The 57671-nt window shown below is 41.2% G+C and carries 50 protein-coding genes and 1 pseudogene (2 of these 51 only partly in view); 23 read left to right on the top strand and 28 right to left on the bottom strand.

The window, feature by feature from the left end:
- A protein-coding gene (dxs, locus tag EL144_RS07625) for a 1-deoxy-D-xylulose-5-phosphate synthase (RefSeq protein ID WP_050332671.1) crosses the window boundary here: on the top strand, positions 1–788 show its final stretch. The gene continues 1072 nt to the left of window position 1, outside the view; the window shows 788 of its 1860 coding nt (coding positions 1073–1860); the start codon falls outside the window, past its left edge; its stop codon occupies positions 786–788.
- 379 nt (positions 789–1167) lie between these two features.
- Here dxs and EL144_RS07620 read toward each other — a convergent pair whose 3' ends face one another.
- The 4 genes from EL144_RS07620 to infC all read right to left on the bottom strand — a co-directional run bounded on the left by EL144_RS07620 (position 1168) and on the right by infC (position 3245).
- Positions 1168–1728, bottom strand: a complete 561-nt coding sequence (locus EL144_RS07620) for a DUF1287 domain-containing protein (RefSeq protein ID WP_032994814.1) — start codon at positions 1726–1728, stop codon at positions 1168–1170.
- Between the two features lie 234 nt (positions 1729–1962).
- Entirely contained in the window at positions 1963–2316 is a 354-nt protein-coding gene (gene rplT, locus EL144_RS07610) for a 50S ribosomal protein L20 (protein ID WP_005700416.1), read from the bottom strand.
- Between the two features lie 55 nt (positions 2317–2371).
- Positions 2372–2569, bottom strand: coding sequence for a 50S ribosomal protein L35 (gene rpmI / locus EL144_RS07605; RefSeq protein ID WP_005542274.1), 198 nt, complete (start codon positions 2567–2569; stop codon positions 2372–2374).
- Positions 2570–2747: 178 nt separating this feature from the next.
- On the bottom strand, positions 2748–3245 hold the full coding sequence (infC, locus tag EL144_RS07600) for a translation initiation factor IF-3 (RefSeq protein WP_425592398.1): 498 nt from the start codon (positions 3243–3245) through the stop codon (positions 2748–2750).
- A gap of 349 nt (positions 3246–3594) precedes the next feature.
- Between infC and EL144_RS07595 the strand changes: the two genes are divergently transcribed.
- Positions 3595–4374 (top strand): ferredoxin--NADP reductase, encoded by a 780-nt coding sequence (locus EL144_RS07595; protein WP_005703107.1) that lies wholly within the window; start codon positions 3595–3597, stop codon positions 4372–4374.
- 104 nt (positions 4375–4478) lie between these two features.
- Here EL144_RS07595 and thrS read toward each other — a convergent pair whose 3' ends face one another.
- Positions 4479–6410 (bottom strand): threonine--tRNA ligase, encoded by a 1932-nt coding sequence (thrS, locus tag EL144_RS07590; protein ID WP_005703106.1) that lies wholly within the window; start codon positions 6408–6410, stop codon positions 4479–4481.
- 238 nt (positions 6411–6648) lie between these two features.
- On the opposite strand from thrS, the gene EL144_RS07580 reads away from it, so the two are divergent.
- Positions 6649–7524: a fructosamine kinase family protein gene (locus EL144_RS07580; protein ID WP_005703104.1), complete on the top strand. Its 876-nt coding sequence runs from the start codon at positions 6649–6651 to the stop codon at positions 7522–7524.
- A gap of 59 nt (positions 7525–7583) precedes the next feature.
- Here EL144_RS07580 and EL144_RS07575 read toward each other — a convergent pair whose 3' ends face one another.
- Positions 7584–8420, bottom strand: coding sequence for an OmpA family protein (locus tag EL144_RS07575; protein WP_050332667.1), 837 nt, complete (start codon positions 8418–8420; stop codon positions 7584–7586).
- Positions 8421–8648: 228 nt separating this feature from the next.
- A complete protein-coding gene (sohB, locus tag EL144_RS07570; protein WP_005703102.1) occupies positions 8649–9710 on the bottom strand; it encodes a protease SohB in 1062 nt (353 codons plus the stop codon).
- 233 nt (positions 9711–9943) lie between these two features.
- Here sohB and EL144_RS07565 point away from each other — a divergent pair, with 233 nt between their 5' ends.
- Positions 9944–10534, top strand: coding sequence for an FMN-dependent NADH-azoreductase (locus tag EL144_RS07565; protein ID WP_032994811.1), 591 nt, complete (start codon positions 9944–9946; stop codon positions 10532–10534).
- A gap of 147 nt (positions 10535–10681) precedes the next feature.
- Here EL144_RS07565 and EL144_RS07560 read toward each other — a convergent pair whose 3' ends face one another.
- A complete protein-coding gene (locus tag EL144_RS07560; RefSeq protein ID WP_005703100.1) occupies positions 10682–12274 on the bottom strand; it encodes a glycerol-3-phosphate dehydrogenase/oxidase in 1593 nt (530 codons plus the stop codon).
- Positions 12275–12637: 363 nt separating this feature from the next.
- On the opposite strand from EL144_RS07560, the gene EL144_RS07555 reads away from it, so the two are divergent.
- Both EL144_RS07555 and glpK read left to right on the top strand, forming a co-directional pair.
- Positions 12638–13432, top strand: coding sequence for an MIP/aquaporin family protein (locus tag EL144_RS07555; RefSeq protein ID WP_005703099.1), 795 nt, complete (start codon positions 12638–12640; stop codon positions 13430–13432).
- Positions 13433–13458: 26 nt separating this feature from the next.
- Complete coding sequence (gene glpK / locus EL144_RS07550) at positions 13459–14958, top strand: glycerol kinase GlpK (RefSeq protein ID WP_005703098.1); 1500 nt, start codon at positions 13459–13461, stop codon at positions 14956–14958.
- Positions 14959–15089: 131 nt separating this feature from the next.
- Here the strand turns inward: glpK and rsmI are convergent, their stop codons facing one another.
- Positions 15090–15938 carry a 16S rRNA (cytidine(1402)-2'-O)-methyltransferase gene (gene rsmI, locus EL144_RS07545; protein WP_005703097.1) on the bottom strand — a complete coding sequence of 283 codons (849 nt, stop codon included), beginning with the start codon at positions 15936–15938 and terminating at the stop codon, positions 15090–15092.
- 76 nt (positions 15939–16014) lie between these two features.
- On the opposite strand from rsmI, the gene EL144_RS07540 reads away from it, so the two are divergent.
- The 4 genes from EL144_RS07540 to dolP all read left to right on the top strand — a co-directional run bounded on the left by EL144_RS07540 (position 16015) and on the right by dolP (position 19342).
- A complete protein-coding gene (locus EL144_RS07540; RefSeq protein ID WP_050332666.1) occupies positions 16015–17730 on the top strand; it encodes a penicillin-binding protein activator in 1716 nt (571 codons plus the stop codon).
- 9 nt (positions 17731–17739) lie between these two features.
- Positions 17740–18099, top strand: coding sequence for a YraN family protein (locus EL144_RS07535; RefSeq protein WP_005703094.1), 360 nt, complete (start codon positions 17740–17742; stop codon positions 18097–18099).
- Between the two features lie 5 nt (positions 18100–18104).
- Positions 18105–18689, top strand: coding sequence for a D-sedoheptulose-7-phosphate isomerase (locus tag EL144_RS07530; RefSeq protein ID WP_005703093.1), 585 nt, complete (start codon positions 18105–18107; stop codon positions 18687–18689).
- Positions 18690–18754: 65 nt separating this feature from the next.
- A complete protein-coding gene (gene dolP, locus EL144_RS07525; protein ID WP_005703092.1) occupies positions 18755–19342 on the top strand; it encodes a division/outer membrane stress-associated lipid-binding lipoprotein in 588 nt (195 codons plus the stop codon).
- A gap of 170 nt (positions 19343–19512) precedes the next feature.
- On the opposite strand, the gene can is transcribed toward dolP, so the two are convergent.
- Positions 19513–20205, bottom strand: coding sequence for a carbonate dehydratase (can, locus tag EL144_RS07520; protein WP_005700396.1), 693 nt, complete (start codon positions 20203–20205; stop codon positions 19513–19515).
- Positions 20206–20422: 217 nt separating this feature from the next.
- Between can and msrB the strand changes: the two genes are divergently transcribed.
- The 3 genes from msrB to EL144_RS07505 are packed head-to-tail and all read left to right on the top strand — an operon-like array spanning position 20423 to position 22636.
- Complete coding sequence (msrB, locus tag EL144_RS07515; protein ID WP_005703091.1) at positions 20423–21493, top strand: peptide-methionine (R)-S-oxide reductase MsrB; 1071 nt, start codon at positions 20423–20425, stop codon at positions 21491–21493.
- Positions 21494–21496: 3 nt separating this feature from the next.
- Positions 21497–22138, top strand: coding sequence for a cytochrome c biogenesis protein CcdA (locus EL144_RS07510; protein WP_005703090.1), 642 nt, complete (start codon positions 21497–21499; stop codon positions 22136–22138).
- A gap of 15 nt (positions 22139–22153) precedes the next feature.
- Positions 22154–22636, top strand: coding sequence for a redoxin family protein (locus EL144_RS07505; RefSeq protein WP_005703088.1), 483 nt, complete (start codon positions 22154–22156; stop codon positions 22634–22636).
- A gap of 69 nt (positions 22637–22705) precedes the next feature.
- Here the strand turns inward: EL144_RS07505 and EL144_RS07500 are convergent, their stop codons facing one another.
- Together EL144_RS07500 and EL144_RS07495 are read right to left on the bottom strand one after the other, a co-directional pair.
- Complete coding sequence (locus EL144_RS07500; RefSeq protein WP_005703087.1) at positions 22706–23335, bottom strand: DUF1919 domain-containing protein; 630 nt, start codon at positions 23333–23335, stop codon at positions 22706–22708.
- Between the two features lie 56 nt (positions 23336–23391).
- Complete coding sequence (locus EL144_RS07495; protein ID WP_050332663.1) at positions 23392–24363, bottom strand: oxidoreductase; 972 nt, start codon at positions 24361–24363, stop codon at positions 23392–23394.
- 60 nt (positions 24364–24423) lie between these two features.
- On the opposite strand from EL144_RS07495, the gene ybaK reads away from it, so the two are divergent.
- Complete coding sequence (ybaK, locus tag EL144_RS07490) at positions 24424–24903, top strand: Cys-tRNA(Pro) deacylase (protein WP_005703083.1); 480 nt, start codon at positions 24424–24426, stop codon at positions 24901–24903.
- A gap of 74 nt (positions 24904–24977) precedes the next feature.
- Here the strand turns inward: ybaK and EL144_RS07485 are convergent, their stop codons facing one another.
- The 3 genes from EL144_RS07485 to EL144_RS07475 all read right to left on the bottom strand — a co-directional run bounded on the left by EL144_RS07485 (position 24978) and on the right by EL144_RS07475 (position 29235).
- A complete protein-coding gene (locus EL144_RS07485) occupies positions 24978–26018 on the bottom strand; it encodes an ATP-binding cassette domain-containing protein (RefSeq protein ID WP_005703082.1) in 1041 nt (346 codons plus the stop codon).
- Positions 26019–28043: an ABC transporter permease gene (locus EL144_RS07480; RefSeq protein WP_032994806.1), complete on the bottom strand. Its 2025-nt coding sequence runs from the start codon at positions 28041–28043 to the stop codon at positions 26019–26021.
- 163 nt (positions 28044–28206) lie between these two features.
- The gene (locus tag EL144_RS07475; RefSeq protein WP_005703080.1) at positions 28207–29235 is read right to left on the bottom strand and encodes an ABC transporter substrate-binding protein; all 1029 of its coding nucleotides are present in this window, start codon (positions 29233–29235) and stop codon (positions 28207–28209) included.
- A gap of 371 nt (positions 29236–29606) precedes the next feature.
- Between EL144_RS07475 and EL144_RS07470 the strand changes: the two are divergent.
- The 9 genes and pseudogenes from EL144_RS07470 to yfaE all read left to right on the top strand — a co-directional run bounded on the left by EL144_RS07470 (position 29607) and on the right by yfaE (position 44901).
- Positions 29607–31579: pseudogene (locus tag EL144_RS07470) on the top strand (site-specific recombinase).
- A gap of 187 nt (positions 31580–31766) precedes the next feature.
- Positions 31767–33314 (top strand): type I restriction-modification system subunit M, encoded by a 1548-nt coding sequence (locus tag EL144_RS07465; RefSeq protein ID WP_005703077.1) that lies wholly within the window; start codon positions 31767–31769, stop codon positions 33312–33314.
- Between the two features lie 7 nt (positions 33315–33321).
- Positions 33322–34476 carry a restriction endonuclease subunit S gene (locus EL144_RS07460; RefSeq protein ID WP_065336492.1) on the top strand — a complete coding sequence of 385 codons (1155 nt, stop codon included), beginning with the start codon at positions 33322–33324 and terminating at the stop codon, positions 34474–34476.
- 18 nt (positions 34477–34494) lie between these two features.
- Positions 34495–35853, top strand: coding sequence for an AAA family ATPase (locus EL144_RS07455; protein WP_005703073.1), 1359 nt, complete (start codon positions 34495–34497; stop codon positions 35851–35853).
- 17 nt (positions 35854–35870) lie between these two features.
- The gene (locus EL144_RS07450) at positions 35871–38966 is read left to right on the top strand and encodes a type I restriction endonuclease subunit R (protein ID WP_005703072.1); all 3096 of its coding nucleotides are present in this window, start codon (positions 35871–35873) and stop codon (positions 38964–38966) included.
- Between the two features lie 296 nt (positions 38967–39262).
- On the top strand, positions 39263–41533 hold the full coding sequence (nrdA, locus tag EL144_RS07445; protein ID WP_032994803.1) for a class 1a ribonucleoside-diphosphate reductase subunit alpha: 2271 nt from the start codon (positions 39263–39265) through the stop codon (positions 41531–41533).
- A 276-nt stretch (positions 41534–41809) separates the two neighbouring features.
- Complete coding sequence (gene nrdB / locus EL144_RS07440; protein WP_005700384.1) at positions 41810–42940, top strand: class Ia ribonucleoside-diphosphate reductase subunit beta; 1131 nt, start codon at positions 41810–41812, stop codon at positions 42938–42940.
- A gap of 258 nt (positions 42941–43198) precedes the next feature.
- Positions 43199–44584: an SLC13 family permease gene (locus tag EL144_RS07430; protein ID WP_005703066.1), complete on the top strand. Its 1386-nt coding sequence runs from the start codon at positions 43199–43201 to the stop codon at positions 44582–44584.
- Between the two features lie 68 nt (positions 44585–44652).
- A complete protein-coding gene (yfaE, locus tag EL144_RS07425) occupies positions 44653–44901 on the top strand; it encodes a class I ribonucleotide reductase maintenance protein YfaE (RefSeq protein ID WP_005703065.1) in 249 nt (82 codons plus the stop codon).
- 73 nt (positions 44902–44974) lie between these two features.
- On the opposite strand, the gene dapB is transcribed toward yfaE, so the two are convergent.
- From dapB to EL144_RS07360, 13 genes are all read right to left on the bottom strand, one after another.
- Positions 44975–45787 carry a 4-hydroxy-tetrahydrodipicolinate reductase gene (dapB, locus tag EL144_RS07420; RefSeq protein WP_032994800.1) on the bottom strand — a complete coding sequence of 271 codons (813 nt, stop codon included), beginning with the start codon at positions 45785–45787 and terminating at the stop codon, positions 44975–44977.
- Positions 45788–45805: 18 nt separating this feature from the next.
- Positions 45806–46429, bottom strand: a complete 624-nt coding sequence (locus EL144_RS07415) for a LysE family transporter (RefSeq protein WP_005700379.1) — start codon at positions 46427–46429, stop codon at positions 45806–45808.
- 8 nt (positions 46430–46437) lie between these two features.
- Positions 46438–46929 carry a phosphatidylglycerophosphatase A family protein gene (locus EL144_RS07410; RefSeq protein ID WP_005703062.1) on the bottom strand — a complete coding sequence of 164 codons (492 nt, stop codon included), beginning with the start codon at positions 46927–46929 and terminating at the stop codon, positions 46438–46440.
- A gap of 8 nt (positions 46930–46937) precedes the next feature.
- Positions 46938–47933 carry a thiamine-phosphate kinase gene (thiL, locus tag EL144_RS07405; RefSeq protein ID WP_005700377.1) on the bottom strand — a complete coding sequence of 332 codons (996 nt, stop codon included), beginning with the start codon at positions 47931–47933 and terminating at the stop codon, positions 46938–46940.
- A gap of 18 nt (positions 47934–47951) precedes the next feature.
- Positions 47952–48377 (bottom strand): transcription antitermination factor NusB, encoded by a 426-nt coding sequence (gene nusB / locus EL144_RS07400; RefSeq protein WP_005700376.1) that lies wholly within the window; start codon positions 48375–48377, stop codon positions 47952–47954.
- A gap of 6 nt (positions 48378–48383) precedes the next feature.
- Complete coding sequence (ribH, locus tag EL144_RS07395; RefSeq protein ID WP_005703060.1) at positions 48384–48857, bottom strand: 6,7-dimethyl-8-ribityllumazine synthase; 474 nt, start codon at positions 48855–48857, stop codon at positions 48384–48386.
- Positions 48858–49076: 219 nt separating this feature from the next.
- Complete coding sequence (pgi, locus tag EL144_RS07390) at positions 49077–50726, bottom strand: glucose-6-phosphate isomerase (protein WP_050332657.1); 1650 nt, start codon at positions 50724–50726, stop codon at positions 49077–49079.
- 29 nt (positions 50727–50755) lie between these two features.
- Positions 50756–51838 carry an alanine racemase gene (alr, locus tag EL144_RS07385; protein WP_032994796.1) on the bottom strand — a complete coding sequence of 361 codons (1083 nt, stop codon included), beginning with the start codon at positions 51836–51838 and terminating at the stop codon, positions 50756–50758.
- A gap of 26 nt (positions 51839–51864) precedes the next feature.
- Complete coding sequence (locus EL144_RS07380; protein WP_005703055.1) at positions 51865–53265, bottom strand: replicative DNA helicase; 1401 nt, start codon at positions 53263–53265, stop codon at positions 51865–51867.
- Positions 53266–53432: 167 nt separating this feature from the next.
- Entirely contained in the window at positions 53433–54515 is a 1083-nt protein-coding gene (gene aroG, locus EL144_RS07375) for a 3-deoxy-7-phosphoheptulonate synthase AroG (RefSeq protein WP_005703054.1), read from the bottom strand.
- Positions 54516–54617: 102 nt separating this feature from the next.
- Entirely contained in the window at positions 54618–55868 is a 1251-nt protein-coding gene (gene lolE / locus EL144_RS07370) for a lipoprotein-releasing ABC transporter permease subunit LolE (RefSeq protein ID WP_005703053.1), read from the bottom strand.
- Positions 55868–56554, bottom strand: coding sequence for a lipoprotein-releasing ABC transporter ATP-binding protein LolD (lolD, locus tag EL144_RS07365; RefSeq protein ID WP_032994877.1), 687 nt, complete (start codon positions 56552–56554; stop codon positions 55868–55870). Before lolD ends, lolE begins: the two co-directional genes overlap by 1 nt.
- 13 nt (positions 56555–56567) lie before the next feature.
- Positions 56568–57671 carry the 3' portion of a lipoprotein-releasing ABC transporter permease subunit gene (locus EL144_RS07360; RefSeq protein ID WP_032994793.1) on the bottom strand. The gene runs 81 nt beyond the window's last position, so only the last 1104 of its 1185 coding nucleotides appear in the window; its start codon lies off the right edge, out of view; the stop codon is at positions 56568–56570.

Here is a 57671-nt window from a genome sequence, read left to right as displayed (position 1 = left end):
AATATTTTGATGTTGCGATTGCCGAACAACACGCCGTCACTTTCGCTGCAGGCTTAGCCATCGGTGGATATAAACCAGTAGTTGCGATCTACTCTACTTTCCTACAACGGGCTTATGATCAATTAATTCACGATGTAGCTATTCAAAACCTGCCCGTATTATTTGCCATTGACCGTGCCGGAATCGTTGGTGCAGACGGTCAAACCCATCAAGGGGCCTTTGATTTAAGTTTCATGCGATGTATTCCAAATTTAGTCATCATGGCACCTAGTGATGAAAACGAATGTCGTCAAATGCTTTATACCGGCTATCACTGTGGCAAACCGGCAGCTGTGCGTTATCCGCGAGGCAATGCGGTCGGCGTGACGTTAGAACCATTACACGCATTAGAATTGGGTAAATCTAAACTTATCCGAGAAGGCAAAAAAATTGCGATCTTAAACTTTGGCACCTTGCTACCAAATGCATTGAAAATTGCAGAAAAACTCAATGCCACTGTTGTGGATATGCGTTTTATTAAACCTATTGATGTTACAAGAATTAGTGAAATAGCCAAAACACACGAGCTTATCGTCACCCTAGAAGAAAATGCCATTCAAGGCGGTGCCGGAAGTGCAGTGGCGGAAGTACTTCATGTGCAACAACATAATGTTAAATTATTGCAATTAGGTATTCCTGATTTCTTCGTGCCACCAGGATCGCAAGCAGAAATGTTGGCGGAACTTAAACTCGATAAAATTGGCATTAAACAACAAATCCAAGATTTCCTCAATGAATATCAAAACTAACAAATAAAAAAACCGCTCAAAACAAAAGAGCGTTTTTTTTGAGCAAAGTAGTTGATAAAAAACGGCTTTAACCCCCATACATAAAATTTACAAAGCGTATTATTTTACTCTAATTAAAAAGTTTTATTATTATATATCAATACATTAATATTTACCCTAAAAACCAATCGTAAACTTTTTGTAAATTGCAAGTTTTTTTTACTTTTTCTGAACTATTCTTTTCATTTTCAGTCTTAATAATTGCTAGTGCACTGCAAATGCAGTTGTCTTTTAAAGTTTTCTTATATTTAAGACCTCCCCGCTATTCAGAATTGGATAGCGGTTTTTCTTTTTTGGTATCTTATCTTGTTACACTTCACTATTTTTTTAACAAATTTTATTAATAGCGATAATGCCCAATAATTTGATATTTAAATAAAATATCCTCTTCTTGCGTGCCACTTCCAATGTTGTGAATAACCAACGCTACACCATCACTGCTCTTCTTATCGGAAACGATACCAATATGCGGCAAGTTACGCGGTAAACACCAAGTGACGATATCCCCGGCTTTGAAATCTGCCACATCAGTTAACGAAAGCGATTTACCATGACGTTTAAAGAAATTTTCCAAATTCGGCACTCGACGGTGATCAATATTTGTATCGGTACCTTTATTTCCCCAACGTTTAGGATAAGTATTCCACGCCTTTTTCATATCGTTGTGCACTAACTGCTGTAAATCAATTTGTTGATGACGGTAAGCGCGCACAACAACGTCCGTACATACGCCGGTATGCAACGGCACATCTCCCATAGGAAAAGCTAGTTTACGATAGGCCGGATCATAGCTTGTTGTTACATTAATTTGCTGCTTAGCATCGTCCACCAGTTGCTGCGGGTTAATTGCAAAAAGAGGGAGCGAAATAAAAGTAAGAAGAAAAGAAAATAATGTTTTCATGTTAATTTCCATAGAGTTAAGGCGTGGCTATTTTTATCATACCAACATGGAAATAGCGAGCAAAAATCGTTTTTCAAGGAAAAGTGCGGTGGAAAAAAATAATGTTTTTTAGTGTTAATTATGACAATGACTATGGGGGAGTTGATGAATTTTATGAATAAATTTTAATGCCATTTTTAATCCATTAAAAAAGGACGCTCAAGAGCGTCCTAATTTTTATCTAAACTTTAATAATTAAAGTGCAGATTTCGCTTTTTCAACTAATGCAGCAAATGCCACTTTGTCGAATACTGCGATATCGGCAAGGATCTTACGGTCGATTTCAACAGAGGCCTTTCTCAAGCCATTGATGAATTTGCTGTAAGATAAACCGTTTTGACGGGCCGCAGCGTTGATACGTGCAATCCATAATTGGCGGAATTGACGTTTACGTTGACGACGGTCACGATATGCATATTGACCGGCTTTGATCACCGCTTGGAAAGCAACGCGATACACGCGTGAACGTGCACCATAATAACCTTTAGCAGCCTTAAGAACTTTCTTATGGCGTGCTCTTGCAATAACACCACGTTTTACACGAGCCATTATTTAATCTCCTATGTAATATCTTTAACTAAAATGAACTGACGTACGTTTGTGCTTATGCGTATGGCAAGCACGCTACTACTAATACTAAGTCGGACTTAGCAACCATGGATTTATGGCGTAGGTGACGTTTACGTTTTGTTGTTTTCTTAGTCAAAATATGACGTAAGTGAGATTGTTTACGCTTGAAACCACCGGAAGCAGTTTTTTTGAAACGCTTAGCAGCACCGCGTACTGTTTTAATTTTAGGCATTGTTTGATAACTCCGCATTGTTTGAGATTTTAAACTGCCACAATCTTTAATGTAATTACTATGTTGTTCTCACACCAAATCTTTGTGGCTAACATCATATAATAATCAGGCGAATAAAAGTGCGGTTAAAAAAACATTTAAATTTTTCACCACACTTTTGTTACTTGAAATGCACTGATTATTTCTTTTTAGGGGCAAGAACCATCACCATTTGGCGACCTTCAAGTTTTCCCGGTGCCGACTCGACCACTGAAATTTCAGCCAAATCGTTTTTAATCCGTTCTAACATTTCGGTACCAATTTGTTGATGTGCCATTTCACGACCACGGAAACGCAGTGTAATTTTGGCTTTATCCCCATCTTCCAAAAAGCGAATCAGGCTGCGTAGTTTTACCTGATAGTCGCCTTCGTCTGTGCCGGGACGGAATTTAATTTCCTTCACCTGCACAACTTTCTGCTTTTTCTTCTGCTCTTTGGCAGTTTTGCTCTTTTCATAAAGGAACTTACCGTAGTTCATAATACGACAAACAGGCGGTTCCGCATTCGGACTGATTTCAACTAAATCTAAAGCGGCAGCTTCTGCCATCTCTAATGCTTGTTGAATTGGAACAATACCAACTTGCTCACCTTCTTGGTCAATCAAGCGGACTTCTTTCACTCTAATTTCATCATTAATGCGATTAGGGCGATTTACTGCTGGTGCGCGTTTTACGGTTTTAATAATGACATTCCTCTATTAATTAAGTCACAAAACTATTGTTCTTGTTGCCAAGAACAGAAGTTAGATTCATATTTAATTGCTCTGATAATGAGCAAAAACGGGGCGTATTTTACAGAATTTTACCTTGTTAAGCAATAGTCGAATGCTGACGAAAATTGATTTTAAAACCTTTTACGACAATCAATTACCTACTCCGAAAAAGCATAACAAGATTTGTCCAAGTCGTATAAAATATCACCTACCTAACGATTGGCGCTTTTGCCGTTTTACTTTTATTTTTTAATTCAGGAATCAGGAGCTATTTATGAACGAGCACAAAAAAGAATATTCTTTTACCGAACAGAAAGTGCGTTGGGTTAAAAAACACACACCCAAGCTACTTTCTTTCAGTATCACTCGCCCAAAGGACTTTGATTTTATTGCCGGTCAGTTTGCCAAATTAGGGTTTATGCAAGGAGATGAATACATTTCCCGTGCCTATTCCATGATTTCTGCCGAAAATACGGATCATCTGGATTTTTACGCCATCCTCATTGAAGACGGCATCATGTCAGGGCATTTTAACAAAATGCAAGCAGGCGACAGCTTATTATTAGAGAAAAAACCTATCGGGTTCTTTACCGTTAGCCGCATTCCTCAGGCTAAAGAACTTGTTTTACTCGCCACCGGTTCAGGCATTGCGCCGTTTTTGTCGATGTTAGAAAACGAAACATTATGGCAAAAAGCCGATAAAGTCGTCTTAGTGCATTCCGTTTCTTATGTAGATGATTTGGTATTTGAACAGTATTTAGCCGACTTAAAAGACCACGCTATTGTGGGGAAATATGCCAACAAATTCATCTATCAACCGGTCATTACCCGAGAGAAAATTGCCGGCGCATTAAACCAAAGAATTCCGCAATTATTAGGAAACGGCGAACTAGAAAACGCGTTAAATATCACCTTTACTAAAGCCGATACCCGTTTCTTAATTTGTGGCAACCCGAATATGGTAAAAGAAAGTTACGAGAAATTAAAAGCCAAAGGCTTCGCACTTCATCGGGTACATAAAGACGGTGAAATTATGATGGAAAACGCCTTTTAAGCGTTAAAAGTGCGGTCATTTTTTATTGCAAATTCTGTCTCTTATCTTCTTTATAAAAGAGGACTGGTTATATTCTGTCCTCTTTTATTAAATTCCTTGAGTTACTACTCTTCACCCAACAATTTCAAGTCACGATTTCTCACTTGTTTTTTCAGAATGTCTAAAAATTCTTCCACAGTGAATGTGCCTAGATCTTGACCTTTACGGGTACGCACTGCCACTTTGCCGGTTTCAATTTCTTTATCACCGCAAACCAGCATATAAGGCACGCGGCGTAAAGTGTGTTCGCGGATTTTGAAACCAACTTTTTCGTTACGTAAATCGATTTTCACGCGTAAACCTGCATCAGATAACTGTTTCGCCACCTTTTGCACATACTCGGATTGAGAATCAGTGATGTTCATCACAACCGCTTGCGTTGGCGCTAACCATGCAGGGAAGAAACCTGCATATTCTTCGGTGATGATACCGATGAAACGTTCGATAGAGCCTAAAATCGCACGGTGAATCATAACAGGCGTACGGCGATCATTATCTTCCGCCACATAAGACGCATTTAAACGACCCGGTAGCGCAAAGTCTAATTGGATTGTACCGCACTGCCATTCACGATCTAAGCAATCGCGTAAAGCAAACTCAATTTTCGGACCGTAGAACGCGCCTTCGCCCTCTTGAATTTCATATTCAAGACCATTGTGTTTCAACGCGTTAGCCAAACCTTCTTCCGCGCGATCCCACATATCATCGGCTCCGATACGTTTTTCCGGACGGGTTGAAAGTTTAACGAAGATATTGGTAAAGCCAAAGGTGCTGTAAATATCGTAAACCATGCGGATACAGCTCGTCACTTCGCTTTCAATTTGGTCTTCAGTACAGAAAATATGTGCGTCATCTTGGGTGAAACCGCGTACACGCATTAGACCGTGTAAAGAACCGGAAGGCTCATTACGGTGGCAAGAACCGAATTCCGCCATACGAATTGGTAAATCACGATAAGATTTCAAACCTTGGTTAAAAATTTGAACGTGTCCCGGGCAGTTCATCGGTTTGATGGCATATTCACGGTTTTCCGATTGTGTGGTAAACATCAAATCGCCGTAATTTTGCCAGTGACCGGTTTTTTCCCACAACACGCGGTCCATCATGAACGGACCTTTCACTTCTTGATAATCGTATTGTTTTAATTTGGTACGTACGAACGTTTCCAATTCGCGGAAAATAGTCCAACCATCGTTGTGCCAGAACACCATACCCGGCGCTTCTTCTTGCATGTGGTATAAATCCAACGCTTTACCGATTTTACGGTGGTCACGTTTCGCCGCTTCTTCCAAACGTTGCAAATAGGCATCGAGTTGTTTTTTATCTGCCCACGCTGTGCCGTAAATACGTTGCAACATTTTATTTTTGCTGTCACCGCGCCAGTAGGCACCGGCAATTTTTTGTAATTTGAAATGATGGCAGAAACGCATATTCGGTACATGCGGGCCACGACACATATCAACATATTCTTGGTGATGATAAAGCGCAGGCGTAGCGGTACGTTCAATGTTTTCATCTAGAATCGCCATTTTGTAAGGCTCGCCACGTTTTTCAAAAGTATCTCTTGCTTCTTGCCAACTTACCGGCGTTTTAATCACGTCGTAATTGGTTTTCGCCAATTCCAACATGCGTTTTTCAAGGGCATCAATATCTTCTTGGGTTAAAGAGCGGTCTAAATCCACGTCATAATAGAAACCGTTGTCAATCGTCGGGCCGATGGCCATTTTGACATTTGGGAACAATTGTTTAATCGCATGACCGAGCAAGTGCGCCGTGGAGTGGCGGATAATTTCCAAGCCGTCTTCATCTTTGGCGGTAATAATTTCAAGTGAGCTATCTTCGGTAATCAGATCGCAGGCATCTTTACGCTCGCCGTTAACACGACTGGCAATGGTCGCTTTGGCAAGACCTGCGCCAATATTTTGCGCAACTTCTAATACGGTAACAGGTTTATCGAATTGACGTTGTGAACCGTCAGGTAAAGTAATAATAGGCATACATTTTCCTTATACAGTGGTCGCCCATACGCAAGGCAACTTGTTTCATTTCATTAAAAAACGTTTTAAAAAAGCACCGCACTTTTATCATCCTTACAAGCGGACAAATCAAGTGCGGTGCGAAATTCTAGCATATTTTAAAATGACAACCAAATGTCCAAATTTTGACTTGAGTCACAGTAATTTTTTCCTAATCTTTTACACTATCCCTATGATTAACTAGCAAAAGGAACAAGGTATGTGGAAGTCTATTTCTCAAGTCTTAGCTGATCAATTTGGTGCTTATTATTCTATTAAAAGCAAAACCAAAATTCACACCGGTGAAATGCATGAATCTTGGATTATTGATGATGGCATTCAACCTGTTTTTGTGAAAATGAATGAAAAATCCTACCGCTCTATGTTCCGTGCCGAAGCGGATCAGTTAATCATGTTGGCTAAAACCAATACTATTCACGTACCTGAGGTGTATGGTGTAGGATGTTCACAAAATCACAGTTTTTTGTTACTTGAAGGCCTCAATATGCAACCCAATAATGCACAAAATATGGCAGAATTTGGTGAGCAACTCGCCCGTTTGCACCAATATCAAGGTTCCGATAATTACGGTTTATCGTTTGACACTTGGCTTGGTCCACAATATCAGCCGAACGATTGGTGCAATCATTGGGGGAAATTCTTCAGTGAGCAACGTATTGGTTGGCAATTACAACTTTGTTCAGAAAAACAACTTCAATTTGGTAACACGGAAAAAATCATCAAAGCCGTAGCAACATTATTGGCAAAACATCAGCCAAAACCGTCGCTTTTACATGGCAATTTATGGATTGAAAATTGCGCCAATATTGACGGTCATACGGTCACTTATGATCCAGCTTGCTATTGGGGAGATCGGGAATGCGATTTAGCCTTTACCGAATTGTTCGAGCCATTCCCGAAAGAATTCTATGAAAACTATGACCGCACTTTTCCATTAGAAGAAGGTTATCAGGATCGAAAAATCGTTTATCAGCTTTATCATTTGCTTAACTTCAGTAGTCGTTTCCACAGGAATTATGTGGCACTAGCGAATAAGTTGGTAAATAACGTATTACAACGTTATGAAAATCTTTAAAAGCAGATACAAAAAAGAAAGGGCTTAAACGCCCTTTCTTTATGCCTATCAGTCTATTTTTAGATAACGACTTTTGTATTTTGATACAGTGGTGTAGGTCCCATTTGTCCGCCGGTTGGTTTTTCTTCTTTTGGCGCAGTACCTGAAGATGAAATTTCAACACGACGATTTGGGCGTAAGCAACTGATTAATTTATTACCCTTCTCGTTGCTACAAGCTTTAACTTGATGAGCTTCACCATAACCTACAGCAGAAATTTGCGCATCAACACCTTGCTCTGTTAAGCGTGCTTTAACACGATTTGCACGACGTTGAGAAAGATCCATATTATAGGATTCAGAACCTAAACGATCGGTATAACCTGCAACTTTCACTTCTTTCGCTTTAGATTCTTTTAATTGCGCAGCAACTTTATCAACAACTTCTTTACCTTTTTCAGTCAATGTATCTTTATCAAAATCGAATAAGAAATCTGCAGTTAAAGAGTAAGAAGAGTTACCGTTACAACCGTTTGGATACCAATAGAAGTTTTGTGCGTTCATATTGGAATCGAATAGAATTTTATATTGGCATACTTTGTGTTCGCCGTTTTCACGATAATTGAACACATAATCCCATTCACGCACGCCAAATAAACCTTCACCAAAGTGTGGACGACCAATCAAATTATAAAGTTGGTCTTTATTCATGCCTTTTTCAATCATACGAACGTTATCCCAGTTCGGCCAAGAACCGAATTGGCTACCATCGTGATTAAATTTAGATTTTTCAATGTTTGGCCATACTAATTCAGTACCATCAACTGGGGCACCTTCTTTAGATACATTGCTTAAGTTACCGCAAGCAGCAAGAGTGGTTGCAGCGATTGCAGATAATAAAAAATGTGATAATTTCATGTGTTTACCTTTATTAGGTTAGTTAAATAAGAATCCAAGTGAACTATAGATATAATAAAAAAGCGCTATCATTAGCTGCATCTTTCTTATCTACATAGAGAAGGCCTAAATAAAGCAATAAAGCAACTTCAATTTCCGCTGGATATGGTAATTGCAAAATGGATTAAAGTAAATCTGAGATTTATATTTTTTAGTCAATTTATGTAAAGATATTATTAAAACAACATATTACATTAAACCATTTTCATTTCTTTTTAACAGACGTAACAGTAAGTTATCGGCGCTTTCTTCTGCTTGTTTACCAAGTTTTTGTAATAACGATTTCTTAACCGAATATTTAATTCCAATAACACGTTTTTCTTTCATCGCCTGTAATAGCACATCATCGCTTGTCATGATTTCATCCACCAGGTTTAACTGTAATGCCTGTTGACCAAACCAATGTTCTCCAGTGGCAACACTATCCACATCCAAATGCGGTCGATTTTGCGAGACAAATTGCTTGAAAAGTTGATGCGTTTCTTCTAATTCTTGTTGGAACTTTTGTTTCCCTTTTTCAGTATTTTCTCCCAAGATGGTCATAGTACGTTTATATTCTCCGGCCGTCATCACATCCACATCCACATCATGTTTTTTTAACAAACGATGAACATTTGGAATTTGCGCAACCACACCAATAGACCCAATTACCGCAAAAGGTGCCGAAATAATTTTATCGGCGACACAAGCCATCATATAACCACCGCTAGCTGCCACTTTATCCACCGCTACCGTTAATTTAATACCATGTTGTTTCAAGCGTGCCAATTGTGATGCAGCCAAGCCATAACCATGTACCATACCACCGGGACTTTCCAAACATAGCAATACTTCATCATCGTTTTTTGCTGTTTGGATAATAGCGCTTATCTCCTCCCTCAATGCGGCTGTTTCTGTTGCGGCAATATCACCTTTAAAATTTAAAACATAAAGCGTTGGTTTTTGTTCATCTTCTATAACCGATTCACCTTTTTTACGTTGTGCTTTTAAAGCTTTTGCTTTGGCTTTTTCGGCTTTTTTCTCTGCTTTTTCCGCCTCTTTTAATTCCTCCTCGGTTAAATGAAAATCCCGTAATTTTTTACTATTTTCTTCAAATTCTTTTGATAAATCGGTAATAACCAATTCACCGTGAAGATGATTTTTCTTCTGCTTCATTGCCAAAATCATGGCAACTACAGCGGCAATAATCAGTAACAATGTAATCACTTCCAAAATGAATACCCCATAGCCGATAAAAATATCTGACCACATAATTTTTCCTTAATTTTAGTATAATAAACGAAAGCCAAATTATAGAAGAACAAGCCGTTGAAAGCTATCTTCACAATAAAATGTATTGGATTATTAACTCATTGTTAATATTGCTTTTCAGAAAAGCAACTTTATCTTTCATAAGGTTTCGATAAAATTATCAATACTAACAAGGTTAAAAAACATCACGATTTTTGACCGCACTTTATTCACTACAACATAAAGGAAAAAGCATGAGCAACGTTTTAGTTTTAAAATCCAGCATCTTAGGTGCAAATTCTCAAACTAACCAATTATCTGATTATTTCATTAGCAAATTAGCCAAAGCCAATGTAATACAACGCGATTTGGCTGCCAATCCCTTACCTTACCTTGACAGTACAGCAACCACTGCATTGCGCAGTCAGCCTATTACTGCTGACGAAAATGCATTATTGGCGTTATCCGATGAATTGGTTAGCGAAATTAAAAACGCAGACATAATCGTTATTAACGCACCTATGTATAACTTCAGTGTTCCAACACAACTAAAAAGTTATTTTGATTTTATCGCCCGCTCTCGCGTCACATTTCAATATACTGAAAAGGGTCCGGAAGGATTATTAACCGGTAAAAAATCTGTTGTATTAGCAGCATTTGGCGGTTTCCATCAAAATCAACCGACAGATCTTGTGACGGCGTATTTAAAAACGATTTTAGGCTTTGTCGGTATTACTGACGTGCAGTTCGTTTATGTTGAAGGAATCGGTTTTGGGCATGAAGCTGTTGCCAAAGCACAAAACCAGGCAAAAGCAGAAATAGATAAAATTGTAACCGCACTTTAAGAGCTATGATAAATAAACAAAAAGCACTTTTCGGTGCTTTTTGTTTATATTAACTTGCAAAAAACAACAAAATAACTCATTACAGTTAAATATTAGGTATAAAAAAGGCAACCTAATGTTGCCTTTAATTTCAGGAGATGGAGATAATTAGGCGACTTGTGGCGCGTAATCAACAAGTAAATAGTGTTTAGCAATATCTAAGAATTTTGCCGTTTGATCACGCTCCCATTGCTCATCTTTATTCAATTCTTTTGCCATGATATTTGCAACTTTTGCGGCACTATCAATGGCTGCACGAGCATCTAAGAACAGCAAACGAACACGACGGGCTAATACATCCTCCACTGACTCAGCCATTTCTTCACGCACAGCCCAAACCACCTCAGCAACCGTATTTGGATGACGAGGGTGAATCTTCGCAGCAAATTCCGGATTTTCGGTTTCCAATGCTTTAATTGCCGGAATGTCGGAACCATAAATATAAAGATGATTTCTTAGATCCACTTGCTCTGCCGGAATTTTGCCGTGAATGGCTAAATTCGTTGTGACGCAGGCTTTTTTCGCTAATTGCGGATGCACTTTCAAGGCTTCCTCAACAGTATCTTCGGACATTTGACGATAAGTTGTCCATTTACCACCAGTGATTGTTACCAAGCCACTATCACTTACGACAACTTTATGGCTACGAGAAACTTCCTTAGTGCTTTGACCGGATTTTTCCGGTGCAGCCAATGGACGAAGACCTGCGAAAATACTCAACACATCGTCGCGTGTCGGTTTCTTCGTTAAATATTGGCCAGCAGTATCCAAAATGAACTGAATTTCTTGTTCCAAGGCAACCGGCTCATAAGAAGGTTCCTTCATCAATGTATCGGTTGTTCCTACGACAATTCTTTCATGCCATGGCACGGCAAACAACACACGGCCATCAGAAGTTTTTGGAATCATTAATGCATCATCACTTGGCAAGAAAGATTTGTCTAAAACAAGGTGAACCCCTTGGCTTGGCACCACGAATTTTTTGTCAGTACCGTGATCCATAGATAAAATATCATTCATAAACACACCGGTAGCATTAATTACTGCTGTGCCTTTTACACAGAACTCTTCACCATTTAATTGATCAATAAACTTGACGCCGTTAATTTTGCCTTGTGCATCTTTCAATAATTCAACTACCTTAGCATAATTTAATACGGTACCGCCTTGCTCAACCACAGTTTGTGCAATATTAATCGCTAAGCGGGAATCATCAAACTGACCGTCTTTATATACGACCCCGTTTTTCAAACCTGTGCCATTTAACGTAGGCAAACGTTCCATTGTGGTGTCTTTATTAATCGCAATCGTTTTACCCAAACTTAAATCGGCGGATAAATAATCATATAAACCTAAACCAATGCGGTATTTCACACTGTCAATAAAATTATAATTAGGGATAATAAAGTTTTGATTTTTAAATAAATGTGAAGCATTTTTTGACAAACGACCACGTTCACGTAAGGCTTCTTTTACTAAAGCAACATCACCAGCAGCCAAATAACGAACCCCCCCGTGTACTAATTTTGTACTACGACTTGATGTACCTTTAGCAAAGTCATACCCTTCCAACAAAAGTGTTTTATAGCCACGAGAAGCTGAGTCTAGCGCAATACCTAAACCACTAGCTCCACCACCGATAACAATAAAATCCCATTTTTCGGTACTTTTAACTTTTTCAAGTTCTGTATTTCTTTGCATTTTCCACCTCGAAGATTGAAGTCAAATTTGGTTATTTTTAAAACTAAATATTCGTTTATGCTCATAATAGCACACCAAACGAAAATAAAGGAAACAAAAACTCTCATGATTTTTTGATATTGTGATCATGATCACGCTTAACTTTAGGTTATAAGCAAACGTTTGCTAAAACGATAAAATATTCTGTGATCGTACTCACAATTTGTGAAATTTCTGTTTGCGATAGGAAATTTTATTCATTAATTTGACATTCCATTTTGTTATATGCTAGGTTTCATTTTCAAAACAACTCGTTGTCGAAAATACAATTGCGCGGTAATGAAAACAAAATGTTCACCATGTCCCATCATACAAGGAGAAAATATGGCTCTAAATCAATCATTAAAAGGCGCTTGCATTGCCGAATTTTTAGGTACCGGATTGCTTATCTTTTTCGGTTGTGGTTGTGTTGCCGCCGCCAAACTGGCCGGAGCAACATTCGGTCTATGGGAGATCTCCATTATGTGGGGGTTGGGTGTTGCGATGGCAGTGTATTGCACAGCCGGTGTATCAGGTGCACATTTAAACCCTGCCGTTACTCTTGCGTTATGGAAATTTGCCTGCTTTGACGGCAAAAAAGTACTCCCTTATATCATCTCGCAAATTGCCGGTGCGTTTGTTGCCGCCGCGTTAATCTATTTGCTTTACCAAGATCTTTTTGCAGCAACGGAAGCCGCACAAAATATCGTTCGCGGAGAAACCGTTGGTGTTGCCAATGTTTTTTCAACCTACCCTCATCCAAATATTAGTATTTATAAAGCCTTTTTAGTGGAAATGGTAATTACCGCTATTTTGATGGGATTGATCCTAGCCCTGACCGATGATGGTAACGGTGTACCTAAAGGACCAATGGCACCATTATTAATCGGCTTGCTCATTGCCGTGATCGGTGGTGCAACCGGTCCATTAACCGGATTTGCCATGAACCCGGCACGTGATTTCGGCCCTAAATTATTAGCTTATTTCGCAGGTTGGGGAGAGATTGCACTTACCGGCGGACGAGATATTCCTTATTTCCTTGTGCCTTTAATTGCACCAATGATTGGTGGTTTACTCGGTGCTTGGGGCTACCAACGCCTTATCGGCAAACATTTGCCATGTACTTGTTCCAATTCATAATTTTTTCATATCGTAAGGAGATTCACATGACCCAAGAATACATTATCGCTCTCGACCAAGGTACCACAAGCTCCCGTGCGGTTTTATTAGATAAAAATGCCAACATCATTGAAGTGGCGCAACGCGAATTCACCCAAATTTATCCGCAAGCCGGTTGGGTTGAACATAACCCAATGGAGATTTGGGCCAGCCAAAGCTCTACGTTAAATGAAGTCGTTGCTAAAGCAGGCATTACCTCCGATAAAATTGCTGCTATCGGGATTACTAACCAACGTGAAACAACCATCGTATGGGAAAAAGAAACGGGTAAACCGATTTATAACGCTATCGTTTGGCAATGTCGTCGTACTGCCGATATTTGTACCCAATTAAAAGCCGATGGGCACGAAAGCTATATTCGTAAAACCACCGGACTCGTGGTTGACCCTTACTTTTCGGGGACAAAAATTAAATGGATTTTAGATCATGTAGAAGGCGCCAGAGAACGTGCTGAAAAAGGCGAATTATTATTCGGCACCGTGGATACATGGTTAGTTTGGAAACTCACCCAAGGTCGTGCCCATGTCACCGACTACACCAATGCATCCCGTACTATGCTATTTAATATCCATACCAAGCAATGGGATGACAAAATGCTTGAGTTGTTGGATATTCCAAAAGCTATGTTACCGAAAGTATGTAACTCCTCCGAAGTTTACGGACAAACCAACATTGGGGGTAAAGGCGGTGTACGGATTCCGGTAGCAGGTATTGCCGGTGACCAACAAGCTGCACTTTATGGTCATTTATGCGTAGATGCCGGCATGGCAAAAAATACCTATGGTACCGGTTGCTTTATGTTGATGAACACGGGTGACAGAGCTGTCGAATCTAAAAACGGATTGCTCACCACCATCGCATGCAATGCCAAAGGTGAGCCTTGCTATGCCTTAGAGGGTTCCATTTTTATGGGCGGCGCCTCTATTCAATGGTTGCGTGACGAATTGCGTTTAATTCACGACAGCGCCGATTCCGAATATTTCGCCACTAAAGTGAAAGATACCAATGGCGTGTATGTCGTTCCTGCCTTTACCGGTTTAGGCGCACCATATTGGGATCCGTATGCACGCGGTGCGATTGTCGGCTTATCCCGTGGTGCCAACCGCAACCACATCGTCCGTGCCACGCTAGAAGCTATCGCCTACCAAACCCGTGAGGTGTTAGATGCGATGCAATCGGACAGTGGCGAAAAATTAGCGGCTTTACGTGTGGACGGTGGTGCCGTTGCGAATAACTTCTTAATGCAATTCCAAGCAGATATTTTAGATGTGAAAGTAGAACGTCCAAAAGTACGCGAAGTTACCGCGCTCGGCGCCGCCTATTTGGCAGGACTTGCTGTAGGATTCTGGAAGGATTTGGAAGAATTGCGTGGCAAGGCTATTGTTGAACGGACATTTGAACCGAAAGAAACACCAGAAAAACGCACTGCACTTTATCAAGGTTGGAAAAAAGCGGTTCAGCGTGCATTGGCGTGGGAAGAGGAATAAAAAATTTAACCTTCCTACACCTTTTATATATGGGCGAGAGATTTTCCTCTCGCCTTATTTATATGGAAGAAAGCGAAAATGGCATTTAGCGATTTCCGAGATAAAAAACACGTTGAAAACCGACCGCACTTTTAACTCAAAAACTCCAATCCGAACTGATACAACTGATTTTTCTTATAGCCGTAAAGCTCCGCTACAATGGCCGCTGCTTTTTTCAACGGCAATTCTTGACTAATCAATTCAAGGGCTTTTACCGCTTGCGGGGAGATTTCTTCGCTGCTGTCTTCTTTTGTATCGCCTTCAACAATAACGACCATTTCTCCTTTGGTACGATTCGGATCTTGTGCCAACCAAGCGATTAAATCGGCTAATTTGTCGCCATGGATCGTTTCCCATGTTTTGGTAATTTCACGCGCCAACACCACATAACGCTCAGCGCCAAACACAGTTTGCATATCCGCAAGGCTATCTAAAATACGATGGGTAGATTCATAGAAAATCAAAGTACGGTCTTCTTTTGCCACGTTTTTTAATCTATCTAAGCGGGCTTTACTTTTTGCCGGCAAGAACCCTTCAAAACAAAAACGATCGGAAGCTATGCCGGAAGCGCATAATGCCGTAATCGCCGCACAGGCCCCCGGCAACGGCACAACCTGAATTCCTGCCTGACGACATTGACGCACCACATGAAATCCGGGATCACTGATTAATGGGGTACCAGCATCGGAAATCAACGCGATATTGACGCCTTGTAAGAGTTTTTCTACCAACGCGCCGGCTTTTTGCTGTTCATTATGATCATGCAAGGCAAAAAACGGTTTTTTAATGCCGTAATGACTTAATAATAAACCGCTGTGACGGGTGTCTTCTGCGGCAATGAGATCAACTTGTTGGAAGGTATCTAATGCACGTTGAGTAATGTCCTGCAAGTTGCCGATAGGCGTTGCGACGATATATAAAATTCCGTTTGAATTGCTCATTTACGATTTCTTTTATTTGATTTTAGTTGGGGAGATAAGTAAGATCTCTTCGATTGTTTCAACCAATGGAGTAATTATGTCTATTCTATTACAACGCATTAATTTAAAAAAACAATTAATGCCTTTTTTATTTACGCTGTTTTTAGCCGGCTGTACCACTAACTTTTTTGGTAGCAGTTTCACCGGCGAACTAAAAAAAGACGCGTATGCCAGTTCCGAATTTTATATGAATAAGATCGGACAAACACAAGATCTTGAAGACCAACAAACCTATAAACTTTTAGCTGCTCGCGCATTAGTGGCAGAAAATAAAGTGGCGCAAGCCCAGTCCTTATTAAATGAATTAACTGAATTAAATCCGGAGCAATTGTTAGATAAATCCCTTATTGATGCAAACATTGCGGCCGTAAAAGGACAAAACCAAGAAGCGGAAAATTTATTGCGTACCGTGGACTTAACTCAATTAAGCGCCTCTCAACTAGGTCGTTATTACGCCGTTCAAGCCCGTGTAGCAGAAAATAAAAATGCCATTATTGACGCAGTAAAAGCGCGCATTCAAATGGATCAAGTATTAACCGATACCCAACGAAAACAGGAAAATAACGACCGCACTTGGGCGTTATTACGTCGTGCGAATCGTGGTTTATTAAATGCACCTGATGAAGGCAACTTGGCACTAGCCGGCTGGTTGGCTTTATCCCGTGCTTATAACGACAACTTAAATCAACCGGCACAATTAAGCCAAGCATTGCAAAACTGGAAATCGTCTTATCCGAACCATTCTGCCGCCTACTTATTCCCAACCGAATTACAAGGTTTGTTTAATTTCCAACAAACATCCCTTTCTCAAGTAGCATTACTTTTACCATTAAGTGGTAATGGTCAGATTTTAGGTAACACTATCAAATCCGGTTTCGATGCAGCCAAAGGTGATGACACTACTATTCAAGTTCAGGTTTACGACACTGTCACCACCCCGGTAAATGAGATTATCGAACAAGCCAAACAAGCCGGTGTTCGTGCGCTTATCGGCCCATTATTGAAACAAAACGTTGACAGTGTATTAAGCAATCCTTCTGCAATTCAAGGCATTGATGTGCTTGCGTTAAACTCCACACCAAATGCCCGTGCTATCGGTCAAGTTTGCTACTACGGTTTATCTCCTGAAGATGAAGCGGAATCCGCTGCAAACAAAATATGGAAAGACGGTATTCGTGATCCAATGGTTGCTGTTCCGCAAGGTGACTTAGGTCAACGCACTGCCACCGCATTTAACATTCGTTGGCAACAACTTTCAGGTACCGACGCTAACATCAAATATTATAACCAAGCCGGTGATGTGGGCGTGGCATTGCAAGGTCAAAAAGTGCAAGGCCTTTACATTGTAGCGAAAAGTGAAGAATTGGCTGATGTTAAATCCGTCATTGATAATAGCGGCAATAACGTTAAATTATATGCCAGCTCACGAAGCAATTCGTCCAACAACGGACCGGAATACCGCTTGTTAATGAACGGATTGCAATTTAGTGATATTCCATTCTTTAAAGACACAGATTCTGCACAATATCAAAAAATCTCAACCGATACTAACGGCGACTACTCTCTCATGCGTTTATACGCTATGGGTGCCGATTCTTGGTTGTTAATCAATCACTTCAATGAACTGCGCCAAGTGCCGGGTTATCAAATTGACGGCTTAACCGGTAAATTAAGCGCAGGTCCAAACTGTAACATCGAACGTGATATGACTTGGTTCCAATACCAAAACGGTGGCATTCAGGTATTAAACTAAGTTGAACTTATGTTCTCTCTAAAACGTCAACAAGGGGCGAGATTTGAACACAAAGCTCGCCTCTTTTTAGAATCTCAAGGCTTAATTTTTCTTGCAGCCAATCAAACTTTCAAATGTGGTGAACTGGATCTGATTATGTTGGATCAAAGCACCATTGTGTTTGTGGAAGTCCGCCAGCGTAAAAATGATCATTTCGGTTCAGCCATAGAAAGTGTGGATTGGAGAAAACAACAACGTTGGTTAGATGCAGCCGCTCTCTGGTTGGCACAGCGGGAACAAAGCCTAGAGGATACAGATTGCCGTTTCGATTTAATCGCTTTCGGCAAAACCGAACAAGATATTCAATGGCTTCCTAATTTTCTTGATTAATCACTATGTTAAATAAACTCAATGACTTATATGAGGAAAACATCAAAACTCATATTTACGCCAAAAGCCTGTTAAGCGCACAAATTGTCGAGGCCGTACAACGCATGATTACCTGTCTATTACAAGGTAATAAAGTGATCGTCTGCGGAGATGGTCGCTCTTATATTAATGCCCAATGCTTAGTGGCGAATTTATTAAATCGCTACGAATTAAAACGTCCTAGCTTTCCTTCTGTATTGTTGAGTCTGGATAGTGCGGTCAGTTCTACTTTCATTTCTGACAACAGCTTGGAAAAGTTATATCAACACCAATTTAATGCCCTTGCACAAAAAGGCGATATGTTGGTCGCACTTGCGCCGTTAGGTAATGAAAACAATGTATTAAATATCATCACCCATGCGGTGAACAAAGAGATCAATGTCATTGTCTTAACGGGTAACAGTAACGATCATATTCAAGGTATTTTGGCGGAAAAGGATTTACACATTGCCGTACCGAGTGCTAAGGAAAGTCGCCTACTGGAAAATCACTTGTTTATTATTAACAGTATTTGCGAACTTATTGATTTTCAATTATTTTCGCATTCATAACTTGACAAAAACCGACAATCCAAGCCACACTAGCGCCCGATTGTCAAACATAAAAGGAGATGACTATGTTAACAAGTCCATTAAAGAAACTTGTGTTAGTTTTAGGTAGTGCCATGTTGTTACAAGGTTGCGTTGCAGCCGCGATTGGTGGTGCCGCCGTTGCAGGAGCCACCAAAGTAGCCACCGACCCACGTTCAATGGGAACCCAGCTTGATGATGAAACCTTGGAATCCAGAGTAAATTCCGCTATCAAAAAAGACCAACAAATCAAATCCGAAGCCCGTATTAGCGTTACCGCTTACAGCGGTCGCATTTTATTAACCGGCCAAGTACCAAACGAGAATTTACGCGAAGTCGCCAGCAGTTTGGCTAAAGGCGTGCAAAATGTGAACGATGTTTACAATGAAGTACGCGTTGGACCAAAAGTCGATTTTGCCCAAATCAGCAAAGACAGTTGGATCACTAGCCAAATTAAATCCAAAATGCTAGTGGACTCAAAAGTAAAAACTAGCGATGTAAAAGTCGTCACTGAAAATAACGAAGTGTTCTTAATGGGAAATGTCACCCAAGATCAGGGTAATGCGGCTGCAGAAATTGCACGTAATGTCGCCGGTGTAACGAAAGTAATCAAAGTTTTCAATTATTTGAACTAATCAAAACATAAGGGCGAATTAATATATTCGCCCTTATTCTTATAAAAACATTCTAAAAACTGACCGCACTTTGTTCTGTTTCTTACTTTTGGTAAGAGATCAAAGTGCGGTCAGTTTTCTCAGTATTTTTCATAGGACATCAGAGTGCCCTTAAGCAACAAAGAAAAATTCTATTCCTCTTCCTGCTCATGTGCTTTTTTCAACATTTCCTCTTCATTTAGTTTTAACAGACGGGAAATGGCATTACGATAAGAAATTTCTAGGGTTTCGCGACTGGTGGCGACCACCCCTTGATCGACTAGGAAACCGTCATTTACGTCATAAACCCAGCCGTGCAGAGACAATTTTTTTCCATTTTTCCACGCATTTTTTACAATGGAAGTACGTCCCAAATTATATACCTGCTCCGCTACATTCAATTTCGTCAACATATCGGCACGGCGTTCCGGTGAAAGGTTGCCAAGCAAATGACCATGCTTAAACCAAATATCCCGAATATGTAACAACCAGTTATTAATCAAGCCCAAATCTTTATCATTCATCGCTGCGTGAATACCGCCGCAATTTGTGTGGCCACAAATAATAATATGTTCAATATTCAACACATCCACCGCATATTGCACTACCGAAAGGCAATTAAAATCCGTATGAATTACTTGATTGGCCACGTTACGATGAACAAATAACTCGCCCGGCTCTAAGTTAGTCAGCTTTTCTGCCGGCACACGGCTATCTGAGCAACCAATCCATAAATAATGTGGCTGTTGATGCTCTGCCAGTTCTTGAAAGTAAGTGGATTTTTCCTCTTTCATTTGCGTTGCCCACTTGTAATTGTTGGCAAACAGCTGCTCTATTTTTTTCATCGCTACGCTACTCCTACCTTAATTCAAAAGGAGGACAGTATAGCTTAGAACACAGGGTTGATAAAAATTCTTTTTTCTACAACCCATTATTTCTAATGATGATTTAGTCTCTCAGAGAAAAATAATAAAAATAATTTGTAAGTAATTTGCGGCGACTCCGTCTAACATAAGTGAAAGGGTACCATTTTCATTATTCTAAAATTATGAAGGAGTTATCATGAAGAAATCAAAATTAGTCTTGATTTTGACCGCACTTTTATCCTGTGCGGCAATCCCGACAAGTGTTATGGCAGAAAATCCCGTTCAATCAACCATGGAGAAAAGTAACATGTCCGAAGCCACAAAAGATATCCACGAAATTTATTTAGCCGGTGGCTGTTTCTGGGGGATTGAGGCTTATATGGAACGTATTTACGGCGTGGAAGATGCCGTGTCAGGTTATGCCAACGGCAAAGGCGACAAAACCAGTTATCAAATGATCGGCATTACAGATCACGCAGAAACGGTAAAAGTGACTTATGACCGCAATAAAATTTCCTTGGATAAATTACTGAAATATTATTTTCAAGTCATTGATCCGACCAGTGTCAACAAACAAGGAAACGATCGTGGCAGACAATATCGTACAGGTATTTATTATCAAGATGCGGCGGATAAGACACTGATTGAAAAAGAAATTGCTTCACTGCAAGAAAAATACAAAAACAAAATTCAAATTGAAGTGGAACCGTTACGCAATTACGTGTTAGCGGAAGACTACCATCAAGATTATTTAAAGAAAAATCCAAATGGCTATTGCCACATCGATTTGGAACAAGCCAATAACGTCATCATTGATGAGAAAGATTACCCAAAACCAAGCGATGCGGAGCTAAAAGCAAAATTAACACCGTTGCAATATAGCGTGACACAAAATAAAAATACCGAACATTCTTTCAGTAATGAATATTGGGATAATTTTAAACCGGGCATCTATGTAGATGTCACCACCGGTGAGCCGTTGTTCTCCTCTAAAGATAAATTTGAGTCCGGTTGTGGTTGGCCGAGTTTCACCAAACCGATTGTTAAAGACGTGGTGACCTATCAGGACGATCACAGCTTTAATATGCTCAGAACAGAAGTCATCAGCCGTAGCGGAAAAGCCCATTTAGGTCATGTATTTGACGATGGTCCGAAAGATAAAGGCGGTTTGCGCTATTGCATTAACAGTGCAGCTATCAAATTTATTCCGCTAGAAGAGATGGCGAAAGAAAATTATGGTTATCTGACCAATGCGGTAAAGGAGTAAAGGATGTTTGATCAGCAGTTATTGATTGGCACAGTTTTCCTTGCAGGTCTTGCCTCCTTTTTATCACCTTGTATCTTCCCCATTATTCCCATTTATTTTGGCATTTTGGCAAAAGGCGGTAGAAAGATTCTGAACACTTTTTTGTTTATTGCAGGCTTGTCCTTAACCTTTGTGAGCCTTGGATTTAGCTTCGGTTTTCTAGGCAATTTGTTCTTTAATGATAACGTCAGAATCATTGCCGGCATTATCGTCATTATTTTAGGGATTCACCAATTAGGCATTATCAAGTTGAATTTCTTAGAAAGAACCAAAGTGGTTGAAGTGAAAACCGAAGGCAAAAGCGCCTCTTTTGAAGCCTTTTTCCTAGGGCTTACCTTTAGCCTTGGCTGGACACCTTGTATTGGACCGATTTTAGCATCCGTACTGGCATTGTCCGGAGACGAAGGTTCTGCCCTCTATGGCGCTTCTATGATGTTGGTTTATGTATTCGGCTTGGCCACCCCGTTTGTGCTGTTCTCCTTGTTTTCCCAAGAACTGCTCAAGCGCACCAAAGCACTGAATAAACACTTAGGTAAATTTAAAATTGTCGGCGGATTATTAATTATCGTCATGGGCGTTTTACTCATTACCAATAATTTACAATAAAAGGAAATATCAACTATGAAAAAAATCATTGCATTATTATTAATGGCATTTAGCGTAAATAGCTTTGCCGAAGGAGAAAATTCATTGAAAGACGTTCAATTTAAAGACTTAAATAATAACGTGGTAACACTCGATCAAGTGACAACTAAAGGCAAACCTGTTTACGTCAAAATGTGGGCGTCTTGGTGTCCGATTTGTCTTGCCGGTTTGGCGGAAATTAACGAACTCAGTGCCGATCAAAGCAAAAACTTTGACGTTATTACGATCGTTTCTCCGGGAGCCAAAGGCGAAAAGGAAACCCAAGATTTCATTGAGTGGTACAAAGGGTTGGATTACAAAAACATCATTGTATTATTAGATGAAAAAGGCGAAACCCTAAAACGTGCCAAAGTGCGTGGCTACCCTTCCAGCGTATTGCTTGATGCAGATTTAAATATCCTAAAAACTGTACCTGGCCATTTAGGTACGGCACAAATTAAGCAGTTGGCAGGGAATTGATAAACTGAAATAAAAAAGTGCGGTGAATTTCTACCGCACTTTTTTGTTTTCTTGCTACTGCAAATTGCATTAAGGCTGATTAAACCACGCCACATAATCAAACTGATCATAATATTTCGCGCCATTCCAGCCGGAAAAGTCGAACAAATCGCCAACTTGAGTTTCTTGTTCAAAGCCCTTGATATAAAAGGCAGATGCCAACCCAGGATAAGGTTTATTGGTAAACACCACTTTATTTTTAAACGGCAAATTATCAAAAGCGACAAGATCCTCATAAGTCACGCCCACTGTACCGTCTTTATCCGTCATAATGATAAACAGATTATCTAAATTCACTCGTTTTAAACGGGTTTCCCATTTTTCCCGGGCTTCTTGCGCGCTGTGATAATGCATAAAATGGATAGGAATATCGCCTAATATTCCCACAGGATAAGGCTTATCTGTCGGCTCAAAAACTAATGTTTGCGGATCATAGTGCGCCATATTTTGCAAATACCGAATAAAATCCCGCGGTTTCACATATAAATTCACAAAGGGAGAATTAAAAGGCTCATTTAAATCATGCAAAATAAAAGCCCCCACGCAGTTGCTGGAAATCACTGACATATTGTGGTTGGTTAAGCGATTTTTTAATTCTTGATTAATGGATTTTCTGTGAAATTTATTCACCGCTCTTTTGATTTTTGAAAATAAAGACATCCTTTACTCCGAGTTTAGTGACGCTATATGAGGGTGTTTACGTGCACCCTACAAACTCAATACCCTTTTTGATACACCAATTCCGCCAATTTGACGCCTAACAAGGCAATGTCAAAACGCTGTTCGTCAGCTACCAACCAGAATTGTACGCCATTTTCCACCACAGTTAGCCCGCCGATATGTAATTTAGCAGTCTCTCCGGCTTCTGCTTCGCCGTTGGTTACCGGAGTGAATAATTGAGTTTCATTGAAATCCACCAATTCATTACCCTGCCATGCGCTAATTTGTGATTGCATATCCAACTCATAGTCAGATAACAATGTCACTGTTTGCGCCATGCCGTAAAACACCGGCACTTGCACTTGATGGAAAATCACATTTGGCAATTGCGGAAAGATTTTTTCCACTTGCGCCGCCAAATTTACGGTGTGTTTTGTAGATGGAAACACATCAAAAGCCAAGCGTTGCTGTTCTTCGTCGAGCGGAATGCCGTTTAACAATTGTGCCGTTTGACCGGCAAGTTTTGAGACGGTTTCGCTATCAATATAAGAGGCCGGTAATAATGATGTGACTAACACTTGTGATAGGTTTGCTTCACGCGCTAATTGTGACACGGAGAAAATGAATTGCGTTACTTGCGGATCAGGTAATGAGACAATGTTACGTTGTAGTGAAATCAACTGTTCGTTGTTTACACTTGGCACAATCACCGGCACATCATTTAACGTAGCGCATACGCCTTTCAAGTCAATGACCATACAACCTGCGCTAGCGGCTTTGGCAATGTGTGTAGCATGTGTTAATTCGCCGGCGAAAAAAACGTAATCGAAATCCGACCATTCGGTTTCATCTAAACTGAGTTGTGCTACGCTTTTATTGTTGAAACGAATGCCTTGTTCTTCGGCAAAAGGGAAAAGCTCGACAACGGATAATTTTTCAATTTCTAAACAACTCTGCTCTAATGCTTCTGCCAATTTCTCACATAAATCGAATTCGGCTACCAGGGCGACATTTAATCTTGTACTCATTTTTCTCTCCGCAGTAAAATAAACGGGCTACATTTTACTGAATTATTACGAGGAAATACAATGACGCCGGCAATTGATTTACTGAAAAAGCAAAAAGTCCCTTTCACGCTACATCACTACGATCACGACCCTGACAATACTCACTTTGGCGACGAGGCCGCCGAAAAACTCGGTATTAACCCTGACCAATCCTTCAAAACTTTATTGGTCGCCGAAAACGGCGATCAGAAAAAACTCGCCTGTTTCGTGTTGCCGACCAGCCATATGTTAAGCTTAAAAAAAGCCGCCAAAGCCTTAGGCGTGAAAAAAGTGGAAATGGCAGAGAAAGAGGCTGCCCAGAAAAGCACAGGTTATTTGGTAGGTGGCATCAGCCCGCTAGGCCAAAAGAAACGTGTTGTCACCGTTATTGAGCACGCAGCCCTCAATTTTGAGAAAATTTTCGTTTCCGGCGGCAAACGCGGATTAAGCGTGGAAATCGCCCCGCAGGACTTGGCAAAAATATTGAATGCTCAGTTTATCGATATTGTGGATGAAGTGTAGGAATATCCGCAGAAGATAAAGGAAAAGTGCGGTAGAAAAAATATCTGTTTTTTTGACCGCACTTTGAATTCCATTTACGCTACCATGGGCAACACAAACCAACCAATTGGACGCAGTTGCACGAAATAATGCGACTGATTCGGAACATAATCATTTGGATTCAAGTGCACCAACAACGGCATCCCATGCCACAGTACATTAATTTCCCAATAATTCCCCATAAAGACCGCCGTTTGAATATCACAACGGGCGGAAGGTTCGCCATTGGCAGCAAGCAACACACCTTCCGGACGAATGCCTAAATGATAATCGCCGTCCGTTAATGCTTCTAGCAAACTAATCGACAAGGGACTTTCTCCCATAAACAGTTTGCCCGCCTTGGCTTTCACCGGGAAGAACGACACATCGCCCATAAATGTCGCGGTGAAGCAGGAGCTTGGCGAGCGATAAAGATGATTCGGCGTACCGATTTGATCCACTTTGCCTTGATTCATCACGACCACTTCATCAGATACGGCAAAAGCTTCGCTTTGATCGTGGGTAACATATAGCGCCGTAATCCCCAATTGTTGTTGCAAATGACGAATCATTTCGCGCATGGTTCGACGCAAATTAGTATCCAAATTACTCAAGGGCTCATCGAAAAGCAGAATTTGCGGTGCAATCACCAATGCCCGTGCGAGTGCAACGCGCTGTTGTTGTCCGCCGGAAAGTTGCTCGATACCGCGTTGTTCAAAGCCTTCTAATTCCACCATTTTTAGGGCATTTTTGACTTTTTCGGCAATATTGGTGGGGTTTTCTTCTTGCATTTTTAACCCGAACGCAACATTTTCACCCACGCTAAGATGAGGAAACAGCGCATAAGATTGAAATACAATGCCGACGCCACGTTGTTGTGGCGACAACAAACTAATATCCCGTCCGTCACATAAAATCTGTCCTTGATCTAGCTCCTCCAGGCCGGCAATTAAGCGTAAAATCGTGGTTTTACCGCAACCTGACGCACCAAGCAACGTGGTGAACTTACCCTTTTGAAAGGTCAGATTAAAATCCTGTAACACTTTCGTTTGGCCGAAAGATTTATAAATATTTTTTAATTCAATATGTTGTGTCATTTATCGTCTCTGTGGCAACGGTGTATTGCCAATCCAACGGCTAAATACACCAATAATCAGCATCATAATCACAATTAAACTGGCGCCGTAAGCCACTGCCAAGCCATAATCGCCGTCTTCCACGCGATTTAAAATAAACGAAGTCGCTACGCGGGTACTTGGTGTAACCAAGAAAATAATCGCACTAATGGTTGTCATCGCACGCACAAAACTGGTCACCAATGCAGACAATAGCGCCGGTTTTAATAATGGCAGCGTGATAAAACGTAGCACCTTAAAACTGTTCGCTTTTAATGAATAAGCCGCTTCGTCTAAAGAGGGATCCAGTTGTTTGAAATTTACCAATGCTGCGCGCAATCCAATGGGCATATTGCGGGTAATCATGGAAAGCACAATAATCACGCCCGTGCCGGTTAAATATAAAGGCACATTATTAAATGCCAGAATATAAGACACCCCGGCCACCGTACCCGGCACCGCAAAACTCAGCAAGGTTAAAAATTCAATATGCTTTTTGCCGAAAAAACGCCGACGTGAGAAAAAATACGCCAATAAAAAGCCGCTAATAGCCGTAAAAGGCGCGGCGATGACGGCAAATAACACGGTTTGCACCAAGGACGGAATGGCGCCGTTTTTCCAGCCCTGCCCGAATAACGTGATGTAATGCCGGAAAGTAAACGTATTATCCACGCCCCAATTTTGCATAAAGCTGCCATAGAAAATACTGCCGTACAACAAGGCGTTAAAACCGACCCAAAGTATAAAAATGGCGATAACCAAGGTTTTCAAACCGAAGGACAATGGCGTTGCTCTGCCCTCAAAGCCTTTGCCGGATAAGGTGACATAATTTTGTTGCCCGATAAAACGGTATTGCAACCAGAAAATACCGAGGGAAATACTTAACAAAATAATGCCTAAGGTGCTGGCAGATAAATAATCATTTTGCGCGCCCACAATATAAAAATAAATTTGCGTTGCCAATACATCAAAATTTCCACCCAATACAAAAGGCGAACTGAAATCCGCCAAGGATTGCACCATCACAATTAAAAACGCATTGGCCAATGCAGGTTTTAATAAGGGCAACACAATAAAACGAAAACTTTGCCAACGGCTTGCACCAAGCATGACTCCCACTTCTTCCAATTTGGGCGAAAGATTTTTTAAGGCACCCTCAATGAGCATAAAAGCCATGGGCGTGAGCGCTAAGGTGTGGGAAATTAAAATGCCGTTAAAGCCGTATAACCAGTTGGTATTGATGCCAAAATGTTGTACGAAAAATTGCGTCACATAGCCGGAACGGCCAAACATTAACATCACGCCAAGGCTCACGACAAAAGGGGGCGTCACCATCGGCAAAATGGCAAAAACTTTGCAAACAAACAAACTGCGTTTAGCAATGCGCGTGGTGTAAAGAGCAAAAATGAGCGCAAAGATAACGGAGAAAAGCCCAACGGAAGCAGAGACCGCCAACGAATTTCCCACTACCTTCCACAAGGCAGAATGGCCTAATAATTCGGTTACGGTATGCCAATCGCCTTCTTCTCCGCTGAAGAAAATCGTAAATAATTTGCTGATAGGATAAAAAATAAACCCGACCACTAACACAACTAATCCGATAGCCGTAGCCAGCAAGAAACGATCGCCTTGCATAACACGTAAGCGGGCTAACGCATCGGTTAATATTGCCCATAATGCAATAAACAGAAAGATGACCGCATAGCCAAAACGAAAACGGAAGAACTCCGCAGAAAACCAAATAAATAAAGCAACAAGTGCGGTCAGAATTACTGTTGTTTTAGCTAATGAAGGGTTGTCGGAATGGCGTTGAAGCCATGGAAAAATCAATAAAGAGGAAAACCAAAGCCAACTGATATTTATCTTTGACCATCCCATCGCGGCTAAATATTCCGAGGAAGTCGCGCCGAAAATACCATAATCCAAAGCGTGCGCAGGCAAAAATGCGAACGCCAAAAATGCGGGCAAAATCCAAGTGATATTGTGATGGAACAGGTTTTTAAACATGAAATATTGAAATAAACCGTTAGGCAAGGCTGAAATTACGGCTGATGAACTTGTTGCAAACCATACGTAATTTCAGCCTTCCAAAAAAACAAGACTTTTGCTTCGGATAGTGCCACAAGTTCACTACGCTCAAGCTCAAATCATCTTGTAAAAGAATGACATACTATTTCGCCAATTTAATTTCTGCAAGCCATTTATTAATTAACCGCTTACCTTCGTCTTTAGAACCGAATTTGACGAAATCAAAATCCAATAATTGTAATGTTTTCGGATCGACTGATTTTGGCGAGGCTTGCGCATTGGCATTGGTCGGGATTTGATATAACCCAAATTCACGCCATGGAATTTCCTGCACCTCTTTGGAAAGCACAAAATCCATAAATAATTTGGCATTGTCTAAATTACGAGCCCCTTTAATAATGCTCGCACCGCCTAATGCATAGCCGGTTTTGCCTTCAGGAATCACGGTTTCCACCGACGCGCCTTTTTCTTTCTCAGTGGCATAGGCATGCACAAAACCGATACTCACCGCACTTTCACCACGAGACAAATTCGCTGTTACCAAATTGCTTTTCACATATTGGGATACGTTTTCATTGAGTTTTTTCAGATAATCAAAGGCTTTTTCTTCACCCAAAAATTGAATTAACGTCGCCATAATGGTGTAAGTGGTCCCGGAAGCACGTGGATCAGGCAGTTGAATTTCGCCTTTGTATTCCGGCTTGAGCAAATCTTCCCAGGTTTTCGGCGTCGGCAAACCAAGTTGTGCTAATTTCTGTGTGTTCACGCCAAAGCCCAGCACCAACATATACGCCACGGAAGTGAATTCGCCCTTTTGTTCCATGAGTGATTTAAACTGCGGTAGGATTTCTGCCTGTTTTGGCGAACGGTAGGCTTCCAATAAGCCTAACTCACCGGCCTGAAAATGCGGTTCAATAGTGCCGCCATACCAAAAATCCGCTTGCGGGTTGTCTTTTTCCGCTTTGATCTTGCCAAAAATAGTTTCCGTACCACCATGTACGAACTCGGTTTTGACATTATATTTTTCGCCAAATAAGGTAGTGACTTTTTCACACAAAGCATTTTGCACCGTGCAATACACGGTCAAACGCCCTTCTGCGGAAGCCTGTTGGCTTAATAATAACGGTGTAAGACAAACTAAACCTAAACTGCGTTTAAACCATTTTTTCATTTTGGATCCCTCTTTTTAAGTTAAGCATCATCATTGATGTCGGCGATTATATACTATTGAATACAAAATACTAAATGGATTACGTTAAATTTTTGTGCTAATGAAAAACAGGTACAACCAATAATTTATTAAAACGACTGAAAAAATAGCGAGACTCAAAACTTTTCTATTCCATTAAAATTCATCAATAAAATAATCTATGAACTATCCTATTTACTGATTTCTCCTTTAGGCTACAGGCTGTGCCAACATTCCTAAAAACACAATATTTTTTGACCGCACTTTACCCTTCAATTTGCATTTTCCCTTTGATTTTCTTTATAATCCGCCGCTCAAAAATAAATCATAAACATTCAAGGAGGTCTATATTCGTGAAATATTCGTCATTTACACCGGAAACCTTAAACACATTCTTACAACAACACACCGCGACAAATAATACGTTCGAGCTGTTAGAAGGACTTTGTTATTGGTTGCGTCAATGTGAACCACAACAAGTGGTGCCTGCCTTACGCCTCATTAAGTACAACTTAAAAGAAAATAAACCCCTAGCCCGCGCACTTCACTTAGTACAATGCTTTGTCGTTGGTTGTGCAGTATGCGTTTATATCCCTTATTTATTAGCAGTGGCATTTTGGCACGGGAAGGTTTCGGGCGTGAAATGAAGAATCGTTTATACGAACGGATTAATCCTTCTTTTAAAGACGTTAACGATCTGCGCGATGTGTTTTATTTGTTATTCAGTGATAAAAACGACGCCCGTTGGATTAATGCCGTCCCATTAAAAGAATGGTGTGGTTTGATCCGTTTATTACGTCGTCATGCCACAGACAACGATAAACAGCGGGTACATCAACACTTTCAAGCAGAAGGACTATTTGCCATTGAGATGCTCTCAATTTGGATCGCCGCTGAAGACATCGAACCGGAACTCATGCGAATAGAACCCACATTACTCAATGCTGATTCGCCTTTTGTTGCTCTACATCGTGAAGTGGTGGACTGGTTACAGGCCCGCCGTGCTCAACACGCTTTTGATGACAGCCATTTACAGGTCATGATAGAACAATGCCGTGAATTAATTGATCGCCTGCAAAAACGCGGGACGGTTGTCGGTACCTCATTCAATGTCACTTATTTACTGGAACGTCTCGAACAAACCTTAGAACGTTTAGAAAAACTCATGGCGATTTTTGCGTCTAACCGTTATTTGCCACGTCGAATTCTCTTATTAGCCGGCACCATTGCCGGTGCGTCCGCCGAGCAACACAGCATTTCCCGATTATGGAAACAGAGCAACAAACTGGTGGCTCGAAGCATTACGCAAAATGCAGGTGACCACGGCGAACATTACATCACGCGTAACCGAAAAGAATATTTCGCCATGTTTTATTCCGCAGCAGGCGGCGGAATCTTAATCGCCTTAATGGCCTTATTTAAAATTTACTTAGGCACGGTCATTGACGACAAAGTGTGGAAAGGTATCGTAGAAGGATTAAATTATGGCTTCGGCTTCACCTTAATTTTTATGTTGCACTTCACTGTTGCCACCAAACAGCCTGCCATGACAGCAGCCCGCTTTGCCGACGCGGTAGAACGCAATCCGCAAGATCGCAACTTAAACATGAAATTGGCACAATTATTGGTAGATGTATTTCGTTCACAAAGTGTTGCCGTGTTAGGCAATGTGATGGTTGCCATCAGCTTGGCCGCTCTGATTGCTTTTGTTGTGGAACACCAAACAGGAACGCCATTATTAAACAAAGCGATGATCGAGTATCAATTACACAGCATTGATCCGTTGGCAGGCAGTTTATGGTTTGCCGCCATTGCCGGTGTATGGCTATTCTGCTCCAGTATTATTTCGGGCTTCTTCGACAACCGCAGCAATTATCTCAACCTCAAAATGCGCTTACACCAGCACCCATTGCTCAAACGTATATTAACTAATAGATGCCGCGCCAAATTTGCTGATTATATGCACGATAACTATGGCTCCATCATGGGAAATTTGTGCTTCGGTATGTTGCTCGGCTTAACCGGTGTCATTGGCTATTTAACCGGTCTTCCACTGGATATTCGTCATGTTGCCTTCTCCTCCGCCAACGTAGGCTACATCGCTGTCAGCGGAGATTTCGGCTGGGCATTATTAACACAAAGCATTGTCTTCGTCTTGCTTATCGGTTTGGTCAATCTTATCGTCAGCTTCGCCCTCACCTTATGGATTGCCCTCCGCTCCCTCAACACCGAAGTGGATAATTGGTGCGACATTTGGATCTGTGTCTGGCAAATCCTCAAACAACGTCCATTGAGCTTGTTCCTACCCATACAGTTGGAAAGGTAGATTTGAGATAAAAGTGCGGTCATTTTTTACGGCATTTTTATCATTGTTCAGATAATCTGAAATCCCCATGAATTTATTTCCATGGGGATTTTTATTATACGAACCGCCTTATTGATGTTTATAAATGACCTAGCGAAAGGTAGAATAGCGCCTTAACTTAATACTCTATTCTCCAAAGGAGCTTTTAATGGCAGCTGCAATTCAACAACGCGCCGAACTTCAACGCCGCATTTGGCAAATCGCTAATGATGTCCGCGGTTCTGTCGATGGTTGGGATTTTAAACAATACGTTTTGGGCTCACTTTTCTATCGCTTTATCAGTGAAAACTTTGCTAACTATATTGAAGGTGGAGATGATAGCGTTGATTATTCTGCTTTTAATGATGATGATCCTATTATTGCGGCAGTCAAAGAAGACACCATCAAAGCAAAAGGTTACTTTATTTATCCGAGCCAATTATTTAAAAATGTTGTAGCGACAGCCAATACGAATCCTAATTTAAATACAGATCTGAAAAGCATTTTTACGGATATCGAAAATTCTGCTACTGGCTACCCTTCCGAACAGGATATCAAAGGCTTATTTGCCGATTTTGATACCACCAGCAACCGCTTGGGCAATACCGTTGCCGATAAAAACAGTCGTCTCGCTGCCGTATTAAAAGGCGTTGCCGAGTTAGATTTTGGTGACTTTGAAGATAATCATATTGATTTATTCGGTGATGCTTACGAATTTTTAATTTCCAACTATGCTGCTAATGCCGGTAAATCGGGTGGTGAGTTCTTTACGCCACAATGCGTATCCAAGCTGATTGCTCGACTGGCTTTATATGGACAAGATAAGATCAATAAAATTTATGACCCTGCGGCCGGTTCCGGTTCTTTATTATTGCAAGCGAAAAAACAATTTGATGAACACATCATTGAAGAAGGGTTCTTCGGGCAGGAAATTAATCACACCACTTATAACCTTGCCCGTATGAATATGTTTTTGCATAACATCAACTACGACAAGTTTGATATCGCCCTCGGTAACACTTTAATGAATCCGCAATTTGGTGACGATAAACCCTTCGATGCTATTGTTTCTAATCCACCTTACTCCGTGAAATGGATTGGCTCTGACGACCCAACGCTAATTAACGATGAACGCTTTGCCCCAGCCGGCGTACTTGCACCAAAATCGAAAGCAGACTTTGCCTTTATTTTGCATGCGTTAAGTTATCTTTCAGCAAAAGGCCGTGCGGCGATTGTGTCCTTCCCCGGCATTTTTTATCGCGGCGGTGCGGAACAAAAAATTCGTCAATATTTGGTGGATAATAACTATGTGGAAACGGTGATTGCGCTTGCGCCAAATCTCTTTTTCGGCACCAGTATTGCGGTGAATATTTTGGTGCTTTCCAAACACAAACCCGATACCCAAACCCAATTTATTGATGCCAGCGGTTTATTTAAACCCGCCACCAATAACAATCTTTTGGAAGAGGAACATATTGAGCAAATTCTCAAATTGTTTGCCGATAAAGAAGATGTGCCGCATTTAGCCAAATCCGTGTTCTTTGAAGAAATCGTTAAAAATGAATACAACCTTGCGGTAAGTTCTTATGTGGAACAAAAAGACACCCGAGAGGTGATTGATATCGATAAACTTAACGCTGAAATTAAACAAACTGTTGCCAATATCGACCGCTTGCGCGCAGAAATTGACAAAATTGTGGCGGAGATTGAGGGGTAAAAACACCATGAAAAATAACCGCACTTTTTTAGAAAAATTATTGGATGGGGCTGAGGTTGAGTGGAAAACGCTCGACGAAATATTCCATTTAAAAAATGGCTATACCCCATCAAAAGGAGTGAAAGAATATTGGGAAAACGGCTCAATTCCTTGGTTTAGAATGGAAGATATTCGAGAAAATGGACGCATTTTAAATACAGCATTACAAAAGGTTTCAGAAAGTGCGGTTAAAGGCGGAAAACTTTTCCCCGCAAATTCAATTATTATTGCAACCTCTGCAACTATTGGTGAACACGCTTTAATAACCATACCGTTTTTAGCAAATCAAAGATTTACGGTTTTATCTCTAAAACCAGAATATATCGATAAATTTAATATTTATTTTCTATACCATTACTGTTTTACGCTTGATGATTGGTGTCAAAAAAATACCACTATGTCTAGTTTTGCATCCGTTGATATGAATGGATTTAGGAGATTTCCAATCCCCATCCCACCACTTCCCATCCAAACCAAAATCGTAAAAATTTTGGACGCATTGACAGCGCTTACCAGCGAGCTTACCAGCGAGCTTATACTACGCCGGAAGCAATATGAATACTATCGAGAGAAATTACTATCTTTTGATAGTTTAGAACGATTAAATGAAGGGGGGGGGAAGAAGAAACTTATTGATGTATGTATCAATATCTTCTCTGGCAAAAATAAAGAGAGAAATGATAGCGGGCTGTATCCAATTTATGGATCAACTGGAATTATTGGGAAAACCAACAAAAAAGAATTTTCTAATGAACAAATTTTGGTTGCTCGTGTTGGTGCCAATGCTGGCTATGTTCACATAGCTCAAGGTGAATATGATGTTTCAGATAACACATTAATTATCCAGCATAATAAAAATATTGATCTTAAGTTTCTTTATCATACTTTGGTTAATATGAAGTTAAATCAATATGCAAAGGGTGCAGGGCAACCACTTATTACAGCCGGACAATTAAAATTAATGGAGATAAATGTTCCCCCACTTGAAGAACAACAACGCATCGTTTTAATCCTTGATAAATTTGAAACCTTAACCAATTCCATCACCGAAGGCTTGCCTTTGGCGATTGAGCAAAGCCAAAAGCGGTATGAGTATTATAGAGAGCTTCTCTTAAATTTCTAAAAAAAGGAAAGTTATAATATGAGTAAAACATTAGAAGATATTGCAAGGGAATTAATAGAAAAAAACTCAAACTCAAAAGTTAAACTGATTTATGCATTTAATGGTTCTGGTAAGACTAGATTATCGAAAGAATTTCAAAACTTAATATCACCTAAAAATGAAGAAGATATTAGTCTTAATTTTAAAGACAAGAAAATAATTTATTTTAGTGCATTTACAGAAGATTTATTTTTTTGGGATAACGACTTAAAAAAAGATGCTATTCACACTCTAAAGATACAACAAAATCAATTTACTGACTGGATTTTAAGAGTTCAAGGTCAAGAAAATAATATTATTGATAATTTTCAACGCTACACCAATAATAAACTCACTCCTAAATTCAATGAAAACTACTCTCAGGTTACTTTTTCATTTGAAAGAGGAAATGATGTAAAAGAAGATAATATTAAAATTTCTAAAGGGGAAGAAAGTTGCTTTATTTGGAGCATTTTTTACAGTCTCTTTGAACAAATAATATCTGTTCTTAATATTGTTGAACTAAAAGGACGAGAGACTCCAGACTTTAACAATCTAGAATATATATTTATTGATGATCCTGTGAGCTCCTTAGACGAAAATCATTTAATTGAACTAGCTGTTAATATATCCAGTCTGATTAAAGAGAGTGAGTCAGATCTAAAGTTCATTATCACGACTCATAACCCTCTATTTTATAATATCCTATGTAACGAATTTAGCAGATTACCAAAAGGGTGTAAAAAGTTTAGATTAGAAAAAATGGAAGATAATACTCATAACTTATATAGTCAAATTAATGATTCGCCTTTTGCATATCAAGTTCACTTAATAGATAAACTCGAAAGCATATTTAAACAGGAAATACAAATTAAGGAGTTTCTAAAAGAAATAAAACATGGGTATAAAAACAAAGCAAAAACCATACTAAAAAAAGATGCACTGAATGATAATGATCTATCTGGATTTTACAGATTGATTAGCAATCGAACAATAAGCAGTCTTTTTTATATTAGAAAAAATCATGTTGGAAATGAATTTACACTATCCTTATTTAAAGAAAAAGAAATAAAAGAATGTGAAGTAGAAAAGTATCATTTTAATTTAATTAGAAACATTCTAGAAAAACTTGCTACATTTCTTGGATACCGAGAAATGAAAGATATGCTTCCTCAAGATGGAAGTGGACCAGACCCATATATGAATCGTATAGTTAACCTATCAAGTCATTCAAAACATTCAGGAGAAGAAACTATACTCATTTCAGATAATGACAAACGCGTTCTTAAAGGTTTAGTCGAACATATAAATACAAAATATAACTTTAGAAGTAAATTTATTAAACTTGGTAAGGATTAAATAGATAAGGAAAACCTATGATCAACTACTCCACCATCGCCGAATCCAATAATTTTATCGTTCTGGATCAATACACCAAATGCGTGGAAGAGCCACGGGCAGGCTACCAAACGGAAGATAGTTTAGAACGTGAATTTATCCGCGATTTGCAAGGTCAGGGTTATCAGTATTTACCTGAAATCAATAACCACGAAAAACTACTGATAAACCTGCGTAATCAGTTACAACATCTCAACAATGTTACCTTTTCAGATGCCGAATGGACGCGCTTTTTAGAAGAATATTTGGATAAACCTGCTGACAATCTCATTGAGAAAACCCGCAAGATTCATGATGATTATATTTATGATTTTGTATTTGATAACGGACGAATTCAAAATATTTATTTGCTGGATAAGAAAAATATTACCAATAATAAATTACAAGTGATTAATCAATTTGAACAAACCGGCAACTATGACAATCGTTATGATGTGACAATTTTGGTCAATGGTTTACCCCTTGTACATGTTGAATTGAAAAAACGCGGCGTAGCCATTCGTGAAGCCTTTAACCAAATTCACCGCTACAGCAAAGAAAGTTTCAATAAAGAAAATTCTCTCTTTAAATATACTCAGATTTTTGTCATTTCTAATGGAACGGATACTCGCTATTTTGCCAACACCACCAAGCGCGATAAAAACAGCTACGACTTCACAATGAATTGGGCTACGGCAAAAAATACTCTGATTAAAGATTTAAAGGATTTTACGGCGACATTCTTGCAAAAACATACCCTGCTCAATGTATTGGTAAATTACTGCGTGTTTGATGTTTCCGATACCCTATTGATTATGCGCCCATATCAAATAGCCGCCACCGAGCGTATTTTATGGAAAATTAAAAGCTCATATCAGGCGAAAAATTGGAGCAATAAAGAAAGTGGCGGCTACATTTGGCACACCACCGGCTCAGGTAAAACGCTCACCAGCTTTAAAGCTGCACGTCTTGCAACAGAATTAGACTTTATTGAAAAAGTATTCTTCGTAGTAGATAGAAAAGATTTGGACTATCAAACTATGAAAGAATACCAACGTTTTTCACCGGATAGCGTGAATGGTTCGGAAAGTACGGCTGGGCTAAAACGCAATATCGAAAAAGACGATAACAAAATTATTGTTACTACGATTCAAAAACTCAATAATCTGATGAAATCGGAAGATAAATTACCGATTTATGATAAACAAGTAGTCTTTATCTTCGATGAATGTCATCGTTCTCAATTTGGTGAAGCGCAAAAAAATCTAACGAGAAAATTTAAAAAATACTATCAATTTGGTTTTACCGGCACACCAATTTTTCCAACTAACGCATTAGGTGCCGAAACTACAGCGAGTGTCTTTGGCATTGAACTCCACTCTTACATTATCACTGATGCGATTCGCGATGAAAAAGTGCTGAAATTTAAAGTGGATTACAATGATGTACGACCACAATTCAAGAGCATTGAAACTGAAAAGAATCTTGAAGAGCTAACAAAACTCGAGAAAAAACAAGCCTTTTTACAACCTAAACGTATTGAGCAAATTGCCCAATATGTTCTAGATAATTTCAAACAAAAGACCCATCGCTTTAATGCTGGTAACAATGGCTTTAATGCCATGTTTGCAGTAAGTAGTGTCGATGCGGCTAAAATCTATTACGAAACGTTCAAACGGTTACAAAGTGCGGTCAAAAATCCACTTAAAATTGCAACAATTTTTTCGTTTGCAGCCAATGAAGAGCAAGACGCAATAGGAGATATTGCCGATGAAAGTTTTGAAGTTGAAGCGATGAATTCTACTGCCAAAGAATTTTTAAAATCGGCGATTGACGATTACAACAACTATTTTGCGACAAATTACGATGTAGATGGTAAATCTTTCCAAAACTACTACCGTGATTTAGCTAAACGTGTCAAAAACAAAGAAGTGGATTTATTGATTGTGGTTGGGATGTTTTTAACCGGTTTTGATGCGCCGACATTAAACACCTTATTCGTAGATAAAAACTTACGCTATCATGGTTTGATTCAAGCTTATTCACGCACAAACCGCATTTATAACAGCACTAAAAGTTTTGGCAATATCGTAACTTTCCGTGACTTGGAACAAGATACCATTGATGCGATTACGCTTTTCGGTAAGTCCAATACACGCAATGTCGTATTGGAAAAAAGTTATAAAGAGTATATGGAGGGTTTTACCGATGCTGGTGTTGCCCGTCGTGGGTATTTAGATGTCATTGCTGAGTTAAAAGAAAGATTCCCAGATCCAAATGAAATTGAAACAGAAAAAGACAAAAAAGCCTTTGTTAAATTATTTGGTGAATATTTGCGGGTTGAAAACATTCTGCAAAATTATGACGAGTTCGCTGCTTTACAAGCATTTCAATCGCTTGATACCAGCGATGCGAAAGCCGTTGAAGCATTTAAAGAAAAATATTACTTAACGGATGAAACTTTTGCTGAAATGCAACCTATTGATATGCCAAGTGAACGTAGCATTCAGAATTACCGTTCGACTTACAACGATATTCGGGATTGGTTCCGTCGTCAAAAAGATGGCGAGGAAAAAGCAAAATCGACCATTGATTGGGACGATGTGGTGTTTGAAGTGGATTTATTAAAATCCCAAGAAATCAATCTAGATTACATTTTAGAATTGATTTTCGAGCACAATAAGAAAACGAAAAATAAATCTGAACTCATTGATGAAATTCGATCTATCATCCGAGCAAGCCTAGGAAACCGTGCAAAAGAAAGTTTGATTGTGGATTTTATTAATCAAACTGACTTGGATAACATTGCCGACAAAGCTGGCATTATTGAGTCATTCTTCCAATTTGCCCAAAAAGAGCAACAACAAGAAGCCGATGAATTGATGTGCAGTGAAGGACTGAATATTGATGCCGCGAAACGTTATATTAACGTGTCCTTAAAACGAGGATATGCTAGCGAGCAAGGTACGGATTTAAATGATGTACTTCCTAAAATGAGTCCACTTAATCCGCAATACCTCACAACAAAACAACGTATATTCCAAAAAATAGCAGCATTTGTTGAGAAGTTTAAAGGGATTGGGGGAAATATCTAGCCATATTGAAATCCTAGAAGTGCGGTCAAAATTTTAAGTGTTTTTCGACCGCACTTTTCCCAATAACTCCATTATCATTTCGTACAAAATTCATGCTTTTACACAAATTTTACTCATGCAATTTTCAACCTTAGAAAAATTCTTCCTTAATTTATAAGCAGTTATTTGATGTCAATAATTCAAACGAAAAATTTAGTGCTTGAATTTTCACTTTCAACACATTATCTTGTGCAAAATTTTTTACGACACAACTATATGTTGTGTTTTTTATATCTTTCTAAGGAGTGGGATATTCCATGAACAAGGCACTAATGGTCACAAAACGTGACGGAAAACTGGAACCAATCAATCTTGATAAAATTCACCGTGTGATTACCTGGGCGGCAGAAGGGCTGGACAATGTGTCTGTGTCGCAAGTGGAATTACGCTCACACATTCAGTTTTACGAAGGTATTCGTACCTCCGATATTCACGAGACCATTATCAAAGCGGCTGCGGACTTAATCAGCAAAGATACGCCGGATTATCAATATCTTGCTGCGCGCCTTGCGGTATTTCATTTGCGTAAAAAAGCCTACGGCCATTTCGATCCGCCACGTTTATACGATCATGTGAAAAAACTCGTGCGCATGGGCAAATACGATCACGCCCTATTAGATGATTACACCCGTGAAGAATGGGATGAAATGGACGGTTTTATCGACCATTGGCGCGACATGACCTTCTCTTATGCGGCAGTGAAGCAATTAGAAGGCAAATATTTAGTTCAAAACCGCGTGACCGGTGAGATCTACGAATCCGCACAATTCCTCTATTTATTAGTGGCGGCAAGCCTGTTCTCTAAATACCCACAAGAAACCCGTTTGGATTATATCCGTCGCTTCTATGATGCGACTTCTACCTTCAAAATTTCCTTGCCAACCCCAATCATGGCAGGCGTACGTACGCCAACCCGTCAATTCAGCTCTTGCGTGTTGATTGAATGTGGCGATAGCTTAGATTCCATTAACGCCACCGCGTCCGCCATCGTGAAATACGTTTCTCAACGTGCCGGTATCGGTGTAAATGCCGGTGCGATTCGTGCTCTTGGCAGCCAAATTCGTGGCGGTGAGGCGTTCCATACCGGTTGTATTCCGTTCTATAAATATTTCCAAACTGCCGTTAAATCCTGCTCTCAAGGTGGCGTGCGTGGCGGTGCGGCAACCGTGTACTACCCGATTTGGCACTTAGAAGTAGAAAGCCTGCTAGTATTGAAAAACAACCGCGGTGTGGAAGACAACCGCGTGCGTCACATGGACTACGGCGTACAGCTCAATAAATTAATGTATCAACGCTTAATCAAAGGTGGCGATATCACCCTATTCAGCCCGTCCGACGTGCCGGGACTTTACGAAGCGTTCTTTGCGGATCAAGACAAGTTCGAACAACTTTACGTGCAATACGAGCAAGATCCGTCCATTCGTAAACGTACCGTGAAAGCTGTGGAATTGTTCTCTTTATTAATGCAAGAACGTGCGTCCACCGGTCGTATTTACATTCACAACGTGGATCACTGCAACACCCACTCGCCATTCGATCCGAAAGTGGCACCGGTGCGTCAATCCAACCTGTGCTTGGAAATCGCCTTACCGACCAAACCGTTAAGCCACATTAACGATGAGGAAGGCGAAATCGCCCTTTGTACCCTTTCCGCCTTTAACTTGGGCAAATTGGACAACTTAGACGAGCTAGACAATTTGGCGGATCTTGCGGTACGCGCATTAGATGCTTTATTGGATTACCAAGATTATCCGGTGATTGCGGCAAAACGCAGTTCCCTTGCCCGTCGTTCTTTAGGTATCGGCGTCATTAACTACGCATACTACTTGGCGAAACACGGCGTGCGTTATTCTGACGGCAGTGCCAACGATTTAACCCATCGCACTTTCGAAGCCATTCAATATTACTTATTGAAAGCCTCCATGAACTTGGCGAAAGAACAAGGCGCGTGTGAATACTTCAATCAAACCACTTATGCTCAAGGCATTTTACCGATCGATACATACAAAAAAGACATCGACAGCTTAACCTCCGAGCCTTTGCATTACGACTGGGAAAGCCTACGCCGTGACATTCAAGAATTCGGCTTGCGCAACTCTACCCTCACCGCCCTCATGCCGTCGGAAACCTCTTCTCAGATTTCCAACGCCACCAACGGTATCGAACCGCCACGCGGCCATGTGAGCGTCAAAGCCTCGAAAGACGGTATTTTGAAACAAGTGGTGCCGGATTATGAAAACTTGGGTGAAAACTACGAATTACTTTGGGACATCCCGGGTAACGATGGCTACTTGCACTTGGTCGGCATCATGCAAAAATTCGTAGACCAAGCCATCTCCGCCAACACCAACTACGATCCGAAACGTTTTGAAGACGGCAAAGTACCGATGAAAGTGTTGCTAAAAGATCTCTTAACCGCTTACAAATACGGCTTAAAAACCCTCTACTACCAAAACACCCGTGATGGTGCTGAAGACAGCCAAGAAGATTTAGATGATAGCTGTGCAGGTGGGGCGTGTAAGATTTAATCGGAATTAAGTAAAAACATCGGTATTATGTATCTGTTGTACAAAGCTGAAATTACGGTTCCTGAGCTTGTCGAAGGATAAGCAATTTCAGCCTATTCAAGCACAAAACTAATGCTTCGACTGGCTCAGCAACCGTTTTGTGCTCCAATAGCGCAAGCGTCCACGCTTGTGCTAAGTAAATAAACTAAAGGTACAAGCGAAGACGCTTGCGCCAGCATGAAAAAACATTTTAAAAACTGACCGCACTTTACTCATAAGATTAAAGGACAAACAAAAATGGCATATACCACTTTCTCACAAAACAAAAACGACCAGCTAAAAGAGCCGATGTTCTTTGGTCAAAACGTTAACGTTGCCCGTTACGATCAACAAAAATATGAGACCTTTGAAAAACTCATTGAAAAACAACTTTCTTTCTTCTGGCGTCCGGAAGAAGTGGATGTATCACAAGACCGTATCGACTACGCGGCGTTGCCTGAACATGAAAAGCATATTTTCATCAGCAACTTAAAATATCAAACCTTGTTGGATTCCATTCAAGGTCGTAGCCCGAACGTAGCGTTGTTGCCGTTGGTATCCATTCCTGAATTGGAAACTTGGATCGAAACGTGGACGTTCTCCGAAACCATCCATTCCCGTTCTTACACGCACATTATTCGTAATATTGTGAACGATCCGTCTATCGTGTTTGACGACATCGTGACCAACGAAGAAATCATCAAACGCGCACGCGATATTTCTTCTTACTACGATGATTTAATCCGCGACAGCCAACTTTATAGCCTGTACGGCGAAGGCACTTACACCGTGGATGGCAAAGAATGTGTCGTCACCTTGCGTAATTTGAAAAAACAACTTTACCTTTGCTTAATGAGCGTGAACGCGCTTGAAGCCATTCGTTTCTATGTGTCTTTCGCGTGCTCCTTTGCCTTTGCGGAACGTCAATTAATGGAAGGCAATGCGAAAATCATTAAATTCATCGCCCGTGATGAAGCGTTGCACTTAACCGGTACGCAGCACATTTTAAATATCATGGCTGCAGGACAAGACGATCCGGAAATGGCGGAAATTGCAGAAGAATGTAAACAAGAAGCTTATGATTTATTCTTGGCGGCAGCAGAACAAGAAAAAGACTGGGCGGATTATTTGTTTAAAGACGGTTCCATGATCGGTTTGAACAGAGACATTTTGGTGCAATACGTGGAATACATCACCAATATCCGTATGCAGGCGGTAGGCTTGCCATTGCCATTCCAAGCACGCTCCAACCCGATTCCTTGGATCAATGCCTGGTTGGTTTCCGACAACGTACAAGTGGCACCGCAAGAAGTGGAAGTGAGTTCTTATCTTGTGGGTCAAATTGACTCCAAAGTGGACACCAAAGATTTCGACGATTTCGATCTGTAATCTTTCATATCGCTAAAAGTGCGGTGGGTTTTTCAGGCGTTTTTAAATTCCGATAAAATCTACCGCACTTTTTTATTTCTCAAGGATTGCCTCCTCTACTCAGTAAAACAAGCATGTAATCCTTTCATAAAAATCACCGCACTTTTATCTCTTTCTTCTTCACAAAATATATTTGATAGCCGTCACAAATTTGTTAAAAAAATGTTTCTAGCTTATTAAAACAATGCTAATAAATAGCAGCCATGGAGGACATTTATTATGCAAACACAAATCCCTTTCTTCGCTAAATATAAAAGCCTGATTATTCTTGTTTTGGATTTTATCTTGATGTTGGTGCTAATCAACACATTGCCCTTCTCACCAAAGGAAAACCGTGGCTTGGCCTTGCTGACGTTCATCGGTATTTTGTGGTTGACAGAAGCCTTTAATATTACGGTGACCTCGCTTATGGTGCCAATTCTTGCCATTGGTTTAGGACTGATTAACACACAAAAGGCGCTTGCACCTTTTGCTACCCCGATTATTTATATGTTCTTCGGCGGCTTTGTGATTGCGGCGGTATTACAAATTCAGCAACTGGATAAAATCATTGCGAACTACATCGTGCGACTCGCCAAAGGCAATTTAAAACTTTCCGTGGCGTATTTATTTGGAGTAACCACCTTTTTATCTATGTGGATCAACAACACGGCTGTCGCGGCAATGATGTTGCCGCTCACCATCGGGATGTTAAAAGGGTTGAATGCAGAAAAGAATTATCGCCTGTATGCCTTTATTCTACTAGGTATGGCGTTCTGCGCCAGTATTGGCGGCATTGGCACCTTAGTCGGTAGCGCACCAAATGCTATCTTAGCCTCTCAAATTCAAGTGACTTTCACCGAGTGGTTAGGCTATGGCTTCCCTGTAATGCTGTTGTTGCTACCTTCCATGTTATTTGCTCTTTGGGTCATTTTACGTCCCAATTTTCATGTCGAATTTGCCCCTTCTCTTGAAAAAGTCTCTTTCACCAAAAAGAACATCATCACGCTAATCATCTTCAGTGTGATGGCATTACTGCTCCTGTTTAGTTCTGTTCTCAACCCTTGGTTCTCCGGTTTACTGGGCTTAGAGAAAAAAATTGATAGCTTTGATAGTGTTATTGCCTTAACCGTCGTGGTGATTATCGGTGTAACCGGTGTAGCCAAATGGAAAGAAATTCAAGAACGTGTGGAATGGGGCGTATTAATGCTTTTCGGCGGTGGTTTAACCTTGAGTATCGTGATGAAAGACTCCGGTGCCAGTAAAATCATGGCAGATACCATTGTGCAATTTACCAATGAAAAACCGCTGTGGGTGCTTTGTTTCGTTGTCAGCGCGTTCATCATCTTCCTCACAGAATTCACCTCTAACACCGCCAGCGCAGCATTGATCATGCCGATTGTGATTTCAGTAGCACAAACCTTAAACCTGCCACCAATTGCCCTCGCCGCTATCATCGCCTGCGGTGCAAGTTGTGCCTTTATGTTGCCAATCGCCACACCACCAAACGCTATCGTGTTCGCAACAGGCCATGTCAAACAAGTAGATATGGCAAAGGTCGGCTTTATTCTCAACCTTTTCTGTATCGGAATAATTGGCGCCATGGCATATTTCGTGTGGATCTAATTTCGATTACAATACGCCCAATGCTATTTAGAGCAGTTTTCTAACTGCTCTTTTTTCTTTTTACGATCATGAAAATTCATTTATTACACAGCCGTCAAACCATCGAACACGATAATCAAATCCCGCTCCTCAATCGCTTGGAGCAACATGGCATTCACCATGAATACCAATGTCGTAGTGGCTATTGCGGCTCCTGCCGAGTAAAAATAAAAAAAGGCAAAGTGTCCTATGCGGAAACACCATTAGCTTTTTTACAACAAGACGAGATTTTATTGTGTTGTTGTCGGGTGGAAGAGGATTTGGAGATTGAACTGTAAAAAACACCGTGAAAAACGACTGCACTTTGATCAATGAAGCTGAACAAAAAAGGGGCTTTACTCGCCCCTACTTTTATAGATTATTCAAATCCAACACATCCGTCATATCAAACAAGCCTTTGTCTTTTCCCTCAAGCCATTTCGCGGCACGCACGGCGCCGTTAGCAAAGGTCATACGGCTGGAAGCTTTGTGGGCAATTTCAACGCGTTCTCCGATGTCGGCAAACCAAACGCTGTGCTCGCCCACTACGTCGGACGCACGGATCGTAGAAAAACCAATTTCATCCCGTTTGCGTTCGCCAATAATGCCGTCACGACAGAATACGCCGTGGGTTTTCAAATCACGCCCCAACGTTTTGGCGATGTGTTCTCCCATGGAAAGCGCGGTGCCGGACGGCGCGTCCACTTTGTGACGATGGTGCGCTTCAATAATTTCAATGTCGCAATAATTGCCCATGACTTTAGCGGCTTTTTCTAATAATTTAAAGACCAAATTCACGCCCACGCTGAAGTTAGACGCAAACACAATCCCGATTTTTTCAGCGGCAGCTTTAATCGCCGCTTTGCCGGCATCATCAAAACCGGTGGTACCGATAATCATATTTTTATGATTAGCGGAACAAAACGCCAAATGCGCCAACGTGCCTTCCGGGCGGGTGAAATCAATTAACACATCAAATTGATCTTTTGCTGCGTTTAAATCATCCCCCACCTTAACGCCTAAGCTGCCAATGCCTGCCAACTCGCCTACATCGGCACCGATTAAAGATGAGCCTACACGTTCAAATGCCGCGCCCAATTCAACACCTTCCGCGTTGTGCACCGCTTGAATCAATTGACGTCCCATGCGTCCGCCTGCGCCCACGATTGCAATTCTTAAAGCCATAATATTCTCCGATTTAAACTAACCTAAAATATTTAACGCGCCACCATAAATTAAGTAAGCGCCGAACAGAATAAAAATCACGCCCGAGGCATTGTCGATATAGCGACTGTATCGGCTATAAAAACGCTTGGCAAAGGAGCGTGAAAACAAGATGGAAATCACATAAAAATAAAGAAATGTTTCCACCGTGATAATCAAAAGTGCGGTCAAAATTTGCCGCGTTTCGGTGATGTTCACTAATACAAAAGACATCACGCTACTGAAATAAATCACCACTTTGGCATTGGATAAATTCACCAATAAGCCTTTGATAATTTCATGCTTGGACGCGCCATGTTTTCGCTCTTGCGCCGAATCATCAAACACCGCGTTGGTTTTGACACGCGCCATTTTCACCCCGAGATAAAATAAATAGCTACCACCCAATACCATTACGACACCCTGCAATGACGGCATCGTTTTGAATACAATCGCCAGTCCCAATACAGCGGCAGTCGCCCAAATGAACACGCCAATCGTAATGCCGATAACGCCATAAATCGCAGTGCGCCGTGAACTGATTGCCGCCACACGGCTCACATAGAAGAAATCCGGTCCGGGCGAAAGCAATCCCATCAAGTGTACGAACATTAAATGTAACATAGCATTGCCTAAATAAAATGCGCCAATGCGAGAATGACCAAGATGCTATAACCGGCGGCCAAAATGTCATCTACCATAATGCCGAAACCGTTGGTAAGTTTCTCATCAAAATAGCGGATCGGGTAAGGTTTTAAAATATCAAACAAGCGGAAGGCGGCAAAAGCGACAGTACACCAAAATAACGAAATTTGCGGCACGGCTAACAGCACGAAAAAAACGGCAACGATTTCATCCCACACAATGCTGCCGTGGTCGTGTACGCCCATGTCGTGGCTGGTGCGTTCGCATAACCAAATACCAAGGAAGAAACAAAGTGCGGTCAAAATAAAAAATGTTTTTGCGCCAAGCCAAGGCAATAATAACGCCCCCAATACTACGCCCACTAAACTGCCCCATGTGCCGGGCGCCGGGTGCAATAAACCGGAGCCAAAGCCGAGCGCTAAAAAATGAATAGGATTGCGTAAATTCACCCGCTCAAGCGGATGTTGTGATGAGGTCATGATTTGTCCTATTTAAAATGGTCGAAGCCGCCCATCAATTCAAGCTCTACCGGCTGACCATTGCGTTGGAATTGAATGCGTTTTTTATTCTTCATCGGATTAATGGCTCGAATTTGCCCGATACAAGTATATTTCACGCCAATATGGGATAAGGCCTTGTCTAATTTGGCTCTGTTGCTATCCGGCACAGTGAAGCAAAGTTCGTAGTCTTCGCCTCCGCATAAGGCATATTGCTCGGCTTGCGCCAAGCCGAATTCGCTTACTAACTCGGCAGATAACGGTAACTTATCCAATTCAATAACGGCGCCACATTGGCTACGTTCTAAAATATGGGTTAAATCCGCGGCACAACCATCGGAAATATCAATAGCCGAACTTGCCAAGCCTGTTAAAGAAAGTTCCATGCCAAGTAGCACTCTTGGCGTTGGGTGTAAATGACGACGAATTAAAAATTCTTGCGCAGAATTGACCGCACTTTTGCCTTGCAATAAATAAGACAATCCGCCGGCGCTGTCGCCGAGAGTGCCTGAAACATAAACCCAATCGCCCACTTTTGCGTTGTGACGACACAAGGCTTTATCTTTGGCGATAATTCCTTGCGCGGTAATGGTGATGCTGAGCGGACCTTTGGTGGTGTCTCCGCCGATTAAATCCACGTTATAATGATCGAGAATCGAAAAGAAACTTTTGCTAAATTCCTCCAACCATGGATGATCGATTTTTGGCAAGGTTAACGCCAAGGAAATCCACGCAGGTTCAGCGCCCATAGAGGCTAAATCACTGAGATTGCCGGCAACGGCTTTATAGGCTAAATCCGTTGGGCTGATATTCGGTAAGAAGTGAATATTTTCCACCATGGTGTCGGTGGTAATAGCGAGATGTTGATTGGGATTAAGTTCGGTGACGGCACAATCGTCACCGACTGAAAGTAATACATCCTTACGAGGAGAGCGTTTAGACGCAGTAAAATAACGTTGAATTATATCAAATTCGCCTTCACTCATCCTGCCTCCTGCAAAATGTTAGCGACGCACGACCGGTGCGATTTTATCCAACACACCGTTAATATATTTGTGGCTCTCATCCGCACCGAATACTTTGGCCACTTCGATAGCTTCGTTGATCACCACTTTATACGGCACATCCGCTTCAAACTGTAATTCATACACAGCAAGACGCAAAATGGCTTTTTCAATAGGATCCAGTTCATCTAAGGTACGATCTAAATAACCTTGCATAGTGTGTTCCACGGCATCCACATTTTCCACCGTTTGACGGAATAATTTGCGGAAATACGGTTTATCAACACCATTCATGTCTTGCTCGGTCATGAAGTTTAATTCGACCAGCTCAGGGCTATTTTGCGAAATAGCCCAAGAATATAACGCCTGCACCGCACATTCACGGGCGCGACGGCGTGGAGAGATTTTTTTTGTTTGTTCAGCCATTGTCAGTTACGCAGCCTGAACTTGATTTAACAAATTATACATTTCTAACGCAACTAATGCGGCTTCCGCCCCTTTGTTGCCGGCTTTGGTGCCTGCACGCTCAATAGCTTGCTCAATGTTTTCCGTTGTTAACACACCAAAAGCCACCGGAATTTCAGCTTCCATCGCCACTTTGCCTAAACCGCTGCTGGCTTCACCTGCAACATATTCAAAGTGCGCTGTGCCACCACGGATCACTGTACCTAAAGCAACAATAGCATCGAATTTTTTACTTTCGGCCAAACGACGGGCAACTAACGGTAATTCATATGCTCCCGGCACACGCACTAAGGTGATATTGTCATCTTTCACCTGACCAACACGTTTTAACGCATCTAGGGCGCCTTCAAGTAGGCTCTCATTGATAAAACTGTTGAAACGGCTGATTACGACGGCGACTTTAGCCTTTGGTGCGGCGATATTACCTTCTAAAACTTTCATGTTCTGTCCTATTGTTGTGTTAATAAAAAATTGCGCGCGAATTCTAGCATAAAATTCATTTTCTGGCAGTAAGAAAAAGCCAAAGTGCGGTTAAAAAACACCGAGAATTTTACTCATAAATCACCTCAGTGATTTATTCGCTTCTTCAGAGCCGTTGGCATAGCCAACGTTCAAAAACGCTGTTTTTTGTCACCGCACTTTATTGCCGGTTAGACTGAATTAACGCCAAGCTTTGAATTGATTAATCAAGCCGTTGGTTGAACTGTCATGGCTTTCAATTTTATCGTTGGTAACCAATTCAGGCAGGATTCGGTTGGCAAGTTGTTTACCTAGTTCCACGCCCCATTGGTCAAAGCTGTAAATATTGAACAATACGCCTTGTACGAAAATTTTGTGTTCATACATGGCAATCAACGCGCCTAAACTAAACGGTGTGATTTTTTGTAACAAAATGGAATTGGTCGGCTTGTTACCGGTGAAGACTTTAAACGGCACGATATCTTCCACTTCCGCCAACGTTTTCCCCGCTTTTAAGAATTCTGCTTCCACTTGTTCTTTGGTTTTACCAAATGCCAAGGCTTCTGTTTGTGCGAAGAAGTTAGATAACAATTTCGCGTGATGATCGGACAACGGATTATGACTTTGCGCCGGTGCGATGAAATCACAAGGAATCAGGCTTGTGCCTTGGTGGATTAATTGATAGAACGCGTGTTGACCGTTAGTGCCCGGTTCGCCCCAAATGATTGGGCCGGTTTGATAATCACGAATAACATTGCCATTACGATCAACATATTTACCGTTGGATTCCATGTTACCTTGTTGGAAATAAGCCGCAAAGCGATGTAAATATTGGTCGTACGGTAAAATGGCTTCCGTTTGTGCGCCAAGGAAATTGGTGTTCCACAAGCCCACTAATGCTAATGTGGTTGGAATATTTTGCTCTAACGGCGCATTTAAGAAATGCTGATCCATCGCGTGCGCACCACTTAACAAGGCTTCAAAGTTTTCAAAACCGATAGACAACGCAATGGATAAACCGATGGCAGACCATAAAGAATAACGGCCACCAACCCAATCCCAGAATTCAAACATATTGTCGGTATCAATGCCGAATTCCGCTACCGCTTTTGCATTGGTAGACAGTGCCGCAAAGTGTTTTGCCACATGGGCAGGATCTTTTGCTGCGGCAAGGAACCAATCGCGGGCAGACAATGCGTTAGTCATGGTTTCTTGGGTGGTGAACGTTTTGGAGGCCACTAAAATTAAGGTGGTTTCAGGATTCACTTTCTTCAACGTTTCCGCAATATGAGTGCCATCTACGTTAGACACAAAGTGCATCGTGAGGTGGTTTTTGTAAGGGCGCAACGCTTCGGTCACCATGTACGGGCCAAGATCCGAACCGCCGATACCGATATTAATGACGTCAGTGATCGCCTTGCCGGTGTAACCTTTCCACTCACCGGAAATTACACGTGCGCAAAAAGTTTTCATTTTCGCCAACACCGCATTGACGTCCGGCATCACATCTTTGCCGTCAACCAACACCGGGGTATTAGCGCGATTACGAAGTGCGGTATGTAACACGGCACGATTTTCAGTACGGTTGATTTTTTCACCGTCAAACATGGCTTTCTTCGCTTGTGCCAAGCCACATTCTTCACTGAGTTGACGCAATAAGCCAAGGGTTTCTTGAGTTAGATTATTTTTGGAAAAATCCACCAAAATCTCATCGTTAAACGTTAAAGAATATTTGTCGAAACGATCTTTCTCTTGCGCAAATAATTCTTGAATCGTCGCATTTTTGCGTTGTGCATGATGTTGGGTTAATGCTTTCCATGCGTTAGTTTGAGTTGGATTAATGTTTTGCATAAGCTCTCCTTAAACTTAATCGTTGAGATTTAATCAATGTATTCGGTTAAAACACGCGGGGTTAATTTGGTAATTAATTCATAGCTGATAATGCCGGCAATTGACGCAATTTCTTCAATCGGTAATTCTTTGCCCCACAGAATCACCTCATCACCCACCTTATCTTGGCTGTCTGCGCCGAGATCCACGGTCAACATATCCATGGACACTTTACCTACAATCGGTACGCGGCGGCCGTTAAGATAAACCGGAGTGCCTTCCGGCACATCACGCGGATAGCCATCGCCATAACCAATGGCCACCACGCCGATTTTGGTATCTTTATCACTTACCCATACACCGCCATAGCCCACCGGTTCTCCTTTCTTGTGTTCACGCACGGCAATTAAAGAAGAGGTTAAATTCATCACCGGCGTTAAACCGTATTCTTTTCCAGCGGTGTTATTCGGTGAAATACCGTACATAATAATGCCGGGACGAATCCAGTCTAAATGCGCCTCCGGCCAAAACAGAATACCGCCGGAAGCGGAAATGCTACGCTCACCGGATTTACCTTCCGTTGCCTGTAAAAATCGGGCTAATTGTTTCTCAGTATAACCGCACTCCAGTTCATCCGCACGGCTAAAGTGGCTCACAAAACCAATATTCGGATCGACACAAGAGAGGGATTTTAATTTTTGGTAGAAGGTTTCAACTTCATCCAAATGCACGCCTAAACGATGCATTCCCGTATCAATTTTTAACCACACTTTTACCGGATTTGGGGTTTTCGCTCTTTCCAAAGCCTCTAGCTGTTCTTTGCTATGTACCACAGTTTGAATATTATTGACCGCCAAAATCGGCAAATCTTTAGAAGAGAAAAAGCCTTCTAATAACAAAATTGGCTTGGTAATACCGTTGGAACGCAATTTTAATGCTTCTTCCAAACGTGCCACGCCAAAACAATCCACCATACTTTCTACGGCGGAAGAAACAAACACCACACCATGTCCGTAAGCGTTAGCTTTTACCACAGCAATGATTTTGCTGTTTGGGGCTTTTTGTTTAATGGTTTGAATATTGTGTTTTAAAGCAACAGAACTGATTTTGGCTGTTGCGGGTTTCATGTGCATTTTTTATCTCTTTTACGTTGTGTTATCTAATATTCGTCATCGTAATGATGATGTTCTGCTAAATTATCAAAACGGGAAAAATTACCTTGGAATGCCAACTTCACACGCCCAATCGGTCCGTTACGCTGTTTACCGATGATGATTTCTGCAATACCTTTTTCTTCCGACTCGCGGTTATACACTTCATCACGATAAATAAACATAATTAAATCCGCGTCTTGTTCAATGGATCCCGATTCCCGCAAATCCGAGTTCACCGGGCGTTTATCCTGACGATTTTCCAACGTACGGTTTAATTGTGACAGGGCGATCACCGGCACCTCCAACTCTTTCGCTAAGGCTTTTAAAGAGCGGGAAATTTCGGCAATTTCTAAAGTACGATTATCGGAAAATGCCGGCGCTCGCATTAATTGAAGGTAGTCCACCATGATTAAACTCAACCCGCCATTCTCACGATAAACCCGTCTGGCAAGGGAGCGAAGCTCTGTTGGCGTTAAGCCGGAAGAATCGTCAATAAACAAATTCGGCTTTTTGGCAAGCATGCCCATGGTACTGGAAATTTTCGCCCAATCATTGTCATCCAAGCCTTGACCTGTACGAATTTTTGTTTGATCTACACGAGAAAGTGACGCAAGGCTACGCATCATGATTTGTTCGGCAGGCATCTCTAAACTGAATACCAATACCGGTTTTTCACTGCCTAACGCGGCATTCTCACAGAGGTTCATCGCAAAGGTGGTTTTCCCCATGGAAGGGCGGGCGGCAACAATGATTAAATCGGATTTCTGCAAACCGGCAGTTTTCTTATCTAAATCTTTAAAGCCGGTAGAAACCCCGGTAACGCCGGAATGATCTTTGGTTTGACTAAGTTGTTCGATTTTGCTGATGGTGTTTTCTAACACATTGATGATATTTTGCGGGCCTTCATTACTGGAACTGCGCTTTTCCGCAATGGCAAAGACTTCCCGTTCCGCCTCGTCCAATAATTGTTTAACATCCTGCCCTTTTGGTGAATAGCTATTTTGCGCAATTTTATTTCCTACAGAAATCAACTCTCGCATAATCGCTTTTTCGCGCACCACATTGGCATAAGCGCCGACATTGGCGGCACTTGGCGTGTTATTGGATAGCTCCGCTAAATAAGCAAAACCACCGACTTGCTCTATAACTTCTCTACTTTTTAAGGCTTGTTCTAAGGTAATCAAATCAACCGGCGCCTGTTGCGCCATTAATTTTTCCATTTCCTCAAAAATCAGGCGATGTTCGAAACGGTAAAAATCCTCTTTTACAACATTTTCCGCCACATCATCCCAGCATTTATCATTCAATAAAATACTGCCCAACACCGCTTGTTCGGCTTCAATAGAATGAGGAGGGATATTTAGAGTGGTTTGTTCTTTCGCAGGAGGAGAATTTTTAGACGCCATTATTGCCTCGGTTAACAGAAAAAAGTCGTTATATGATATACCAAATCCGAGGGTGATTTAACTTAAAAGTGGAAAGTTTTCACTCAAAGGCAGAAAAAAGTGCGGTGGATTTTCGTTGAGAATTTCCACCGCACTTTATATGAGAAATGAATCGGTTAGAGGATCAATTAACCTTTTAATTTTCGTCTTGCCGCAACAGCATCAGAGATCTGTTGTAACACGGTTTCGCTGTCCTCCCAACCAATGCAGCTGTCGGTGATGCTTTGTCCGTATGTCAACGGCTGACCTTCAACCAAGTTTTGACGCCCTTCAACCAAGTGACTTTCGATCATTACACCAAAAATTTTCTCGGAACCGGAAGCGATTTGCCCGCACACGTCTTTACAAACCTCCAATTGTTTTTTGAATTGTTTGCTACTGTTAGCATGGCTGAAATCAACCATAACATGAGATTTGTAGCCTGCTTTAGCCAATTCTTCGCATACGTCATTAACATCTTTTTCGCTGTAATTCGGGCCGTTGTCACCACCACGTAAAATAATATGGCAGTCATTATTACCTTTCGTGGACACAATTGCAGAGTGGCCGAACTTGGTAACCGATAAAAAATGATGTGGCGCTTCTGCCGCACCGATGGCATCTAACGCAATTTTTACGCAACCGTTGGTGGCATTTTTAAAACCGACCGCACAAGACAAGCCGGAAGCCAATTCACGGTGAACTTGAGATTCGGTGGTTCTAGCCCCAATGGCCCCCCAACTCATGAAATCCGCTAAATATTGCGGCGTAATCATATCCAAAAACTCCCCTGCCGTCGGCACGGTTAAATCGTTAATGTCGGACAATAATTTACGCGCCATACGCAAACCGTCGTTTAAGGCATAAGAATTATTTAAATGCGGGTCATTAATGAGGCCTTTCCAACCCACAGTAGTACGCGGTTTTTCAAAATAAACGCGCATGATAATTTGTAAGGTGTCTTTATATTTTTCACGCATTAATTTAATACGTTGCGCATATTCCAATGCGGCTTTCGGATCATGGATGGAACAAGGACCAATCACGACAAGCAGGCGATCATCTCCACCATGAATAATTTGGTGAGTTTCTTTGCGGGCTTGTTCTACGGTTTTCGCCGCAATATTGCTTGCCGGGTATTTTTCCAGCAACGCAATCGGTGGTAACACCTGCTCGATTTTACCAATTCGTGTATCGTCATTTTCAATGGAAATATCGTTCTTTGTTTTCATGATTCACTCTCTTAAATACAACAAATTTAAAAATTACCGAAAAAAGTGGTTTCACTCTATCACTATAATTTGTACTAGTAAACTAGTTTATTTGCAATTTTATTAATGACTACTCAATACTTGCGCCGGTTGTAATTTTGCCGCACGATTTGCCGGATAAAGGCTGGCGAATAAACTCAACACCAAAGCGGCAAGCAATACCAACAACACATCTTGCCAGTGCAATTCTGTCGGAAGAAAATCTACGAAGTAAATACCATCGGATAGTAACTTCCGCCCCAGCGCCATTTCAAGCCACTGAATTAATTGGGTGAGATTTAACGCCAACATAATCCCCAATACAATGCCAATCAGACTGCCTTTCATGCCTGCCTGTAGGCCGTACCAAATAAAAATCCGTTTAATGAACTGATTGTTGGCGCCAAGAGTACGCATAATGGCAATATCGCCGGCTTTATCTTTCACCGCCATAATGAGCGTGGACACAATATTAAAGCAAGCCACTCCGATCACCAACACCATGGCGATATACATCACCGTGCGGATCAGCTGAATATCGCGATACATATAGCCAAATTTACTAATCCATGTTTGTAAATACAAGGTTTGCGGATAATCCTGTAACATGGAGTAATTCATGGTTTGTACGCTAAATGGATCCGTGGTTTTTAACTCTACCCCGCTCACTTCATCCGGTTGATATTCCATTAATTGTTGAGCCTGTGCCAACGGCATTAAGGCATAACTGTGATCAAGCTGGCCATCCAAACGTAAAATACCGGTCACTTGCACCCGTTCGCGTAAAGGCTGGGATAAATTTTCCGAGCCTTTTTGCTGAGAAATCAGTAAAGAAACCCAATCCCCTTCTTGCACGCCCAAATCCCGCGCAATGCCATAGCCCAAGATCAAGCCACCTTGCTTGGCAAAATGCTGCCAACCATCGTTTAACACAAAACGCCCTAACGTACTGACCGAGTCTTGCAACCGGCTTTCCACCCCTTTAATTTGCACCACTTTTAATTTCGCGCCGTTTTCCACCAACGCGGTAAAACTTACAAAAGGTGAAATGCCGTTAATTTGCGGATTCTGTTTTAATTTCGTCTGCAAATTTTGCCAATGACGAATAGATGTTTCATGTTGTCCCGGTGCGCTGGTAATTTCCGCGTGTGGCACCACGGCTAAAATTCGTTGATTGAGTTCACGTTCAAAACCGTTCATGGCACTTAGGCCCACAATCAACACCGCCACACCAAGGGCAATGCCAAGACTGGAAAAGAAAGAAATCAGCGACACCAAACGGTTCTTATGCTTACTCCGTTGGTAACGCCAGCTAATAAAAAATGGCGTATTCATCAGGCATTTTCCTCGCGCAATACGCCGTCTTGCATGATTAAGCGACGGTTAAGTTTTTCCGCCAAGCTTAAGTCATGGGTCACCAATAAAAAGGCGATCTGTTTTTCTTGGTTGAGCTGTTGTATCAGTTCAAAAATGCTTTCTGTGGTTTTGTGATCCAAATTCCCTGTAGGCTCATCAGCCAACACCAACGCGGGGTTATTCACCAACGCTCGGGCAATTGCCACCCGTTGACGCTCACCGCCCGACAACGCGGACGGTCGATGTGAAATTCTATGTTGTAAACCGACCGCACTTAGCATTTGTTCTGCACGGGATTGCGCCTCGCCTTTATTTTGCCGACCAATTAACATCGGCATCATCACGTTCTCAAGTGCGGTGAAATCTGCCATCAAATGATGAAATTGATACACAAAACCTAAATACTGATTACGCAACTTCGCCAACGCATTCGGCGTCATTTTTTGCAAAGATTGTCCGTTGATAAACACTTCACCGCTATTCGGTTGATCCAAACCGCCCAAGGTGTGCAACAACGTGCTTTTACCGGATCCCGAACTTCCCACGATGGCAACCAACTCTCCCGGTTGCATGGAAAAAGACACCTGTTTTAACACTTCCGTTTGCTGGTTGCCTTCCTGATAAAATTTACTGATATTTTGACTGGATAATAATGCTGTACTCATTTTTTCATCTCTTTTATTCATAGCGTAAGGCTTCCGCAGGTTCTACTTTCGCTGCTCGATAGGCCGGATAAATCGTCGACAACAAAGACAATAGAATTGAAAAGGCAACAATCACGATAAGCTGTAGCGGATCAAGTGCTGTCGGTAAATACATCGCTTGTGAGCCTAATAAGTTCACAATACTATCTAAATTTAAGGTCACCACCACGCCCAAGATCGAACCGATTAATGTGCCCATTATGCCTACCAATAAGCCTTGATAGATAAAGATGGAGCGCACCTGCCCTTTGGTTAATCCTTGAGTTTGCAAAATAGCAATTTCACCCTGCTTATCCACCACCATTAAACTTAAGGATGTAATGATATTGGAAATCGCCACCACAATAATTAAGCTCACCAATAAGCCCATCATGTTTTTTTCCATCCGTACCGCTTGGAAAAACTCACCTTTTTGAGCGCGCCAGTCGGTGATTTGGTAGGGTTCAGGAAAGGCTGTCGGTAATTCGGTAATCAAAAACGGATCCGTTAAAAATAAACGATAACCTTGCGCTTCGCCCGGCTGAATTCGCATCAAACGACCAATATCCGTTAAATTGGCAAACGCCTCATAGCCCGAGGCCTCGCCGGTGTCAAAATAGATTTCGCTCACGGTGAACAAACGCTGTAACGGCACGCGACCAAAAGGCGTATATTGGCTGTTTTCGGTAATCATCAAACGCACTTTATCACCTACGTAAATGTTTAATTTTTGTGCCAATTGATCCCCAATAATGATATTAAACCCGCCCGCAGGTAAGACATTATTAAAGTCTTGCGTAGGCAAACCACCTAACATCGGGTCATCATCAAACTCACGCACCCCAATCACCTGCCCTGCGCTCACGCCGGAGGCCGTTTGAAAGATCACGTTGGTCATGTTAATCGGCACGGCTTTATGCACAAAATTCGGCATGAGTGGCATGGTTTCATCAATATTCACTTTGTTTGCCGGGCTAACAATGGCGTGTGGCAATGAAGAAAGCACCTGCTGTTTTTGATGGCCTTCCAAACCATTCATCACGGAAAGCACAATAATTAACGCCATGACGCCAAGTACAATACCGAAGCTGGCCAAATT

The organism is Aggregatibacter aphrophilus ATCC 33389, assembly GCF_900636915.1.
Classification (GTDB): Bacteria; Pseudomonadota; Gammaproteobacteria; order Enterobacterales; family Pasteurellaceae; genus Aggregatibacter; species Aggregatibacter aphrophilus.
The sequence above is the reverse complement of the archived record's forward strand: the minus strand, read 5'-3'. Positions and strand labels throughout refer to the sequence as shown.

What these genes read in the sequence shown, in the direction of transcription:
- EL144_RS07620 (WP_032994814.1), bottom strand. Translation starts at nt 1,728, where the DNA reads ATGAAAACATTATTTTCTTTTCTTCTTACTTTTATTTCGCTCCCTCTT.
- EL144_RS07415 (WP_005700379.1), bottom strand. Translation starts at nt 46,429, where the DNA reads ATGTTACATTTAATGTTCGTACACTTGATGGGATTGCTTTCGCCCGGA.
- EL144_RS07430 (WP_005703066.1), top strand. Translation starts at nt 43,199, where the DNA reads ATGCAAACACAAATCCCTTTCTTCGCTAAATATAAAAGCCTGATTATT.
- yfaE (WP_005703065.1), top strand. Translation starts at nt 44,653, where the DNA reads ATGAAAATTCATTTATTACACAGCCGTCAAACCATCGAACACGATAAT.
- EL144_RS07465 (WP_005703077.1), top strand. Translation starts at nt 31,767, where the DNA reads ATGGCAGCTGCAATTCAACAACGCGCCGAACTTCAACGCCGCATTTGG.
- rpmI (WP_005542274.1), bottom strand. Translation starts at nt 2,569, where the DNA reads ATGCCTAAAATTAAAACAGTACGCGGTGCTGCTAAGCGTTTCAAAAAA.
- EL144_RS07500 (WP_005703087.1), bottom strand. Translation starts at nt 23,335, where the DNA reads ATGTCTTTATTTTCAAAAATCAAAAGAGCGGTGAATAAATTTCACAGA.
- EL144_RS07510 (WP_005703090.1), top strand. Translation starts at nt 21,497, where the DNA reads ATGTTTGATCAGCAGTTATTGATTGGCACAGTTTTCCTTGCAGGTCTT.
- nrdA (WP_032994803.1), top strand. Translation starts at nt 39,263, where the DNA reads ATGAACAAGGCACTAATGGTCACAAAACGTGACGGAAAACTGGAACCA.
- pgi (WP_050332657.1), bottom strand. Translation starts at nt 50,726, where the DNA reads ATGCAAAACATTAATCCAACTCAAACTAACGCATGGAAAGCATTAACC.
- thiL (WP_005700377.1), bottom strand. Translation starts at nt 47,933, where the DNA reads ATGAGTGAAGGCGAATTTGATATAATTCAACGTTATTTTACTGCGTCT.
- EL144_RS07410 (WP_005703062.1), bottom strand. Translation starts at nt 46,929, where the DNA reads ATGACCTCATCACAACATCCGCTTGAGCGGGTGAATTTACGCAATCCT.
- EL144_RS07555 (WP_005703099.1), top strand. Translation starts at nt 12,638, where the DNA reads ATGGCTCTAAATCAATCATTAAAAGGCGCTTGCATTGCCGAATTTTTA.
- glpK (WP_005703098.1), top strand. Translation starts at nt 13,459, where the DNA reads ATGACCCAAGAATACATTATCGCTCTCGACCAAGGTACCACAAGCTCC.
- nusB (WP_005700376.1), bottom strand. Translation starts at nt 48,377, where the DNA reads ATGGCTGAACAAACAAAAAAAATCTCTCCACGCCGTCGCGCCCGTGAA.
- lolD (WP_032994877.1), bottom strand. Translation starts at nt 56,554, where the DNA reads ATGAGTACAGCATTATTATCCAGTCAAAATATCAGTAAATTTTATCAG.
- EL144_RS07575 (WP_050332667.1), bottom strand. Translation starts at nt 8,420, where the DNA reads ATGAAATTATCACATTTTTTATTATCTGCAATCGCTGCAACCACTCTT.
- rplT (WP_005700416.1), bottom strand. Translation starts at nt 2,316, where the DNA reads ATGGCTCGTGTAAAACGTGGTGTTATTGCAAGAGCACGCCATAAGAAA.
- EL144_RS07485 (WP_005703082.1), bottom strand. Translation starts at nt 26,018, where the DNA reads ATGACACAACATATTGAATTAAAAAATATTTATAAATCTTTCGGCCAA.
- rsmI (WP_005703097.1), bottom strand. Translation starts at nt 15,938, where the DNA reads ATGAGCAATTCAAACGGAATTTTATATATCGTCGCAACGCCTATCGGC.
- ribH (WP_005703060.1), bottom strand. Translation starts at nt 48,857, where the DNA reads ATGAAAGTTTTAGAAGGTAATATCGCCGCACCAAAGGCTAAAGTCGCC.
- EL144_RS07505 (WP_005703088.1), top strand. Translation starts at nt 22,154, where the DNA reads ATGAAAAAAATCATTGCATTATTATTAATGGCATTTAGCGTAAATAGC.
- dolP (WP_005703092.1), top strand. Translation starts at nt 18,755, where the DNA reads ATGTTAACAAGTCCATTAAAGAAACTTGTGTTAGTTTTAGGTAGTGCC.
- EL144_RS07475 (WP_005703080.1), bottom strand. Translation starts at nt 29,235, where the DNA reads ATGAAAAAATGGTTTAAACGCAGTTTAGGTTTAGTTTGTCTTACACCG.
- alr (WP_032994796.1), bottom strand. Translation starts at nt 51,838, where the DNA reads ATGCACATGAAACCCGCAACAGCCAAAATCAGTTCTGTTGCTTTAAAA.
- EL144_RS07540 (WP_050332666.1), top strand. Translation starts at nt 16,015, where the DNA reads ATGTCTATTCTATTACAACGCATTAATTTAAAAAAACAATTAATGCCT.
- lolE (WP_005703053.1), bottom strand. Translation starts at nt 55,868, where the DNA reads ATGAATACGCCATTTTTTATTAGCTGGCGTTACCAACGGAGTAAGCAT.
- can (WP_005700396.1), bottom strand. Translation starts at nt 20,205, where the DNA reads ATGAAAAAAATAGAGCAGCTGTTTGCCAACAATTACAAGTGGGCAACG.
- EL144_RS07560 (WP_005703100.1), bottom strand. Translation starts at nt 12,274, where the DNA reads ATGCAAAGAAATACAGAACTTGAAAAAGTTAAAAGTACCGAAAAATGG.
- EL144_RS07455 (WP_005703073.1), top strand. Translation starts at nt 34,495, where the DNA reads ATGAGTAAAACATTAGAAGATATTGCAAGGGAATTAATAGAAAAAAAC.
- EL144_RS07565 (WP_032994811.1), top strand. Translation starts at nt 9,944, where the DNA reads ATGAGCAACGTTTTAGTTTTAAAATCCAGCATCTTAGGTGCAAATTCT.
- EL144_RS07460 (WP_065336492.1), top strand. Translation starts at nt 33,322, where the DNA reads ATGAAAAATAACCGCACTTTTTTAGAAAAATTATTGGATGGGGCTGAG.
- EL144_RS07535 (WP_005703094.1), top strand. Translation starts at nt 17,740, where the DNA reads ATGTTCTCTCTAAAACGTCAACAAGGGGCGAGATTTGAACACAAAGCT.
- aroG (WP_005703054.1), bottom strand. Translation starts at nt 54,515, where the DNA reads ATGAAAACAAAGAACGATATTTCCATTGAAAATGACGATACACGAATT.
- dapB (WP_032994800.1), bottom strand. Translation starts at nt 45,787, where the DNA reads ATGGCTTTAAGAATTGCAATCGTGGGCGCAGGCGGACGCATGGGACGT.
- nrdB (WP_005700384.1), top strand. Translation starts at nt 41,810, where the DNA reads ATGGCATATACCACTTTCTCACAAAACAAAAACGACCAGCTAAAAGAG.
- EL144_RS07380 (WP_005703055.1), bottom strand. Translation starts at nt 53,265, where the DNA reads ATGGCGTCTAAAAATTCTCCTCCTGCGAAAGAACAAACCACTCTAAAT.
- EL144_RS07450 (WP_005703072.1), top strand. Translation starts at nt 35,871, where the DNA reads ATGATCAACTACTCCACCATCGCCGAATCCAATAATTTTATCGTTCTG.
- sohB (WP_005703102.1), bottom strand. Translation starts at nt 9,710, where the DNA reads ATGTGGTCAGATATTTTTATCGGCTATGGGGTATTCATTTTGGAAGTG.
- EL144_RS07580 (WP_005703104.1), top strand. Translation starts at nt 6,649, where the DNA reads ATGTGGAAGTCTATTTCTCAAGTCTTAGCTGATCAATTTGGTGCTTAT.
- EL144_RS07480 (WP_032994806.1), bottom strand. Translation starts at nt 28,043, where the DNA reads ATGTTTAAAAACCTGTTCCATCACAATATCACTTGGATTTTGCCCGCA.
- EL144_RS07595 (WP_005703107.1), top strand. Translation starts at nt 3,595, where the DNA reads ATGAACGAGCACAAAAAAGAATATTCTTTTACCGAACAGAAAGTGCGT.
- thrS (WP_005703106.1), bottom strand. Translation starts at nt 6,410, where the DNA reads ATGCCTATTATTACTTTACCTGACGGTTCACAACGTCAATTCGATAAA.
- EL144_RS07495 (WP_050332663.1), bottom strand. Translation starts at nt 24,363, where the DNA reads ATGAGTACAAGATTAAATGTCGCCCTGGTAGCCGAATTCGATTTATGT.
- EL144_RS07530 (WP_005703093.1), top strand. Translation starts at nt 18,105, where the DNA reads ATGTTAAATAAACTCAATGACTTATATGAGGAAAACATCAAAACTCAT.
- ybaK (WP_005703083.1), top strand. Translation starts at nt 24,424, where the DNA reads ATGACGCCGGCAATTGATTTACTGAAAAAGCAAAAAGTCCCTTTCACG.
- msrB (WP_005703091.1), top strand. Translation starts at nt 20,423, where the DNA reads ATGAAGAAATCAAAATTAGTCTTGATTTTGACCGCACTTTTATCCTGT.